The 57671-nt window shown below is 63.6% G+C and carries 52 protein-coding genes, 1 tRNA gene and 1 pseudogene (2 of these 54 cut by a window edge); 34 read left to right on the plus strand and 20 right to left on the minus strand.

Annotation, left to right across the window (positions count from 1 at the left end; all coding sequences use genetic code 11):
- From BH683_RS06850 to BH683_RS06860, 3 genes are all read left to right on the plus strand, one after another.
- Positions 1 to 3: the end of a type 1 glutamine amidotransferase domain-containing protein gene (locus BH683_RS06850; RefSeq protein ID WP_084835579.1), read on the plus strand. The gene continues 693 nt to the left of window position 1, outside the view; only the last 3 of its 696 coding nucleotides appear in the window; its start codon lies off the left edge, out of view; its stop codon occupies positions 1 to 3.
- Positions 4 to 158: 155 nt separating this feature from the next.
- Entirely contained in the window at positions 159 to 1178 is a 1020-nt protein-coding gene (locus tag BH683_RS06855) for an LLM class flavin-dependent oxidoreductase (RefSeq protein ID WP_084835519.1), read from the plus strand.
- 583 nt (positions 1179 to 1761) lie between these two features.
- On the plus strand, positions 1762 to 2124 hold the full coding sequence (locus BH683_RS06860; RefSeq protein WP_084835520.1) for an Lsr2 family protein: 363 nt from the start codon (positions 1762 to 1764) through the stop codon (positions 2122 to 2124).
- A 129-nt stretch (positions 2125 to 2253) separates the two neighbouring features.
- Here BH683_RS06860 and BH683_RS06865 read toward each other — a convergent pair whose 3' ends face one another.
- Positions 2254 to 6648 carry a non-ribosomal peptide synthetase gene (locus tag BH683_RS06865; protein WP_084835521.1) on the minus strand — a complete coding sequence of 1465 codons (4395 nt, stop codon included), beginning with the start codon at positions 6646 to 6648 and terminating at the stop codon, positions 2254 to 2256.
- Positions 6649 to 6820: 172 nt separating this feature from the next.
- Between BH683_RS06865 and BH683_RS06870 the strand changes: the two genes are divergently transcribed.
- Positions 6821 to 8245, plus strand: coding sequence for an ATP-binding protein (locus BH683_RS06870; protein WP_084835522.1), 1425 nt, complete (start codon positions 6821 to 6823; stop codon positions 8243 to 8245).
- Here BH683_RS06870 and BH683_RS06875 read toward each other — a convergent pair.
- Positions 8242 to 8919 (minus strand): response regulator transcription factor, encoded by a 678-nt coding sequence (locus BH683_RS06875; RefSeq protein ID WP_084835523.1) that lies wholly within the window; start codon positions 8917 to 8919, stop codon positions 8242 to 8244. The genes BH683_RS06870 and BH683_RS06875 overlap by 4 nt on opposite strands.
- A gap of 67 nt (positions 8920 to 8986) precedes the next feature.
- On the opposite strand from BH683_RS06875, the gene BH683_RS06880 reads away from it, so the two are divergent.
- Positions 8987 to 9463 carry a DUF2231 domain-containing protein gene (locus BH683_RS06880; RefSeq protein ID WP_084835524.1) on the plus strand — a complete coding sequence of 159 codons (477 nt, stop codon included), beginning with the start codon at positions 8987 to 8989 and terminating at the stop codon, positions 9461 to 9463.
- 475 nt (positions 9464 to 9938) lie between these two features.
- On the opposite strand, the gene BH683_RS06890 is transcribed toward BH683_RS06880, so the two are convergent.
- The gene (locus BH683_RS06890) at positions 9939 to 10739 is read right to left on the minus strand and encodes a hypothetical protein (protein WP_246833225.1); all 801 of its coding nucleotides are present in this window, start codon (positions 10737 to 10739) and stop codon (positions 9939 to 9941) included.
- A 46-nt stretch (positions 10740 to 10785) separates the two neighbouring features.
- A complete protein-coding gene (locus BH683_RS06895) occupies positions 10786 to 11565 on the minus strand; it encodes a phosphatase PAP2 family protein (protein ID WP_168186986.1) in 780 nt (259 codons plus the stop codon).
- A gap of 66 nt (positions 11566 to 11631) precedes the next feature.
- Between BH683_RS06895 and BH683_RS06900 the strand changes: the two genes are divergently transcribed.
- The 5 genes from BH683_RS06900 to BH683_RS06920 all read left to right on the plus strand — a co-directional run bounded on the left by BH683_RS06900 (position 11632) and on the right by BH683_RS06920 (position 17451).
- Positions 11632 to 13029: an ATP-binding protein gene (locus BH683_RS06900; protein WP_084835528.1), complete on the plus strand. Its 1398-nt coding sequence runs from the start codon at positions 11632 to 11634 to the stop codon at positions 13027 to 13029.
- Positions 13030 to 13104: 75 nt separating this feature from the next.
- Entirely contained in the window at positions 13105 to 13782 is a 678-nt protein-coding gene (locus BH683_RS06905; protein WP_084835529.1) for a response regulator transcription factor, read from the plus strand.
- Between the two features lie 302 nt (positions 13783 to 14084).
- Positions 14085 to 14516, plus strand: a complete 432-nt coding sequence (locus tag BH683_RS06910) for a DUF6153 family protein (RefSeq protein WP_084835530.1) — start codon at positions 14085 to 14087, stop codon at positions 14514 to 14516.
- A 103-nt stretch (positions 14517 to 14619) separates the two neighbouring features.
- Positions 14620 to 15267: a DUF305 domain-containing protein gene (locus tag BH683_RS06915; RefSeq protein WP_084835531.1), complete on the plus strand. Its 648-nt coding sequence runs from the start codon at positions 14620 to 14622 to the stop codon at positions 15265 to 15267.
- 135 nt (positions 15268 to 15402) lie between these two features.
- Positions 15403 to 17451: a heavy metal translocating P-type ATPase gene (locus BH683_RS06920; RefSeq protein ID WP_246833233.1), complete on the plus strand. Its 2049-nt coding sequence runs from the start codon at positions 15403 to 15405 to the stop codon at positions 17449 to 17451.
- Between the two features lie 27 nt (positions 17452 to 17478).
- Here BH683_RS06920 and BH683_RS06925 read toward each other — a convergent pair whose 3' ends face one another.
- A complete protein-coding gene (locus tag BH683_RS06925) occupies positions 17479 to 18951 on the minus strand; it encodes an APC family permease (protein WP_084835580.1) in 1473 nt (490 codons plus the stop codon).
- Positions 18952 to 19172: 221 nt separating this feature from the next.
- On the opposite strand from BH683_RS06925, the gene BH683_RS06930 reads away from it, so the two are divergent.
- The 4 genes from BH683_RS06930 to BH683_RS06945 all read left to right on the plus strand — a co-directional run bounded on the left by BH683_RS06930 (position 19173) and on the right by BH683_RS06945 (position 23835).
- Positions 19173 to 20732, plus strand: a complete 1560-nt coding sequence (locus BH683_RS06930) for a hypothetical protein (RefSeq protein ID WP_143695987.1) — start codon at positions 19173 to 19175, stop codon at positions 20730 to 20732.
- Entirely contained in the window at positions 20732 to 22465 is a 1734-nt protein-coding gene (locus tag BH683_RS06935; RefSeq protein ID WP_084835534.1) for a DUF3556 domain-containing protein, read from the plus strand. The genes BH683_RS06930 and BH683_RS06935 overlap by 1 nt, the downstream gene beginning before the upstream one ends.
- A gap of 126 nt (positions 22466 to 22591) precedes the next feature.
- Positions 22592 to 22783, plus strand: coding sequence for a ferredoxin (locus BH683_RS06940; RefSeq protein ID WP_084835535.1), 192 nt, complete (start codon positions 22592 to 22594; stop codon positions 22781 to 22783).
- 119 nt (positions 22784 to 22902) lie between these two features.
- On the plus strand, positions 22903 to 23835 hold the full coding sequence (locus tag BH683_RS06945) for a pyridoxamine 5'-phosphate oxidase family protein (protein ID WP_084835536.1): 933 nt from the start codon (positions 22903 to 22905) through the stop codon (positions 23833 to 23835).
- A 15-nt stretch (positions 23836 to 23850) separates the two neighbouring features.
- Here BH683_RS06945 and BH683_RS06950 read toward each other — a convergent pair whose 3' ends face one another.
- Entirely contained in the window at positions 23851 to 25275 is a 1425-nt protein-coding gene (locus tag BH683_RS06950) for a DUF1254 domain-containing protein (protein WP_246833226.1), read from the minus strand.
- A gap of 232 nt (positions 25276 to 25507) precedes the next feature.
- On the opposite strand from BH683_RS06950, the gene BH683_RS06955 reads away from it, so the two are divergent.
- A complete protein-coding gene (locus tag BH683_RS06955) occupies positions 25508 to 26620 on the plus strand; it encodes a polyprenyl synthetase family protein (protein WP_084835537.1) in 1113 nt (370 codons plus the stop codon).
- Positions 26621 to 26675: 55 nt separating this feature from the next.
- On the opposite strand, the gene crtI is transcribed toward BH683_RS06955, so the two are convergent.
- Complete coding sequence (gene crtI, locus BH683_RS06960) at positions 26676 to 28259, minus strand: phytoene desaturase family protein (protein WP_084835538.1); 1584 nt, start codon at positions 28257 to 28259, stop codon at positions 26676 to 26678.
- Positions 28256 to 29206, minus strand: coding sequence for a squalene/phytoene synthase family protein (locus tag BH683_RS06965; protein ID WP_084835539.1), 951 nt, complete (start codon positions 29204 to 29206; stop codon positions 28256 to 28258). Before BH683_RS06965 ends, crtI begins: the two co-directional genes overlap by 4 nt.
- Before the next feature lie 103 nt (positions 29207 to 29309).
- Between BH683_RS06965 and BH683_RS06970 the strand changes: the two genes are divergently transcribed.
- From BH683_RS06970 to BH683_RS28610, 5 genes are all read left to right on the plus strand, one after another.
- Complete coding sequence (locus BH683_RS06970; protein WP_084835540.1) at positions 29310 to 30269, plus strand: pseudouridine synthase; 960 nt, start codon at positions 29310 to 29312, stop codon at positions 30267 to 30269.
- Between the two features lie 193 nt (positions 30270 to 30462).
- Positions 30463 to 31878, plus strand: a complete 1416-nt coding sequence (locus tag BH683_RS06975; RefSeq protein ID WP_246833234.1) for an amino acid permease — start codon at positions 30463 to 30465, stop codon at positions 31876 to 31878.
- Positions 31875 to 33239 carry an FAD-binding oxidoreductase gene (locus BH683_RS06980; RefSeq protein ID WP_084835542.1) on the plus strand — a complete coding sequence of 455 codons (1365 nt, stop codon included), beginning with the start codon at positions 31875 to 31877 and terminating at the stop codon, positions 33237 to 33239. Before BH683_RS06975 ends, BH683_RS06980 begins: the two co-directional genes overlap by 4 nt.
- A 59-nt stretch (positions 33240 to 33298) precedes the next feature.
- Positions 33299 to 33598 carry a pentapeptide repeat-containing protein gene (locus BH683_RS06985; protein WP_084835582.1) on the plus strand — a complete coding sequence of 100 codons (300 nt, stop codon included), beginning with the start codon at positions 33299 to 33301 and terminating at the stop codon, positions 33596 to 33598.
- A 1942-nt stretch (positions 33599 to 35540) separates the two neighbouring features.
- The gene (locus tag BH683_RS28610; protein WP_168186987.1) at positions 35541 to 35681 is read left to right on the plus strand and encodes a hypothetical protein; all 141 of its coding nucleotides are present in this window, start codon (positions 35541 to 35543) and stop codon (positions 35679 to 35681) included.
- Between the two features lie 34 nt (positions 35682 to 35715).
- Here the strand turns inward: BH683_RS28610 and nhaA are convergent, their stop codons facing one another.
- Together nhaA and BH683_RS07010 are read right to left on the minus strand one after the other, a co-directional pair.
- The gene (gene nhaA / locus BH683_RS07005) at positions 35716 to 37038 is read right to left on the minus strand and encodes a Na+/H+ antiporter NhaA (protein ID WP_084835546.1); all 1323 of its coding nucleotides are present in this window, start codon (positions 37036 to 37038) and stop codon (positions 35716 to 35718) included.
- A complete protein-coding gene (locus BH683_RS07010) occupies positions 37031 to 38320 on the minus strand; it encodes a glycosyltransferase family 87 protein (RefSeq protein ID WP_084835547.1) in 1290 nt (429 codons plus the stop codon). Before BH683_RS07010 ends, nhaA begins: the two co-directional genes overlap by 8 nt.
- A 315-nt stretch (positions 38321 to 38635) precedes the next feature.
- Here BH683_RS07010 and BH683_RS07015 point away from each other — a divergent pair, with 315 nt between their 5' ends.
- The 3 genes from BH683_RS07015 to BH683_RS07025 are packed head-to-tail and all read left to right on the plus strand — an operon-like array spanning position 38636 to position 40514.
- The gene (locus tag BH683_RS07015) at positions 38636 to 39016 is read left to right on the plus strand and encodes a metalloregulator ArsR/SmtB family transcription factor (RefSeq protein WP_084835548.1); all 381 of its coding nucleotides are present in this window, start codon (positions 38636 to 38638) and stop codon (positions 39014 to 39016) included.
- Positions 39013 to 40098 carry an ACR3 family arsenite efflux transporter gene (arsB, locus tag BH683_RS07020; RefSeq protein WP_084835549.1) on the plus strand — a complete coding sequence of 362 codons (1086 nt, stop codon included), beginning with the start codon at positions 39013 to 39015 and terminating at the stop codon, positions 40096 to 40098. Before BH683_RS07015 ends, arsB begins: the two co-directional genes overlap by 4 nt.
- The gene (locus BH683_RS07025; protein ID WP_084835550.1) at positions 40095 to 40514 is read left to right on the plus strand and encodes a low molecular weight phosphatase family protein; all 420 of its coding nucleotides are present in this window, start codon (positions 40095 to 40097) and stop codon (positions 40512 to 40514) included. Before arsB ends, BH683_RS07025 begins: the two co-directional genes overlap by 4 nt.
- A 50-nt stretch (positions 40515 to 40564) precedes the next feature.
- Here BH683_RS07025 and BH683_RS07030 read toward each other — a convergent pair whose 3' ends face one another.
- The gene (locus BH683_RS07030; RefSeq protein ID WP_084835583.1) at positions 40565 to 41056 is read right to left on the minus strand and encodes an ArsI/CadI family heavy metal resistance metalloenzyme; all 492 of its coding nucleotides are present in this window, start codon (positions 41054 to 41056) and stop codon (positions 40565 to 40567) included.
- A 96-nt stretch (positions 41057 to 41152) separates the two neighbouring features.
- Between BH683_RS07030 and BH683_RS07035 the strand changes: the two genes are divergently transcribed.
- Positions 41153 to 41512 carry an Rv2640c family ArsR-like transcriptional regulator gene (locus BH683_RS07035; RefSeq protein WP_084835551.1) on the plus strand — a complete coding sequence of 120 codons (360 nt, stop codon included), beginning with the start codon at positions 41153 to 41155 and terminating at the stop codon, positions 41510 to 41512.
- A 49-nt stretch (positions 41513 to 41561) separates the two neighbouring features.
- Here BH683_RS07035 and BH683_RS07040 read toward each other — a convergent pair whose 3' ends face one another.
- Positions 41562 to 42767, minus strand: coding sequence for a cation:proton antiporter (locus tag BH683_RS07040; RefSeq protein WP_084835552.1), 1206 nt, complete (start codon positions 42765 to 42767; stop codon positions 41562 to 41564).
- A gap of 333 nt (positions 42768 to 43100) precedes the next feature.
- On the opposite strand from BH683_RS07040, the gene BH683_RS07045 reads away from it, so the two are divergent.
- Positions 43101 to 44408, plus strand: a complete 1308-nt coding sequence (locus tag BH683_RS07045) for a DUF2254 domain-containing protein (RefSeq protein WP_084835553.1) — start codon at positions 43101 to 43103, stop codon at positions 44406 to 44408.
- Positions 44409 to 44490: 82 nt separating this feature from the next.
- On the opposite strand, the pseudogene BH683_RS07050 reads toward BH683_RS07045, so the two are convergent.
- The 4 genes and pseudogenes from BH683_RS07050 to glpR all read right to left on the minus strand — a co-directional run.
- Positions 44491 to 44589, minus strand: a pseudogene (locus BH683_RS07050) (formylglycine-generating enzyme family protein); the annotation flags it as partial.
- Between the two features lie 537 nt (positions 44590 to 45126).
- Positions 45127 to 45432 carry a nucleotidyltransferase domain-containing protein gene (locus BH683_RS07060; protein WP_084835556.1) on the minus strand — a complete coding sequence of 102 codons (306 nt, stop codon included), beginning with the start codon at positions 45430 to 45432 and terminating at the stop codon, positions 45127 to 45129.
- A gap of 51 nt (positions 45433 to 45483) precedes the next feature.
- Positions 45484 to 45556 (minus strand) — tRNA-Ala (locus BH683_RS07065).
- Positions 45557 to 45602: 46 nt separating this feature from the next.
- Positions 45603 to 46757 carry a gephyrin-like molybdotransferase receptor GlpR gene (gene glpR / locus BH683_RS07070; RefSeq protein WP_084835557.1) on the minus strand — a complete coding sequence of 385 codons (1155 nt, stop codon included), beginning with the start codon at positions 46755 to 46757 and terminating at the stop codon, positions 45603 to 45605.
- A 208-nt stretch (positions 46758 to 46965) separates the two neighbouring features.
- Between glpR and BH683_RS07075 the strand changes: the two genes are divergently transcribed.
- The 3 genes from BH683_RS07075 to BH683_RS07085 are packed head-to-tail and all read left to right on the plus strand — an operon-like array spanning position 46966 to position 49260.
- On the plus strand, positions 46966 to 47523 hold the full coding sequence (locus BH683_RS07075) for a winged helix-turn-helix domain-containing protein (protein ID WP_084835558.1): 558 nt from the start codon (positions 46966 to 46968) through the stop codon (positions 47521 to 47523).
- Between the two features lie 48 nt (positions 47524 to 47571).
- The gene (locus tag BH683_RS07080) at positions 47572 to 48642 is read left to right on the plus strand and encodes a serine hydrolase domain-containing protein (RefSeq protein ID WP_084835559.1); all 1071 of its coding nucleotides are present in this window, start codon (positions 47572 to 47574) and stop codon (positions 48640 to 48642) included.
- A 45-nt stretch (positions 48643 to 48687) separates the two neighbouring features.
- Complete coding sequence (locus BH683_RS07085) at positions 48688 to 49260, plus strand: dihydrofolate reductase family protein (protein WP_084835560.1); 573 nt, start codon at positions 48688 to 48690, stop codon at positions 49258 to 49260.
- A gap of 139 nt (positions 49261 to 49399) precedes the next feature.
- Here the strand turns inward: BH683_RS07085 and BH683_RS07090 are convergent, their stop codons facing one another.
- The 3 genes from BH683_RS07090 to BH683_RS07100 form a co-directional block, all read right to left on the minus strand.
- The gene (locus tag BH683_RS07090) at positions 49400 to 50053 is read right to left on the minus strand and encodes a GNAT family protein (protein WP_084835561.1); all 654 of its coding nucleotides are present in this window, start codon (positions 50051 to 50053) and stop codon (positions 49400 to 49402) included.
- A 9-nt stretch (positions 50054 to 50062) separates the two neighbouring features.
- On the minus strand, positions 50063 to 51328 hold the full coding sequence (gene glp, locus BH683_RS07095) for a gephyrin-like molybdotransferase Glp (RefSeq protein WP_084835562.1): 1266 nt from the start codon (positions 51326 to 51328) through the stop codon (positions 50063 to 50065).
- A gap of 182 nt (positions 51329 to 51510) precedes the next feature.
- Entirely contained in the window at positions 51511 to 52458 is a 948-nt protein-coding gene (locus tag BH683_RS07100) for a UTP--glucose-1-phosphate uridylyltransferase (RefSeq protein WP_084835563.1), read from the minus strand.
- 77 nt (positions 52459 to 52535) lie between these two features.
- Between BH683_RS07100 and BH683_RS07105 the strand changes: the two genes are divergently transcribed.
- From BH683_RS07105 to BH683_RS07125, 5 genes are all read left to right on the plus strand, one after another.
- Positions 52536 to 53135 carry a 5-formyltetrahydrofolate cyclo-ligase gene (locus tag BH683_RS07105; RefSeq protein ID WP_084835584.1) on the plus strand — a complete coding sequence of 200 codons (600 nt, stop codon included), beginning with the start codon at positions 52536 to 52538 and terminating at the stop codon, positions 53133 to 53135.
- An 80-nt stretch (positions 53136 to 53215) separates the two neighbouring features.
- Positions 53216 to 53578, plus strand: coding sequence for an FmdB family zinc ribbon protein (locus BH683_RS07110; protein WP_084835564.1), 363 nt, complete (start codon positions 53216 to 53218; stop codon positions 53576 to 53578).
- Positions 53579 to 53672: 94 nt separating this feature from the next.
- Positions 53673 to 54344 carry an SAF domain-containing protein gene (locus BH683_RS07115; RefSeq protein WP_084835565.1) on the plus strand — a complete coding sequence of 224 codons (672 nt, stop codon included), beginning with the start codon at positions 53673 to 53675 and terminating at the stop codon, positions 54342 to 54344.
- Between the two features lie 99 nt (positions 54345 to 54443).
- Positions 54444 to 55373, plus strand: a complete 930-nt coding sequence (gene mscL / locus BH683_RS07120; RefSeq protein ID WP_084835566.1) for a large-conductance mechanosensitive channel protein MscL — start codon at positions 54444 to 54446, stop codon at positions 55371 to 55373.
- A 51-nt stretch (positions 55374 to 55424) separates the two neighbouring features.
- Positions 55425 to 56291 carry an alpha/beta hydrolase gene (locus BH683_RS07125; protein WP_084835567.1) on the plus strand — a complete coding sequence of 289 codons (867 nt, stop codon included), beginning with the start codon at positions 55425 to 55427 and terminating at the stop codon, positions 56289 to 56291.
- On the opposite strand, the gene BH683_RS07130 is transcribed toward BH683_RS07125, so the two are convergent.
- Positions 56288 to 56533, minus strand: a complete 246-nt coding sequence (locus tag BH683_RS07130) for a hypothetical protein (RefSeq protein ID WP_084835568.1) — start codon at positions 56531 to 56533, stop codon at positions 56288 to 56290. The two genes, BH683_RS07125 and BH683_RS07130, sit on opposite strands and share 4 nt — an antisense overlap.
- A gap of 266 nt (positions 56534 to 56799) precedes the next feature.
- On the opposite strand from BH683_RS07130, the gene BH683_RS07135 reads away from it, so the two are divergent.
- On the plus strand, positions 56800 to 57671 hold the 5' portion of the coding sequence (locus BH683_RS07135; RefSeq protein ID WP_084835585.1) for a zinc-dependent alcohol dehydrogenase family protein. It continues 175 nt past the right edge of the window; 872 of the gene's 1047 nt are visible here — the first part of the coding sequence; its start codon is at positions 56800 to 56802; the stop codon falls past the right edge of the window.

Genomic DNA, 57671 nt, shown 5'->3' on the forward strand with positions numbered 1-57671 from the left:
TGAGAGCGGTCGTACGCACCGATGGCCCCGACAACAGTCGGGGCCACCGGTGCGTCTACGTTGCCGACTTGCGCCCGGGTCAAGGTCCGACCGGGCGGTACGCATGGCCTGGTGACCCCTCGCGGAATTAAACGGACCGTGGTTTCATTTACATTGTTATGAAGAACATCGGATTCCTGTCCTTTGGACATTGGTCGGACTCGCCCGGCTCACAGACGCGGTCGGCGGGCGACACCCTGCTGCAGTCGATCGACCTCGCAGTCGCAGCCGAGGAACTCGGCGCCGACGGTGCGTACTTCCGTGTCCACCACTTCGCACGGCAGCTCGCCTCACCCTTCCCACTCCTCGCGGCAGTCGGCGCCAAGACGAACCGGATCGAGATCGGCACCGGTGTAATCGACATGCGCTACGAGAACCCGATGTACATGGCGGAAGACGCCGGGTCCGCCGACCTCATCTCCGAAGGCCGGTTGCAGCTGGGCATCAGCAGGGGATCACCCGAACAGGTGATCAATGGATACCAGTATTTCGGCTACGTACCGGGCGACGAGACCACGGACGCCGACATGGCCCGCGAACACACGGCCGTCTTCTTGAAGGTCATCGAGAACGCCAAGTTCGCGCAGCCCAACCCGTCACCGATGTTCCCGAATCCGCCGGGAGCACTGGGCATCGAGCCGCAGGCCCCGGGCTTACGCGATCGGATCTGGTGGGGCGCGGGAAGTCGCGCGACCGCGGAATGGACCGCGCAGCAGGGTATGAACCTGATGAGCTCAACGCTGTTGACAGAAGACACCGGGGTCCCGTTCCATCAGCTGCAGGCCGAGCAGATATCGCTGTTCCGCGACGCCTGGAAAGAAGCCGGACACGGGCGCGAGCCACGAGTGTCGGTGAGCCGCAGCATCTTCGCACTGACCGACGACCGTGACCGCGCCTACTTCGGGCGCGGTGGCGACGATGCCGATCAGGTCGGCGTCATCGACGGCGGTATCGCCAGATTCGGCCGGAGCTACGCCGACGAGCCCGACCGGCTCATCGAGCAACTCCGCGAAGACGAGGCCATCGCCGCCGCGGACACACTGCTACTGACCGTCCCCAATCAGCTCGGTGTCGAATACAACGCCCACGTGATCGAATCGATCCTCAAGCATGTCGCACCCGCTCTCGGCTGGCGCTGACCCCATCGGATCAATTGTCTTCACCTCGGGTGGACTCGCCCGCAACCAACACGATCAGATAATTCTCAGCGTGAAGGTTTGAAGTCAGCGAGGTCTTGCTGCAGGGTCCCTGTACGCACTGATCGTTGAATGGAACAAGGTGAGTAACCGACGTGTTCGGAGTCCCATTATCCTCGCGCATCCCCGTGCGCTCGGCCTCCGCACCGACAATGAGCGCAACGATCAGGTACGAGGTGGTCGCGACACGGGGGTGAGCAACGACTCATAACGTTCTTCGGGGTCGATTCCGAGTCTGCAGATGTCGCAATTTGACGATCGGGAACATTCTTGATCTCGGTATCAACAAACGCCGAGTACTCTATGGCATCTCGTAATGTGCGTCGGCACAGCATTTCTGAGAATCAAGAAAGTTACAGAAGATGTGACGGTGCTGCGGATTGCCATCGTGAACAGTTGACAAGTCCGGCGTCCTACTCCGCCGATAGGCGATGAGTCGACCAAACGTAGTACAGATCAACGCCCCGACCCGCTATTGTTGACAAAGAACCAGACACCCGCTAATCCAAAAGGACGTGCAGCCGAAGTGGCAACAGTTACTCGATTCGAATTCGTCGACGACATCGACGGCAAACCCCTCGACGTAGACGATGTCAATGTAGTGCAGTGGGCCTGGCTGGGCGTCGAGTACGAATTCGAGACCAGCACGGCCAATCTCGATCGTATCGAGAACGGCCGTCTACCCGTCTCTACCTTGCTCGCGAAGTCGCGTCGTACCGGTGGGCGCAAGAAGTCCCCATCACACAGTTCCGCGTCCAAGCCGGCCGCCGCAGCCGGATCCACCGACACCAAGGCGATCCGTGAGTGGGCCCAGCAGAACGGGTACGAGGTCTCCGACCGCGGCAGGATCCCCGCCGGTATCGTCGAAGCCTTCACCAGCGCGCACTGACTCACCCGCCTGAACAAGGCGCAGCTCGGCCCAGCCGGTCGGCTCGATTCTCTGAGCAGAGAATGGAGCCGGCCGGCTTTTGTATGCACAGAATGCGCTCGCAGCGACCACCAGGCGGCGGCAGCGAGTTCAGCTGAGCGCGCCCGGGTAATGACGCAGATCGGCGAACCAGCTGTGCACCATTGCGATCAGCGTGGGCTCCTCCCACATCGACACCGGGTAGAGGACTTCGACGTAACCATCTTCACCGTCGGTCACCGCGACATGCATATCGCATTTCGCAATGGCCGGCGGCCGTGGGGTGACAACCAATCCGCTGCGGATCGCCCTGTCGACCAATGTGGTTGTCGGTGTGCCGTTCTCGACGGTCAGCATCACTTGGAAGATCGGATGCGCCGCATTCTTCTTCGGCCACATCGCACGAACCACGTCGACGAACGGGATATCGGCGTTCGACATCGCGCGCACCTCGGCCGATGCCACCGTCGCAAGGTGCGCGCTCACATCGCCGTGGTCTGCCGGGCATACAACGGGAACGGTATTGACGAACATCCCGACAACGTCATCGAGTCGATCGTCGATGCGCCCGGAGGTCAGGGCTCCTACGGCCACGACGTCGGCGCCCGCGCGCCGACAGAGCAGTCGGGCAAGCGACGCCCTGAGCACCGTCGTGGTCGACACCGCGTGAACGGCCGCAATCGAACGAATGGACGGCCACAGGTCGTCGAACCAGACTCGGACGCGGGCGCCGTCAGGGTTCCAGGTGGTAGGCCTCGGCCGGTCACTGGGCGTCGCGAAGGGGCCCGATATCGACACCAACTCTGATTTCCAGAACTCCAGTTGTCTGCGGTGCAGCGACTCCGGGTCACCGACATCACCGAGGCGGCGGTTGGCCCAGCTGATGTAGTCGACATAGCTGACGGCGCCGGCGTCACGATGCGGCGGTTCGGAATCAGCGACCGACTCTGAGTAGGCAGCAGCCAGATCTCTGGCGATGATGCCGAGGGACCAGCCGTCGACGAAGAGATGGTGGGCGCACACCGCGATCGTGGTCGTTCCCGCCGACACACACATGCCGAGTCGGATCGGATGGTCGGTCGCAGGATCGATTGCGGTATCCAGAAACTCGGCCACCGAGGCGTCCGAGTCGGTCAACGGAACGACGATGTCCGCGCTGTCGGCCGTATCGATGACCACCCCACCGGCGGCATGGCGGCTCCGCAACATTGCGTGCCGGCGAACGACTGTGCAGGCTGCCCGATTCATCGCTCGCAGGTCGAGTTCTGCCGCGATCTGGACCACGAACGGGATCAGGGCGCCTGCGACCGGGCCGTCCAGGTCGACGTTGCGCTGCGGCGGTGCGAACACGTGCGGGCCGGGGCTATCGTCGCTACGCAGAGTCGACAACTCTGCGGAACGCGTACCGAGCCGACGTGCCAACGCCGCCGGGGTCCGGTACTCGAACACGTCCCGAACGGTCAGTGATGCCGCAGCACCGGAGTTGAGTTGAGCGACGAGTCCCGTCGCCGACAGCGAATCTCCACCGAGTTCGAAGAAGTCGTCGTCGGCGCCGACGAGCACGGCACCGGTGGCGGACTCGAAAGCGGCGACAACATGTCGTTCTCTGTCATCACCGGGAGCGCGGAACGGACTCGATGCCAGATACGAAGGGGCCGGAAGCGCCGTCCGATCGACCTTGCCCGCCGGAGTCAATGGGATCTCGTCGACAAACGTGATCGAGCTGGGAACCATGTACGGGGGCAGTGCGGCGTCCACACTCTCCCGCAGGGTGTTGCTTGTCGGACTCGGTGACGTAGCCGCGACATAGGACGCGAGTTGAGTCGACCGACGATGCTGCACGGCAACCGTGATCGCAGCCTTCACCCCTGCCTGGGCACGCAGGACGGCATCGATCTCGGCCGGTTCGACACGATTGCCCCTGATCTTGACCTGATGGTCGGTCCGGCCGAGAAAGTCCAACGACCCGTCCGCCCGCCATGCGGCCCGATCGCCTGTTCGGTACATGCGATCGCCACCCGTGCCGGTGGGATCGGCAACGAAGTTCGCGGCGGTGAGCCCGGTCCGGTCGAGGTAGCCACGAGCCACGGCCGGCCCGCTCACGTAGAGGTCACCCCCCACGGCCGGTGGCACCGGACGCAGATCTCGATCCAGGATCTGGACCCGGACGCCGGACATCGGGCGACCTATCGGCAATGGCAGAGACGAGATCGATTCAGGCACCACCGGATCGGTCATCGTCACGCTGCACGTTGTCTCAGTGGGTCCGTAAGCGCAGCGCACCGTGGCACGTTCCGCAAACTGGGCGATCACCTCTGGAGGGCAGACGTCTCCCCCGACGATGATGTGCGTCACCGTGGGTATATCGGCCGGATCGAGGGTCGCAAGGACACCGGGGGTGAGGAAAACATGAGAGACCCCATGGTCGGTCAGATGCTTCGCCAGATCTGCGCCGCCGACGATGGTGTCCGGAACGATGAGCAATGCGGCCCCGGAGATCGCTGCGGAGAGCATTTCGACCACAGCGGTGTCGAAGGCCGGTGAGGCCATGTGTGCGACAACCGACTTCGGCGAGAGGCCGTAGCTACGACAGATCTCGGTCGCCAACGCGCTGAGTCCGGTGCCGGTGACGACAACACCTTTGGGTGTCCCGGTGGATCCGGAGGTGAAGATCAGATACGCCGCGAGGTGCGGAGATGGGGCGCATACACGGGCCGGGCCACCGACACGCTCATCGTGTTCTCCGCGGGGTCCGAGCCGGAGTGTCTCGATGTCGGGGAGGTTGTCCGGAGGGGTCGCGCTGCTGCAGAGCAGGATTGTCGCGGCGCTCTCCGTCAGCACGAGTTCCTGGCGGACTCGCGGATAGCGGCTGTCGATGGGCACGTAGCAGGCACCGACCGCGGCCACGGCGTGAAAGGCGATGACTTCGGAGACACTCCGAGAGAGCATGACGGCTACTCGATCCTCGGGTCCGATAGTGCGCGCCCGTAGGGTCGTCGCCAGCAGATCGACGGCCCGTGCGAGGTCGGAGTGACTCAAGATCGTGCCCGATTCGACGACTGCGGGACGCGCCGACCGATGATGTGTCGCAAGGAGTTCGGACAGTGCCCGACACGGCGGTGGTGCGGATCCGTCACGATGTCTGTCCACCGCGACCCTGATTCTGCCGATCGGCGTATCTGCCGGTGAGGCGCAGATCTGCTCCAGAAGCGCGATCAAGTTGTCACGGTGTTGTAGCACCGACGACGAATCGTGGCAGTGTGGGTTGGCCTCTAAATCGATCGTCTCCGGATGCCCGGCACCGCTGGGATAGATGTTGACGTTCAAGTCGGAGACCGGGCCGGTGGTCAAGACGTGGTAGGCGGCAGTGAGTTCGTCACCGAGATGTATGAGGTCCTTATCAGGAAAGATGTTCAGAACCGGTCCCGCATATGTCATCACGCTGCTGACAGGGCCTCGGTCGCGGAGCATCTGTTCATACCGATACATCTGATGCCGGAGCGCACCTGCCACGGCGCCGGACACGGACACCACCAGATCCGACAGGGTCATCGACTCTCGCACCTCGAGCACAAGCGGAACCAGATTCGACACCGTTCCCGCATTGCGCCGCGCCGTGCCGGTCATCCGCGCTGCGACCGGCACCATCATCGCCACCACCGACCGGCCCGATGCCCGGGCCAGGTAGAGGCTCAAGGCCGCCACGATGATGGCGGTCCTGTTGTGGCGCGGCCGCTCGGCGGCACTGGCCAGTGCCTTCGCCAGCTCCGGAGACAGGGTCCCGGTTGCGCGAATGGGGTCGGCTGAGGGCGGCGCCGACCGGCGGGCCAACGTCACCGGCGCCGGCAACGAGCCCAGCACCCCGGCCCAGTATTCGCGATCGCGTTCACAACGCGGTGACGCACGATAGGCCGACTCGTACTCGGCAACAGCCAGATGGTAATCGGTTGGCGTGCAACCGTTGTGCGAAGCGGCATCCGAAAGTGTCTCCCGCGCAACACGTGCCCGGTAGTCGGCGGCGATACGGGTGAGTAGGACGTACGCGCCGTATCCGTCGAGCACGATATGGTGAGCACGCGAGAACAGAAACCAGCGGTGATCAGATACCCGCAGCAGCGCCGACCGGATCAGGTGGCCTGAATCGAGTGGCAGCGGAGCGCGGCACCACTCACCCATGGTCGCGTGCGCTGTCGCAACCGGATCGTCGGCGGTCCGCAGGTCGATGTCCTCGAAAGGGGCCTGCGCCTCGGCGGCATCCAGCACCAGAGTCGGCTGCGCCTGGCGCACGGCAATCCGGCTGATCGTGGTGCCCAACGCGCGACCTGCCGATTCCGTCGCGGCACGCAGTGCTTCGATGTCGAGAGTGCCTGCTATATCTATGTATTGGGCGATGGCGATCGGGGTGTCACCAAGGGCTTGCTGGGCGTACCACAGAGCGACCTGGGCAGCGCTGAGCGGCAACGATCGATTGCTGTCCCCGATTCCCGGGTCACCCGCCGCTACCATGTCCCCCTCACCAACGCCCCTGTCGCCAACGTACGCCGTCCGGGCCCGGAACAGACGGGCTTCCGCCGGTGCCCATGTTGTCAACGCATCGCTGAGTAGACGCTGAGTTCATCGCTCGGCGCCTTGCCCGACCCTGCTGCGTCCGAGCAGACGCCGGCACTAGTGTGGTGCGATGAACGCTCAGCCCGGGCACCCCGGAAAGCTGGCGGTCGGGTGGGCCTGGCTGCGAAAACAGACTGCCGGAGTGCGCCGGCGCCTTGTTCTCGTGGCTACGGCGCTCGTGGCGCTGGCACTCGCGATCGGCGCAGCGGCGATGCTGTTGATCCTGCGTCAGGCGCTGCTGGGGGCCGCCGACCGGGCCACCGCGGCCAAAGCGCAAGAGGTCGTCGCGGCGGTGCAGAACAACTCGATCGACAACGTGGACCGATCACTGATGGCGACATCCGACGTGGTCGACATCATCCAGGTCGTCGACTCGAACGGGCGGGTGATCCTGACCAGCAGGGCGTCCGGTGGAGGGTCCGCGCTGCAGGCATCCATTCCCGAACCGGGTGCGCAGCGGACCTTCGGAGACATCAGGCTCGACGGCGGCAACACCGAATACCGCGGAGTAGCCATCGGCGTCTCGACCGCTGACGGTGACGCCGCTGTCGAGGTGGCGACCTCGGAGGGCCGGGCCCGGGAAGTGGTGCTGTTCGTCTTCATTCTATTGTGTGCATTCTTCCCGTTCATATTGGCACTCGTGATCTGGCTCGTGCATGTACTCGTCGGACGAACGCTCAAGCCGGTCGAGGAGATCAGGAGTGAGGTGTCGCAGATCTCGACAACAGACCTCAGTGCCCGAGTCACGGTCAATGAGTCCGGTGACGAGATCGCCGCATTGGCGGAGACGATGAACTCCATGCTGGATCGCCTCGAGGACAGCTACTCCCGGCAACTGCAATTCGTCGGTGATGCCTCGCACGAACTCCGAAGTCCCTTGGTGACACTCGTCGGCATCGTCGACCTCGCGGTCACGACCGGCCAACCCATCGACGTCGCCACCGCCGACCAGATCCTCAAACCCGAAGTCACCCGCCTGCGCGACCTGATCACCGACCTGTTGTTACTCGCGAGTGCCGACGAGAGTGGCCTGCGGCTCACCAACGTGGACGTGGACCTCGATGACCTCATCGACGAGCAGGTCCGCATAAGCGAACTCAGCCATGACATCTCGATCGATGCGACCATCGTTCCGACCCGCATGATCGGCGACCCACAACGGCTGTCATCGATGATCCGCAACATTCTCGACAACGCGATCCGGTACTCATCGGAGCGCGTCTCGGTTCAGATGTCTGTTGACGACGCCCGCCGAACCGTGCGGGTGGAGGTCTCCGACGACGGCCCCGGCATCGCCGACGATGCCAAAGAACAGGTCTTCGACCGGTTCGTCCGTCTCGATCCCGAGCGCGACAGACGTGGCGGCGGAACCGGCTTGGGCCTCGCGATCGTCTCGGAAATCGTCCGTGCCCATCATGGGAACGTGCGCGCACTCGATTCCGAGTTCGGCGGTACCACCATCAGGATCGAGCTCCCCCTGGACACGGGCGACTAGCCGCCGTCGTCGCGAAGCCGGTAACCCACGCCTCGCAGCGTCTCGATTGTCTTGCGGCCGAACGGGACGTCGATGCGCTTGCGTAGATAGCCGATGTACACCTCCACCACATTGTCGTCCCCGTGGTAGTTCACATCCCACACCGAACCCATGATCTCCGCCTTCGATACCGCGGTTCCTTTGTGGCGCAACAAATACTCCAGAACCGCGAACTCTTTGGGCGTGACCTCGATCGTCTCGGGACCGCGCATCACCACATGTGCGGCCGGATCCAGTGACAGATCACCGGAGGTGAGCACGGCCGGTCGTTCCGGCGATCCACGTCGCAGCAAGGCTCGCAATCGCGCGTTGAGCACCGCAAACGAAAAGGGTTTGATCAGATAGTCGTCGGCCCCCAGATCGAAGGCATCGACCTGATCGAAATCGCCGTCCTTCGCCGTCAACATCAAGATCGGTGTCCACACACCGGAGGCGCGAAGATCGCGAATGACTTCATAGCCGTTCATCTTTGGCAACATGATGTCGAGGACGACGATGTCGTACCCGCCCGTCTGCGCACGGTGCAGGCCATCTTCGCCGTTGTCCACGGTATCGACCGCCCACCCGTCGGCCTGCAATCGCCGCCGGATCGTCTCGGCACCGTTGATGTCGTCCTCCACGACCAGCACCCTCATGCGCCCACCGTACCCATTGCACATCGACTCAGCGTCGCTTCAGCGCCAAACATCTAGCGTCACGGGCATGGACACGATCAACGGCCTGCCACTGCATCCCCTGCTCGTGCATGTTGTGGTTGTGATCCTGCCGCTGGCGGCGAGCTGCGCGGTCCTCGGGGTGCTGTGGCCCGCGGCAAGGCGAAAACTCGGGGTGATCACGCCGATCCTGGCGCTGCTCGCACTCGTCTTCGTTCCCCTGACCACCAGCGCAGGTGAGTCACTCGAGAAGATGACCCCACCCGACGCACTGGTCGAACGGCACGCCGAACTCGGCGACCAAGCACTGATCTGGGCTGCACCGCTGTTCGTGTTCGCGTTCCTGTGGTGGGCCCTGCACACCGGATGGGTCGAGGCAAAACTTGCGGACCTCGACACCCGCGCCCGCACCGGCGCCACCGTGGTCACGGCGGTCGTGCTCGTAATCTTCGCAGTCGGATCGGTTGTGACCGTCTACCGAATCGGCGAGAGCGGCGCACAGGCGGTGTGGCATTCGTCAAGCTGATCGACATTTCCGCCGCGGCCGCCGCCAATGCGACGGTGGGTGTCAGGAGCTGCGGTCTCCGAGTCGACGAGCGAGATCGACGGCAGTTTGATGTGTCCGGGGCAGCGGAGCAACCGTCGGCGCGAAACACGCAGCCCACACCAGAACGGCCGGCAGATGCAGTCGCCCCGAACAGCCATTGAAAATAGCCAAGCCGGGCCAGGAGTTCTCCGACCACCGGTCCCGCGGTGTACTCGGTGCTCTTGAACGAGCCATAGCTTCCGAATGACCCGCCCCGCTTCCCGTGAAGATTCAGATGGGCGACCATCGAACTCGCCGTCGGCAAGAAGGCTGCTGCGGCAGCGCCCTGTCCCAGTCTGACGAGCCACAGCCAGCTGCCGTCGGAAACGGTGGCGAAGGCCACAGACGTTGCGACGAAACGGCGAGACCTCCCGGCAACACCCCTCGGTTAGCATGGCCCCCTCGTGCGGGGTAGTCATGCCGGCAACGGCCCGGGCGGCTGGTCCCGGCCGCCGGTCTGTTCCATCCGATCGACGTGGCTGAACGACAGGTAGCCGACAAGCAGGACGATGACGACGAAGAATGTGGCGTTCATCGTTGTGGTGCCCAGGCCCAGACCCCCCTCGCTGGTGGGTTGGGTCAGCAGGTCGCCGAGGGAGGCGCCCAGGGGTCGGGTGACGATGTAGGCGGCCCAGAACGCGACGACGGGATTGAGGCCAAGTCCGAAGTGTGCCAACATGATCAGAAAGATGACTGCAGTGAAGATCATCAAAGATGCGATGTATCCGACGGCGAGCTTTTCGGCAATCAGGTCGCCGGCCGCAGTTCCGAGGGCAAAGGTCACCAAGATCGCCATCCAATAGAACAGTTCGCGGCGAGGGGTGCGGATCGAGTGGATCGACAGGGTGTGTTCCACGGCGTACCAGGCGGCGAACACCGCGATCAGAGCAGCCGTGAACACTGCGGTTGTGACCGCAAGAGGTACTCCCACGTTGTCGGTCAGGTTGTCGGTGATGAGAGTGCCGGTGACACTGATGAGGACAACGGCCCACCAGTACACCAACGGGATGTAGCGACCCACCGCGAACTGTGCGGCAAGGCTGGCGATCAGCAGCACAACGGTGACGATGGTGGTGCTCGTCAGTCCCCAACCCAGCGTCATGTTGAGGTAGTCGGCAGCTGTCTCCCCGACCGTGGTCGCCAATATCTTGATGATCCAGAAGAAGATTGTGACTTCGGGGACCTTGCTCCATTCTGACCGAATCGTCGGTGGCAACCCCGACGGTAACCCGGCACTCGGAGACGATGCGACTCGCTTGGTCCTACGGGGCGACTGATGCATGATGCTCGCTTTCGGGCTGAAGTCGACGTAGGTGATTCGCGTCGATAGACGGGTCGATATACGGCTTGAAACGCGGCGAAGCATGCGGGGAGAGCGCGACGCAGAGTTCTCGCACCACCGCGGGCATGACAAGAGCGACAGCGCCGGCCAGCACGATTGCGGCAACAACGTCAGAGAACCAGTGCACACCCAGATACAGGCGAGTAGCAGCAGCGAAGATCGAGATAGCCAGTGCGAGTACAGCTGCCACAGTGCGCCATATCGCCGGCGAGGCGACGGTGAGCGCCAGCGCGAGAGCACAGACCAGGGCCGCTGTTCCGGTGACGTGGCCCGACGGGAAAGACTTGCCGACCTCATAATCGCTCGCCTGATCGACCAGGGGCGGACGAATCCGATGACATGCCGCTTTGAACACCGTCCCCAGCGCCCCCGCCACTGCCACCGTGGATAGGACCGTCAGCCCTCTCATCACGGTGTCGTCGCGCAGGATCAGCGCGACTGTCGCCAACAGCGTCCAGGTGAGCACCCATGCCGGACCGAAGAGGTTTGTCACACCGGACATCACCGTTGTGGCGGCTGGTGAACGATGACCCACTGTCCAGTGCAGGACAGAGTTGTCGACAGTTGCCATCGGGTTGTGGCCTACGGCAATGGCCACGCCGAGGCCCACCACCAGCGCAATGAGCAGCATCGCCAAGACCGGGACCGCATATCTGTGCCGCATGTACAACAGCCTGGTGGTGTGATCCTGTGTGGACACTGTAAGAGTCTGAAGAGATGCTGAACAAAGCATCTCCTCTATGGTCGGTGAGCCTAGGCTCGGTGAATGCGAGCGTTACTGCCCCAGCTCCCCGCCTCGCTGCGCACTGCCCTGGGTAGCGTCCGAGGCAGGCTCACGATCCTGGCCACGACGTTGCTGGCGGTAGCACTGGCGCTCGCCGGGATCATCATGCTCTTCGTTCTCAATCAATCCCTGCTCGGTTCAGCGGACTCCGCGACGTCCTCTCGCGCCCAGGAAGTCTCCACCACGATCTCGACTGACGGCCTGCCCGGCCTGAATCATGCTGCCCTGGCGCTGCCAGACGATCTCGATGTCATCCAGATCGTGGATGCACGCGGGCGAGTTCTCGTGAGCAATCCCGCAGGACGAAGGGCGCCCCTGGTCCCGCCGATCGCGGCAGGAGACCGTCGTACGGTCGACGGGGCCACGTTCCCCGGTAGCGATGTCGAGTACCGGCTCACCGCGGTCGGCGTCTCGGTGGACACCGGGGACCTGACGATCATCGTGGCGGCGGCCGAAGGTCCGATCCACACCGTGTTGCTTACGGTCTTCATCTTGCTATGCGTGGTCTTCCCCCTGATATTGCTCCTGCTCATTTTCGTGACCTACTACTTCGTGGGCAGAGCACTGCGGCCTGTGGAGCACATCCGCGCGCAGGTGGCAGCCATCTCCAGCAGCGATCTCAGCCGACGGTTACCGGTGCCCCCTACCAACGATGAAATATCCACCTTGGCAACCACAATGAACGACATGCTCGGAGGTCTCGAAGATGCACGGCGCCACCAATTGCGGTTCGTGGGCGACGCCTCGCATGAGTTGCGTAGTCCATTGATGACGTTGGTCGGGCTCCTCGATCTGTCCCGCACGACCAGAGAGCCGATCGACCCCGAAACCGTCGAAGACATCCTTTTGCCCGAAGCACGACGACTCGAGACGATGATCGACGACCTCTTGCTCCTCGCGAAAGCGGACGAACGCGGTGTGCCATTGCAGATTCGCGATGTGGATCTGGATGAGATCGTCAGCGAAGAAGCATCCAGGCTCACTGCGCTGACCCCTCTTGACATCCAGGTCACGCTGGCCCCCGTGCGTGTTCGTGGCGATGCCGAAAAGCTCTCCCGCGCGGTGCGGAACATCGCCGACAACGCTGCGCGTCACGCCAGATCCTCTGTGCACCTCACCATGGCATCGGATAACCGCACCGGCACTGCAGCGATCGCGATCATCGACGACGGGCACGGAATCGCAGACCAGGACAAGGACCGTGTCTTTGACCGGTTCGTTCGGCTCGATGCCGGCCGAGAACGCTCCCATGGCGGGTCCGGCCTGGGTATGTCCATTGTTACGGAGATCATCCGGGCCCACGGCGGCACTGTCGTCATCAGCGATACCCCCGATGGTGGTACGACGGTGACGATCGCTGTCCCGATGAAGATTCCTTGACACTGGATCTCGTCTCGTGGAGCGCCGACGTCGGCGGACGACGGACCACCAACTACTCCTGAGGAGCTCGGAATTGTGCATGTCCTGGTGATCGAAGACGACCGCAACGGTGCAGAAACGCTGCGACGCACCCTGATCGCTGCGGGATGGATCGTCGCTCTTGCCGACAACGGAGAGGACGGACTCTTCCTGGCGACCAACAACTCCTACGACGCGATCGTGTGCGACATCATGATGCCGAAACTCAGCGGCTACGAAGTGGTGCGGCAGTTGCGCCACCGAGGAAATTGGACACCAGTGCTGATGCTGACAGCCAAAGACGGTGACTACGACCAAATCGACGCCTTCGACCTCGGTGCCGATGACTACCTCATCAAGCCCTTCTCCACCGCAGTGCTGACTGCACGCCTGCGCGCTCTCGTCCGCCGCGGCGCGCCAGAGAGGCCGGCCATACTGACCGCCGGAACACTGACGCTCGATCCCGCAGCCCACATCGTCAGACGTGGAGAAACCGAAATCGACGTCACGCCGAAGGAATTCGCAATCCTCGAGTTCCTGATCCGCAACAAGGGCGCGGTGGTCAGCAAGGCCGAGATCATGCAGTCAGCGTGGGACGCCCACTATCAAGGTGACCAGAACATCGTCGAAGTCTACGTCGGATATCTACGCAGGCACATAGATACACCCTTTGACTGTAAAGCGATACGGACCGTGCGCGGGGTGGGCTACCGCCTCACCGAGGACGGGCGCTGAGGCGGAGCGAGGACCTCTGTCGACGCGACGACCAACTTCGCAGGCGCGCCCGGACCGCTGTGACGGGCGGGGGCATCTGCACCGAGCTCCGCCCGCGGAACTCGGTCGTAACGAATGGGGTTACCCCTTCCGGCTGACGGCTCCCCCGAACCCGCGATCGGCCACCGGTCGAGTGCACACGCCCGCGATGCCGTTCGACTGTGTCCAGGCTCGCAGTGTCGCTGCGCTCAGGTGGACGCTGACACAGCAGCCCCTCAATACCCCTTGGGGGTATTATCGGGGGTCGAGGAGGCACCGCTGGCATGAGCAACGCATCGGCACGAGTCGCAGCAACGAGCGCGGCGATCGTCGTCGTACTCGGCGTCCTGTTGCTGCACTCACTGCCGATGACCCATCCACCCGGCGGCCACGGCGCCGGCCCGGGGCTTGACTCCGCGACCATCGCCGACCAACGACACGACGCGGCAGCGACCACGATGAGCCACCACGTCGCCCCCGCGAAGGCCGTGGTGATGCTGTCGTCGGCGACTGTTCACACCTCTGATATGGCGATGAGCATGTGCATGGCCCTGGTGACGATCGTGGCGGCATTGCTGCTGATCCGTCATCTCGCACCGCACAGCGATCAGGACGACGCGGCCTGGTCGCATCTCACAGCGATGGGGCGGCACCGGTCCCGCGCACCCCCATGGGCCGGGCCTTCCCTCGAGAAGTTGTCGATTCTGCGGATCTGACAGGCGATCACCCGACCGGGTGATTCGCCTCAGAGTCATACCCCGCGGACCGCATGTCCGCGGAACACTCGCAACTCCACAACACTTTTCGAGGAGATAGATCATGCGTGCTTCACATTCGACCCGGATCACACTGGCGGCGTCCACCCTCGCCGTCGCGGCCGTCCTTGCCATCGCAGGGTGCACCAGCGACGACGGACACGACATGGATTCGATGTCCATGTCCGGTCACTCGATGACGAGTTCGGCCGCACCCTCCACGTCCACACAGGCTTCGACGGAGTTCAACGCCGCCGACGTCACATTCGCAAACGGCATGTACCCCCATCATGCACGAGCCCTCGACATGGCGGAGCTGGTCCCTGATCGCAGTACGAACCCGGAGATCATCAAACTGGCCCGCGCGATCGAATCCGCCCAGGGTCCGGAGATGGAACAGTTGGCCCGGTGGCTGCGGGCGTGGGGTCAACCCGCTCCCGCGTCGTCGACAACCGGCCACATGGGCGGTATGGACCACAGCGGAATGACCGGCATGATGTCCGACCAGGACATGGCCGATCTGACGTCGAAATCCGGCTCCGAATTCGACCAGGCGTGGCTGACCATGATGATCGAACATCACGAGGGTGCCGTCGAGATGGCCGGGATCGAAGTGACCGAAGGGTCCAACGCGGAGGCAAAAGCGATGGCACAGAACATCATCACCAGTCAGCAGAACGAAATCGCGACCATGAGGACACTGCAGCAGTAACACCGGCACCACGCGGCGGCCAGGAACCGCAGACCCGCGGTTCCTGGCCGCTTCGTATGCGCGCAGACCTACTCGACAGATACCCCTGGGGGGTATACATTCACAATCATGAGTACGCAGAGCCAGCACCACACGATGAAGGACGAGACCGTGACCGGCACGTCCCTGCACGACCACGGGGGACGCGGCGAGCACGAGGGGCATGGCGGGCACGCAGGGCACGCCGATCATGTGGGGCAGTTCCGCAGACTGTTCTGGATCATGCTGGTGCTGGCCATACCGGTGACGTTCTTCTCGGACATGTTCGCGATGATCGTCGGGTACGACCTTCCTGACGTCCCCGGCCTGGCCTGGGTCTCCCCCGTGCTCGGCACCATCATGTACGTCTGGGGAGGGCGACCCTTTCTGGTCGGCGCGATCGGCGAGATACGTTCTCGCGCACCAGGCATGATGCTGCTCATCGCTCTGGCCATCACAGTGGCGTTTGTCGCGTCCTGGGGCGCGAGTCTGGATCTGCTCGATCACGGACTCGACTTCTGGTGGGAACTGGCCCTGCTGATAGTCATCATGTTGCTGGGGCACTGGATCGAGATGCGCTCGCTCGCCCAGACCACGTCGGCACTGGACTCGCTGGCAGCACTCCTCCCCGACGAAGCCGAACGCGTCGACGGTGAGCGGATCACCGTCGTCGCGCCGGCAGAACTGCTGGTCGGCGATATCGTGATCGTCCGCCCCGGCGCAAGCGTGCCAGCAGACGGAACCATCGTCGACGGTGCCGCCGAGGTCGATGAGTCAATGGTCACCGGGGAATCGCGGCCTGTACGTCGCGGCGCCGGCGACACGGTGGTCGCCGGAACCGTGACCACCGACTCCGGCCTCCGAGTTCAGGTCACCGCCATCGGTGACGACACGACCTTGGCAGGCATTCGACGCCTGGTCACCGATGCCCAGAACTCGTCGTCACGGGCACAGCGACTCGCCGACACCGCCGCTGCCTGGCTGTTCTGGTTCGCCTTGACGGCTGCGGTGATCACCGCGATCGTCTGGACCACGCTCGGATCGCCCGACGACGCGGTGGTCCGCACGATCACGGTGCTCGTCATCGCCTGTCCTCACGCCCTGGGTCTGGCCATTCCGCTCGTCGTCGCGATCGCCACCGAGCGCGCCGCCCGGGGCGGTGTCCTGATCAAAGAGCGGCTGGCGCTGGAGTCGATGCGCACCATCGACGCGGTGCTCTTCGACAAGACAGGCACCCTGACCAAGGGGGAACCGGCCGTCACCGCCATCGAAGCTGCCGCGGGTTACAGCAGCGATGCCATGCTCGCGATGGCAGCGGCCGCCGAGAGCGACAGCGAACACCCCCTGGCCAGGGCCATCGTGAACGCCGCCACCCAGCGCGGGCTCGAGGTGCCGGCAGCAACGGACTTCGCGTCGTCACCCGCGGTCGGGGTCACCGCGACCGTCGAGCGTCATCAGGTGAGAGTCGGGGGTCCCCGGCTCCTCGACGAGACCGGCCAGGCCGAGCTCGGCGTCGCCGACACCTGGCGTCAGGACGGCGCGATCATCCTGCACGTCCTGCGTGATGGCGAGGTGATAGGTGCCCTCGGATTGGCCGATGAGGTTCGGGCGGAGTCGCGCGAGGCCATCGATGCACTGCACGCGTTGAACATTCATGTCGTGATGATCACCGGTGACGCCGAGGCCGTCGCTCGCACCGTCGCCACCGACCTCGGAATCGACCGGGTGTTCGCAGGGGTGCGACCCGAGGACAAAGCAGCGAAAGTTCAGGAGCTGCAACAGGAAGGACGAAAAGTCGCCATGGTCGGTGACGGTGTCAACGACGCGCCGGCCCTCGCCCAGGCCGACGTCGGGATAGCGATCCGCGCCGGAACCGATGTCGCCGTTGCCGCTGCCGGTGTCATCTTGGCCGGCGACGATCCCCGGTCCGTGCTCTCGGTCATCGAACTATCCAAGGCGAGCTACCGCAAGATGAAGCAAAACCTCTGGTGGGCAGCGGGTTACAACCTGATCTCGGTACCACTGGCCGCAGGGGTGCTGGCGCCCGTCGGGTTTGTGCTGCCCATGTCCGTCGGCGCGATCCTGATGTCGGCATCCACCGTTGTCGTCGCGCTCAATGCGCAGTTACTGCGACGTCTCGACCTGCGACCAGGAGCGCGCGCATAGGGCCCGCGACACAATCCATACCGGCTTTCAGTCGACCGGCTCCGGGTCGAGATGTATCGCGTCTCCGCCCGACGGTTCCATTTCGAGGACCTCTCGGTTGAAGATCATCATTTTCACGAAATAGAGCCCGCCTGCCGCGACCAGACCGAGCACTATCGCGACCGGGACACGAGCTTCCTCGGGTGTCACGAGAACGAAGATCGCTCCCACCACCCAGATCAACGCCACGACGGCAACGGGCACTTCGAAGCGGCCGAGGCTGAATCCGCCTTCCCTGACCTCCAGCCGTTTCCGCACCACCAGGTACAAGATCACGATCCCGCCGTAGATGATGGCCGGCAGAACGGTGCCGCCGACCAGCAGCTCGATCAATGCATCACCGGGAAGCGCGACCATGAGCACCACCCCGATCACGAGTACGAGGATTGTCGCGGTGACCGGTGTCTGCGTGCGAGGGTTCACCTTCCGCAGCCACTTGTGGGCGGGGAAACGCCCATCTCGAGCCATGGCAAACGCCTGCCTCGAGCATGCGGCCATCACCACCATCCCGCCTCCGAAGATCGCAAACACGATGACTGCCAGCAGGATCCGCTCCGCCACCGGTCCGAGCTGATCTCGGATGATCGCCGCGACCGGTGAGCCATCGGCGCTCACTTTGTCCACGTCTTCGATCGCGACGGTCAGTGCGATCAGGAACACCAGTCCGGCAATCGCTGCCGCGAGGACCGATCCGACGATCGCACGCGGCACACTACGGAACGGGTCTTTGGCCTCCTCGGCAAGGTTCGCTGCCGAGTCGAATCCGACGAGCGTGGTCATCCCCATCAGCATGCCGGCCATCAAACCGCCACCGACCGCAAAGTAGTTGGCCTCGCCCTCTGTGACCCCCCTCGAGGTCAGATTGCCGACGTCACCGCTACTGGTGAACACCACCACCGCCGCCAACGCGAGCACCAAGACCACGACGATCCCGATCTCCGCGGCCACCGCACCCGACGTGATCAAGCCGAGCAGCTTGGTCGAGGCGATCACCATCACCACCTGGATGATCATGACCACCACCGTGATGATCCGGGCTGTGTCCTCGTTCTCGTCCATCCCGACCAGGGGCATGAAAGCCTGACTGGCCAGCGCGCTGTCCATGGCGACGACTGCGGTGGCCAGGTACCAGAAGGTGAGCCACCCGAACAGCCACCCGACCTTGGGATTGGCCAGCCGAGAGGCCCACTGGTACGAGGATCCGCTCAACGCGATCCGCGCGGCGAACTGGGCAACCACCAAGGCAACCAACGTCTGTCCGATCGCGGCGATCACCCACAGCCAGATACCGACCGGACCGGCAGTGTTCAACACCTGCCCGTAGGTGGCGAACACGCCGACCGCCACCGAGATGAACGCGAACGAGATCGCGAAAACCTGGAAGCCTCCGAGGGTTCGTTTCAGTTCTGTGCCCGAGTCACCGACATGTGCCGCATTGTTCGAAGGCCGGTCGTCGGCCAGGGAATTTGCCACCTTGGGTACCTCACCTCGGGTTGTAGGAGGGCATCCCGCGCCAGGCGGTCGGAACGTTGACCAAAGGCTAACCCGAGTTATGCACGCAGATCCGATGAAGCGCGGTTTTGACGGGTGGTAGATCTGGTCAGCACGCCCAGCAATACGTCATCAGACGTCCCACCGATTCGGCCACGTGGCTCATCACAAATGGAATAGCATCCAGACACATGTCTGGAAATGCTCGTGGTGGGCCGTATTCCACACTCGCGCCGACGACACCGGTGATCGTCGGGGTCGGCCAGTGGACGCGACGCCCAGAAGGGACCAGCCCGGCGCCGGAGCCGGCCGCAATGATGGCCGAATCGCTCCGGCGCGCCGCAGACGACACCGGCGGCGACCAGACGCGGGTCATTCGGGAGGCCACCGGTCTGTGGACTGTGGAAACTGCGAGTTGGCACTATCGGAACGCACCGATGACAGTTGCGGAGTTCCTGCGGATCGCTCCGCCCCGCCATCTCGTCACCTCCTCAACCGGAGGTGAGCAACCGCAGGCGCTCGTCAGTCGAGCAGCTCGTGCCATCGCGGCCGGAGACCACGACATCGTCCTCATCACCGGTGGGGAGACCTTCCGCTCCATGCGATCTGCAGGTTCGACAGGCGTCGGACTCCCGTGGACCGAGCAATCCGACTCGGTTCCGGCCGCCGAGACCGAGCCGGACCCTCATGCCGACGCATCCCATGCCTGCGAACTCGCCGTCGGCGCCGTGCTCCCGACCGACTACTATCCCTTGTTCGAGAACGCTTTACGAGGCGCGAGCGGACGGACGATCGCCGAGCACCAGTCGGTGCTCGGCACGCTGTGGCACAACTTCTCGTCAGTGGCACAGTCAAATCCACACGCCTGGAACCCGATCGACGCGAGTGCCCACCAGATCGCGACCGTGGGTGTCGACAACCGCATGATCAGCTTCCCGTACACGAAGCTGCTCAATTCGAACATCTGGGTCGATATGGCAGCAGCGGTCATTCTCTGTTCGGTGGAGAAGGCTCGAAGTCTGGGAATACCGGTCGACAGGTGGGTCTTTCCCATTGCTTCGGCGCAGAGCCACGACCACTGGTTCGTCACCGAGCGCGACGAACTCCACCGGTCGGACGCGATCGAACTGAACGGCCGATCTGTTCTGGAGACGGCAGCGATCGACATCGACGACGTCGACCACATCGATCTGTACTCCTGCTTTCCGTCCGCCGTGCAGGTCGCGGCCAATGCACTCGGGCTCCCGCTCCTCGACCCCGACCGACCGCTCACCGTAACCGGCGGCCTCACTTTCGGCGGCGGACCCGGAAACAACTACGGCACGCACGCACTCGCGGCGATGACCGAGACACTGCGCAAAGAACCCGGTTCCGTGGGTTTGGTGACCTCGAACGGTATGTTCCTCACGAAGCACGCCGTCGCCCTGTACTCGACGACGCCACCCCGTACGGAGTTCAGGGTGACCTCCCCGCAACCCGGGATCGATGCCGGCCCGCGCCGCGTTCCGGCCGAATACTACAGCGGAACAGCTCAATTGGAGACCTTCACCGTTCGACATGACAAACGGGGTGCTGCGGAGCGGGCGATCATCGTCGGGCGCACCGCGGACGGGGCACGGACCTGGAGTCGCTCAACGGATCAAGACCTGATGGCCGCACTCGAAACAGAGGACTTGCTCGGCCATTCCATGCGAGTGGCCGATGGCCACGTGGAGGAGATCAGCGCGGTGTCACGAGAGGGGTTGTTCTGATGGGTTTCCTCAAACCCGATCTGCCGGTCGTCGACCTGGCCGAATGGAGTAAAGGAACTCGGGCGGAAAAGATCCGTCCGATGGCAAAACACTGGGCCGAGATAGGTTTTGGTACACCGGTGGTGCTCCACCTGTTCTACGTGGTCAAAATCGTTCTGTACGTCCTGGTGGGCTGGCTCCTCGTACTCACCACCGACGGGATCGATGGTTTCACCAACGTCGGCGCCTGGTGGACCGAGCCGATCGTCTTCCAGAAGATAGTGCTGTACACGTTGATGTTCGAGGTCGTCGGCCTCGGATGCGGCTTCGGGCCTCTCAACAATCGCTTCTTTCCACCACTCGGATCCATCTTGTACTGGCTGCGTCCCAACACCATCCGGCAACCGCCGTGGCCCACGCGGGTACCGTTGACGGCCGGCGACAGGCGCACTGCCCTTGACGTACTGCTCTACGCGGCGCTCCTGGTGATGATCACGATCGCGCTGTTCTCGAACGGCACGGGCCCGATACCAGCGCTCGACAGCGCAGTCGGCACGCTGCCCATCTGGCTGATCGCAGTCATCGTCGCCATCTTGGTACTGCTCGGCCTACGAGACAAGACCATCTTCTTGGCCGCCCGCGGCGAAGTGTACGCGACACTGACAGTGACATTCCTGTTCAGTGGCGTCGACATGATCGTTGCGGCCAAGCTCGTCTTCCTGGTGATCTGGATCGGGGCGGCGACCTCAAAACTCAACAAGCACTTCCCTTTTGTGATGGCGACGATGATGTCGAACAGTCCGGTCGTCAGGACGCGCTACCTCAAACGGAAGTTCTTCGAGCACTTTCCCGACGACCTGAGGCCCGGCAGACTTGCGCGCATTTTCGCTCACGCATCCACCGCGATCGAGATGCTCGTTCCTCTGGTGCTCTTCTTCTCCGGTGGCGGATGGCTGACGACGGTGGCCGCGACCATCATGATCTGCTTTCACCTGGGGATCCTCACGGCCATACCTATGGGGGTCCCGTTGGAATGGAACGTCTTCATGATTTTCGGTGTGATCACCCTGTTCATCGGCCATGCTGAAATCGGCCTGTCCGACGTCGACAACCCTGTGCCGGTGGCAATCCTGTTCGTGGTCGTCGCCGGTATCGTCGTCCTGGGAAACCTGTTCCCGAACAAGATCTCGTTTCTCTTCGGCATGCGGTACTACGCGGGCAACTGGGACACCACCCTCTGGTGCGTCACACCTTCTGCCTCCAAGAAGATCGAAGACGGGATCATCTCCATCGCCGCGATGCCCGCCGCACAGTTGGAGCGCGTATACGGCAAGGAAGGAGCACAGATACCGCTGTATCTGGGGTACGCCTTCCGCGCGATGAACACTCATGGCCGGGCCCTGTTCACTCTCGCTCATCGCGCCATGGCCGGCCATCCCGAGGAGAGTTACGTACTCACCGATGGTGAACGCATCTGCAGCATGGCCATGGGCTGGAACTTCGGCGACGGTCACCTGAGCAACGAACAACTCATCGACGCGCTGCAATCGCGCTGCCACTTCGAACCCGGGGAAGTCCGGATCGTGTTGCTGGACGCCCAGCCCATCCACAAATCGACTCAGGCCTACCGGTTGATCGATGCGGCGACCGGCGAGTTCGAACGCGGCTCGGTGCGAGTGGCGGATATGGTGACCCGCCAACCGTGGGACGACACGGTGCCGATACGTGTCGACAACGGGCACTCTGTGCGCTGACCCAGGATTTCTCCGGCAGTTCTACCCGATCTCTCGACGCCCGCGCACCGCGCACCGCTATGCTGTGCGAGTGCACAGCAATTCTGGCGAACTCCAGAACCCAGCAACGGAGGGACGAACACATCCATGAAGATCAAGGCCGACTTTGACCTCTGCGAGTCCAACGGCGTCTGCGTGGGCATGGCCCCAGACGTGTTCGATCTCGACGATGACGACTACCTCGTCGTCCTACAGTCCGACGTTCCGTCCGATCGGCGCGAGGAAATGCGGGTCGTGGTCAGCAGCTGCCCGAAATCGGCGTTGACGATCGAGGACTGAGCGCTACCCAGGTCCGCCAGAGCGTCATACACGCCGTCACGGTCGGCCCAGATGGTGTTCGGGTGTACTAATGCTCAGGGAAGCATCTTCCACTTGGAATTCGGAACCGAGAGGCCACCATGAGCACCCTCGCCCATCGACCCGAAGCCGGCGGATTTCACGAGGGCGAACTGGCGGTGCAACGTCGCGCCGGGGTCAGCGCCCAGGCGGCCCGACTCGAGGGCATGCTCGATCCCGGGGAACTCAGTGGCGGTCTCGCCCAGTTCCTCAGCGTACGAACATTCGCCGCCATCACCGCTCGCGACGCCGCAGGCATCCTCTGGACTTCACCGTTGGCCGGCGCGCCCGGTTTCCTCGCGGCCCTGACGCCGACGACTCTGACCATCGCCGGCTCCCCCGCCCCCGGCGACCCGTTGCATCAGCTCGCACCCGACCAACCCGTCGGCCTCCTGGTCATCGACTTCGCGACCCGGCGGCGGGTCCGCATCAACGGAACCCTGACCCGCGCAACGGAAAGTGGTCTTTCCATCACCGTCGAGCAGGCCTACGGCAACTGCCCCAAGTACATTGCGCATCGGGATCTGAGAATCACGAGCGGTCCCCTCAGCAACGCGGACGCTCGCCACGGTCGGAGCCTGGGCTCCGCCGACCGTGACCTGATCCGCGCCGCGGAAACGTTGCTTCTGGGCAGCACCCACCCGACGCACGGCATTGACACCTCGCACCGCGGCGGACCGTCAGGCTTCGTGCGTCTCGACAACCTCGACCAGCTGTGGTGGCCCGACTACCCCGGCAATAACATGTTCAACACGCTGGGAAACTTCGAGGTCGATCCTGCGGCCGCACTGCTGTTCGTCGACTTCGCCACCGGCCGGGCCTTGCACATCAGCGGCAACGCCTGCACCGAATGGTCGGCGCAGGCGGGTACACCCGGCGACGATGGGCATACCGGCCGACGAACCGTGGTCAGCATCGACCACGTGGTGAGCCGGGCCACCGAGCTGCGCGCCGGGCCGGCCGAATCCTACCCACGCAACCCACCGATCAGCTGAGTCCGGCGATCGCCGCTACTGCACTTCTTCGACTTCACCAGGTTGCCACGACTTGTCGAACCATGACTCGAGGGGTCCGTAGATCCGCAGTATGGGAAACCAGCTTTTCCCGGGAACGGTCTGCACCCAGTTGTTCTCGCGCCCTTCCGGCGCCGCTGGGCCGAACCAGAGCACGATCGACCCGTCGGTTTCGGGTGTGACGGTGCCGCTCAGACTCATCACGCTCGGGTGCGGGTTGTCGGTACACAGCAGCGACCGCGTCTGGGTGTCGTATATGTCCAGCGACCAGAAGTTCTTTGCAGGCGGGTTGGGCGGCAGCACGAGTCGATAGGTGTTCGCGCCGTTCAATATCTGTCCACGGGCGTCCTGAGCTGTGTACGTGTACGCCGACCCCGCCCCGACCTGCGCATGCGCCATCGCAGGAGTGATGACGGTTGCTGCGTAGTGGAACAGGGTTCGCGCATCGAGGAGCCTGGCATCGTCCTTGATGAATTCGTAACTGCCACCGACGAATCCGTCCTTCCACGAGCCTTCCGCGAAGGTGAAGTTTTCACGACTGCGAGGGAAGTAGACAAGCGCACGACTCATGCCGGCGGCAGTGCGGGCGGCGGAACCGAGAATCGCACGCAGTCGTTCATCCGGTGCGAAGGTCTGCCCGTGGACGATGCCGATCGCTGCGAGTTGGCCTGCACGCTCTGGATCCAACGAGCCGGGCGGCTCCTCCTGGACGAGCTCGTCGATCTCCTCGAAGAAGCTGAAGTCGTTGGAATGCACGGTGTTGAAGACTTGTTCGGCGATGTTCACATAGACGAGATCCGGTGGGCTCAGCGCGTCAGAGAGACGATAGACGCGTGCTTGTTTGATCGCGTCGACACCAGCGAGGGCTCTGAGGACGACCCAGATGGTGAATGTGTCACTGCGATAGGTGTAGTAGCCATCAGGTTCGTCGCCGTCGTATCCCGGCGGTAGGAACAGGTACTTTCCACCCTCCCCTTTGTCCTGACCGGCCAACCCCATGTCCGCGATGTAGCGGAACCAGAAGTCGTCGACGACGCACAGCGAATTGGTGGGTGGTTCGATGACAACCGGGCCGTCGCGAAGGTCGATGAACATGACGCCGTACGCCGTCGAGGTGTTCGGGGTCAGAAAAAACGATCCCGAGTTCGCTCTCGGGTCGGTGATCCCGAGGACATTGAGGCCATCGATTCCGACGCTGCGAAAACCGCGACGCATCGCGACGAGTGATGCGCCGGGAACGGTGTTGAGGAACACGTCGACGCCGCGGAGATAGTCCAAGCCGTCGTACAGGGTGCGGGTGGTCTCGGGCGTGGGCACCCCGTCGAAGAATTCGTAGGTTCCCAGCGGTGTCTCGACACGATCGGGCACACCGATCGTCTCCAGCGCCGACCGCAGGTCGGGCGTGTCCACAGAGTCATCCATCGTTGTCCTGCCTCCTTGGCGGCACGGGAACCGCAAGGTCAGCATGTGCCACTCATGAGCCGGGCCGCGTCATCTCGAACGAATGAGATCGGTCCGCACGGGAGGGGCCGAGGGAACGTCGTCGACGATGTCGAGAATGTCGCGTCAGACACCCATCCGATCCCGTGGGCGGCTCCGAATGGTTTGAGCACCCTTTGGTAACTGGACTTACGCCGGACACGGAGAACGTCAGATGATGTCGATAGACCAGCACGCGGCGCCGATCACAAACGACCTGGTAGAGGAGCGAAACCGTACGATCTTGGCCTCGGTGGGCGACGTGTTGACCACGCACGTCACCGGCCACTCGGTGGCGATGGGCGAGATGAGCGCCGAGGTCACGTCGCTGACAGCGGCGATCGTGGACATGCTGGGTCGCGGGAAGCGGATCCGCGCACAGTTCTGTTTGTGGGGGTCGTACGGCGCGACCGGAGGCGAGCTGGTCGAGGGTGTCCCCGAGATTGCCGCGGCCATCGAGCTCTTCCATCTCGCCGCCTTGGTCCATGACGACCTGATGGACAGCAGCGACACCCGTCGCGGGCTCCCCACGGTGCACCGTCAATTCGCCGACGGGCACACCCGCGAGCAGCGACTCGGGGACGCCGACAACCACGGATCCGCGGCCGCCATCCTGGTGGGTGACATGCTTCTGTCGTGGTCCGACGACCTGGCCGCGATGTCCACCGACTCGCTGGACTCCCGGACACGTCGCACTGTCCGTGCCATGTGGTCGCGGATGCGCGACGAGGCCTACGCCGGTCAGTACTTGGACATGCTGAGCCAAACCGAGGTAAGCACCTCGCGCCGGCGCACCGACCTCATCCTCGAACTCAAGAGCGCGAAGTACACGATCAGCCATCCTCTTCGTCTCGGCGCTGCCATCGCCGGTGGCGACGACGAACTACTGCACCTCTATGACCAGATCGGACTGACCGCCGGCGCAGCCTTCCAGCTTCGCGATGACCTTCTCGGTGTCTTCGGCGATCCGCAGGTCACCGGCAAGCCCGCCGTCGATGACATCCGGGAGGGCAAACGCACCCTCCTGATGGCCGTGGCCGAATCCCGGGCCGGCGACTCGCAGAAGCAAGTACTCCGGCACGCTCTCGGTAACCCGGCAGTCGGGGACGCCGATCTCGAAGCAGTGCGGTCGGTGCTCACAGACACGGGGGCCGACGAAGCTGTCGAGGACAGAATCCGCGAGCTGACGGACAACGCCATGGAGATCCTGGAATACCTGCCTGTCGACGAGCTCACCCGGACCGCACTGACCGGTTTGATCGAACGGTGTGTGTGGCGCCGCTCCTGACCGGTCGACGTCGGCACCGGGTCGAACCGCGGACGCCGTTCGGCCGGTGCAGGACTCAGCTCGACGGGCCCACCGAGCGATCACCCTTCAGCCGCTTGCGAATCAGTTCTGCACTGATCAAACACATCGGCAAACCGATACCGGGACGGGTGCTCGATCCGGCGTAGAACAAACCCTCGACCTTGCGTGACCGGTTGGTCGCCCGCAGGAACGCACTCTGGCGCAACGTGTGTGCCGGGCCGAGCGCACCACCTGACCACGAGTTGACGTTGTCGACGAAGTCGGCCGGACCCACCGAGCGCCGCACCACGACCCGTTCGGCAAGATCTGGGATGTGCGCCCATTCCGCCACGGTCGCGATCGCTTGGTCGACCACCTTCTCGACGTCGGGAGCGCCCATGCCGTCCACTCCCCCGCGCCCGAGACCAGGATCCGGGGGTGAGGGCACCAAGATGAAGAGGTTCTCGTGATCGGCGGGGGCAACTGAATCGTCCGTGGCGGACGGCCTGCACACGTACAGCGATGCCGGATCGGGCATGTGGGTGGGTGACTCGAAGATCGCGTCGAAGTTCGTTGTCCAATCGTCGGTGAAGAACAGCGAATGATGAGCCAGTTCGGGAACACCGCCCTGCACACCGAGATAGGCCAGCACCGCGCCCGGTCCCGATGTTGCCTTGTCCCACCACTTCTCCGGGAAGGTCTGCAGATTCGCGGGCAGCAGCCGGGTCTCCACGTGGTGCAGATCGGCTGCTCCGATGACGATGTCGGCAGACACGTCCCGTTCTCCGCCACTGTGATCGCGCACTCTGACGCCGGTCACCTCACTGCGCCTTCGCCCCTTTCCAGAGCGACCCTGCCGGGCACGCGTGAGAATCGCGGTCGCGGATGTTCCGGTGTGCACCCTCACCCCCTTCTCAGTGGCAAGACGGGCCAACGCGTCGACGAACGTCGTGAAACCGCCTTGCGGATAACGGACTCCGTCGGCCAGGTCGAGCCAGCTCATCAGGTGATAGATAGAAGGCGTGCGCTCGGGAGACGAGCCGAGGAACACAGCTGGATACCCGAGAACCTGCTGCAATCTCCGGTCGGAGAACCGTTGCGAGACAAAAGCCTCGAGCGACTTCGTGAGCAATACCGCCAGCTTCGGGGCGTTGCGCAGGACGTCGAGACCGAGAAATGCACGCGGAGAATCGAAACTGGTGTAGAGGAATCGCTTGACGGCGATGTCGTACGCCTCTCGCGCTGAGTCGAGGTACGAGGTCAGGCCGGCGCCGGCGCCGGGTTCGATGCTCTCGAATAGGGCCCGGTTCCGTTCTTCGTCACCCTCGATGTCGATCTTCTCGGCCACGCCCTCGAAGAACACGCGATACCCAGGGTCCAGGCGCACCAGACTCACCTGTTCAGCTGTGGTCGTGCCGAGCAGCTCGAAGAAATGGTCGAAGACATCGGGCATCAGCCACCAGGAAGGTCCGGTGTCGAATCGAAAGCCCTCGTGCTCCCATGAGCCGGCCCGGCCGCCCAGGTCGTCGTTCTTCTCCACCAGGTCGACGTCGTGCCCATCGCGGGCGAGCAGTGCGGCCGTCGCCAAACCTGCGACACCACCACCGATGACGACGACCTTTTTCGATGTTGCCGTCACGACCGTCCGTACTCCTTCGTCAGATCACTCGAATGGGTGAGCGCATGCGCACTTGCGAGTTGTGGTCGGCCGCGGCGAAGTGCGGCCGCGGCAGCGATGCGCGCCTTCTCCGGAGTGGGCACTCGCACCCTGTCTCGCCGGGCGTCGGCCGCCGAGGTCGCCCGCAGCCGCGCTGTCAGTTCAGCGAACAGGTCGTGCGCCGTGCACACCGCCACGCGGCAACCGCGCGGCAGCTGGGCTATGGCCTCGGCGCTTGCGGTCAGGTCCATGTCGATGTCGTCGAGCCAGCTGCTCCAGATCTCTTCGTCGAGGTCATCTGGCCGAAGACCGACGAGGTACTGACGTCCCAGTCCGTCGCTGTCGTCACCGAAGTCTCGTAGGAAGTTGATCTTCTGGAAGGCCGCACCGAGCCGTCGGGCCCCGGGCGCCAGTTCTTCGTAGCGCGCCGACGGATTCCGCTCACCGGCGACGAAAGCACGCAGACACATCAGGCCGACCACCTCTGCAGAGCCGTAGATGTACGTGGCGAGACTGGTGAAGTCGTGCTTCGTGCGCTGAAGGTCGGTCCGCATCGAGTCGAAGAACGGCGCGATCAATGATTCGTCGATGCCGACGCGACGCGCGCTGCGGGCGAATGCATGGACCACCAGGTTGGCGCTCGAACCCGTCTCGATCGCCGAGTAGGTCTCCTGCTCGAGCTTGTCGAGTTCGACCAACCGATCCGCACCGTCCTGGCCGGGCCGAGGCGCGTCGACCACCTCGTCGGCAACCCGAACCAGCGCGTAGATGTTGCACACGTCTTGGCGGACCTGTCCGCGCAACATGCGCGTCGCCAGGCCAAACGATGTCGAGTAGTGCCGGATCACCAACGCGGCGCTCGCATCGGCGGCCGCATCGTAACGCCGATACGGCTGTAGCGCGTCTACGCGCCCTCGTGTTCGCATCATCCCGACCAGTCCTCGCCTTCTGTCAGCAGCTGAGTACCCCTTGACCTGCATTCGGAACCGAGGACGGTTCGGATGGCTTCGCAGCCGGTGACAGAATGACCAGATGCCGATGCCCTCGCCGCTACCCGTCAGGAACGGGGTCGGCGCAACGAGGCTGCGCATCCCGACCGCCGGACCGTGGACGACTGTCGCCGAGTTCATGGTCGCAACTTTCAGCCACCTGGACGCCGGCGACCTGCACCGCCGGTTCGACCGCGGCGAGATAGTCGGCTCCGACGGCCGTCCGATCGACCGCAGCACACCACTGGGCGCGGATCCATTCGTCTGGTACTACCGCGATCTTCCGGCCGAGACCCCGGTCTCCTCGCAAGAGGAGATCCTGCACATCGACGACGATCTGGTCGTGATCGACAAGCCACACTTCCTCTCGACCACTCCCGGCGGGCGATACCTGAAGGAGACGGCGCTGGTCCGGCTCCGGACCCGTCTCGACAATCCGGACCTGGTGCCCATGCATCGCCTCGATCGCGCGACAGCGGGGGTGTTGATGTTCTCGGCCCGGCCCGCCACCCGCGGCGCATACCAGTCTCTGTTCGAACAGCGTCAGGTCACCAAGGTGTATGAAGCGGTCTCGGCACTTCCGCCGGAGTGGGACGCAGACGCACCGTCGCTCGCCGGGCACCCGGTGCCTGTCACCTACCGCAACCACATCGCCTCGCGCAGTGGCGTGCTGCGGGTGGTGATCGACGACGCACTCGCACCCAATTCCGAGACGGTGATCGAGGTCCGAGGGTCAGGCTTCAGCGCCTCCGGTCGCGCTGTTCTGCACACACTTCTTCGCCCGCATACGGGCCGTCGGCACCAATTGAGAGTGCATCTGGCCGCACTCGGTATCGGAATTCTCGGTGACACCTGGTATCCCGACTTGCTGGCCGAGGCACCGGACGACCACTCACTCCCGATGCAATTGCTCGCTCGCGAACTGCAATTCACCGATCCGCTGTCGGGACTGCCGCGGACGTTCATCACCCGTCGGACTCTGCTCGAGGCACCCGTTGCCTGACGCCGGCACGCGACGTATCTGATTGGTGAAATTTGCAGCAGACCGACGTAAGTCGGGTTAGCATTCTTTCGACGTTCCGCTCAGCAGCCCGGAATGCCTTCACCCGATGATTGAGGTATTCCGCGTGTCGACACCCCTCACTGACGACTCCCAAGCCGAACCGCCGTCTTCCGCACAGGACTCGGGCCCGGAGTTGCAGCGCACCCTCGGTGGTTTCCAGGTCTTCGCCATCTCTTTCGCATTCATCTCCGTAGCCGTGGGCATCTTCGGGACATATGGCGAATTGCTGGTGACCGCTGGTCCTGTCGGGATGTGGCTGTGGTTGATCGCTGTGGTCGGCCAAACCCTGGTGGCTCTCGTCGTCGCCCAGTTCGCTGCCCGCATAGCCCTGAGCGGGTCGTCCTATCAATGGGCCTCACGACTGGCCAACCCCAAGGTCGGCTGGCTCTTCGGGTGGCTCACCTTCTGGTTCCTTGCCACCGCGGTCGTCGCCTTGGACAGCGCGCTGGCCAGTCAGGCATTCATGCCGCTGGTCGGAATGGACGAAAACGAGGACGTCGCCCGGATCATCACCGTGGTCATCCTGATCATCCAGGCAGTCCTGGTCATCGCGTCCACCCGGCTGCTGGGCCTCATCACCTCGGGCGCTGTCGGTGTCGAGCTGGCCATCGTCGCAATCTTGGTGGTAGCGCTGATCGCGGTCGTCGCGTTCACCAGCAGCGGTGAGATCAGCAACCTCACCTCACGGGGCGTCACAGCAGGAGACAGCAACTACTTCGCCATCGGCGGCGGTCTCACGGCCGGAATGCTCATGGGTCTGACCACCCTGGTGGGCTTCGACTCCGCGGCCAACCTCGCCGAGGAGGCCAAGGACCCGTTTCGGAGCGTGCCGCGTGCCATCGTCGCATCCGTGGTCGCCGCGGGTGTCGCAGGATTCTTCTTCCTGATCGCACTGACCCTTGCCATCGATGACGTCGACGCCATCAGCAAGAGCGGATCACCCGTTGCGGCCATCATCCGCGACCAACTCGGGCCGGTGATGGAACGGATACTGCTGGCCGCCATTGTCTTCGCGATCTTCGGTGCCGGGATGGTCGTCATGGCTGCGTGTTCGCGTCAGGCGTTTGCGATGGCTCGAGACCGACGATTCCCGGCGCACCGCCTGATGAGCAAGGTCAATCCGCGCACCCAGACACCGATATTCGCAACCCTGCTCATCCTGGTCGTCGGCGTGGTCTTGCTGGTCGCACTGCCGGGAGACGCGTTGATCCAACTGATCACCGCCTCGACACTGCTGCCCGCACTCATCTACGGCGCAACCGTCGTCCTCTACCTGGTGGTCCGAAAACGCCTGGAGTACAAGGAAGGAGGGTTCAGTCTCGGACGCTTCGAACTACCGATCGCCGTGGCGGCCCTCATCTGGGTTGTCTTCGCGCTGTTCGTACTCGTCACCCCCGGTGACTCCACGGCCTCCAACGTCATCGTCGCCGGTCTGATCCTGATGGGCGGCATCTACTTCGCCAAGATGATGATCTTCAATCGCGAAGTTCTCGAGACCGAACCGTCCGGTGGCGACGCCGTCGACGCTGTTGTCGAGTCGACCGAATGAGGCCGCCGAGTTCGTCCTCTGACGCGCTGACCGGCCGAGTCGTCAGGTTCGGCGACGCGGACTACGCAGCGGCCAGCGCCGGTTGGAACCTGCTGTTCAGCAACGCCCCCCAGGTCATCGTGTATGCCCAGGAGACCACCGACGTCGTCAACGCGCTCGCCTGGTCGCGGCGTCATGGGGTTCCCGTCCGGGTGCGCAGCGGTGGACACTGCCTCGAAGGCTGGTCCAGTGTCGACGACGGCATCGTGATCGACGTCAGCGAGATGAAGTCCGTTTCGCTCGACACGCAGACGCAGACGGCGACGGTGGGCGCCGGGCTCAATCAACTCGAAGCCGTAACCGCCTTGGGGCGAGAGGGATTCGCAGCACCGACCGGTACCGAGGGAAGTGTCGGTCTGGTCGGCGCCACCCTGGGCGGCGGTTTCGGCCTACTGACCCGCATCTTCGGGATGGCTTGTGACAACTTGTTGGCAGCAGAAATCGTGGTTCCTTCCGATGACGGCGCCGCCGAGGTGATCGTCGCCGACGAAACGCACCACACAGACCTGCTCTGGGCGCTGCGAGGCGCGGGCAACGGCAACTTCGGGGTCGTCACGTCGCTGACCTACCGGGTGCATCCGTTGACGCAGACCATCTACATCACAGCGACGTGGCCAGGAATCGACCATCTGCCCGCTGTCTTCGACGTCTGGCAGCGATCTGCGCCGACGACGGACAGCCGACTGACGAGCCAGATCGAGATCAGTAGCGACGCAGTGCAGGTGCTGGGCGTGCTGGTATCGGGCTCGGAGGCGGAGGCATTGGACCTACTCGCCCCGATCTTGGCTGTCGGAGCGCCCGAGGTCACCATGACGGACGCGAGCTGGGTGGACAACTACACGGCGTTCCAGATCCCGATCGCAGACGAACCGGCCAACTGGAAGTTCCTGTCCCAGTTCGCGTCGACGCCATTCCCCCGAGAGGCAATCGATCTGATCTGCACCTTCATCTCGACGGCTCCTACGCCGCTGTGCAACTACTTCGCGAACGCATTCGGCGGCGAGGTCGTGCATTCTGAACCGGCGGGCGGGTCGGCATTCGCGCACCGCAACGCTCTGTTCTACGCCGAGCCGGGCGCGGGCTGGGGCGTCCGGGGCGGGTCGTCTTCATCCGACGACCCGCTGGCGCCTGCGTGCTTGCAGTGGGTCGCGGACTTCCATGAGGCATTGGCGCCCTATGTGTCTGGGGCCTACAGCAACGTCCCCAATGCGGATGCGGTGGATTGGCGAACCGACTACTGGGGCACCGGCGTCGACCGCCTGAACGCGATCAAGGCCGAGTACGACCCACACCACGTCTTCACTTTCGAGCAAGGATTGTGAACACTCCTCCCCAACTCCCCGCCACTGAATCGTGCACGCATCTCCGGCGCGTACGTTCGGTGCTCGTCGCCGGCGCCAATCTTGCCGGCGCGGACTTCTCGTCCAGGAATATATTTCGAACGGATTTCACTGACGCCGATCTCACCGGCGCCTCTTTCGCGGGCAGTTTCCTGGCCGACCCGATAGCGGTCGACGCCAGCTTCGTAGAGGTCGACTTGACCAGCACCAGGCGGATCCATGGCGACTTTTCGAATACAGATTTCACCGGCGGTGAGTTATCCGGGACAAGATTCGAGAACAGCACGATGACCGGCGCGAACTTCACCAAAAGGCTCGTCGCACTGGCAAGTCCCCAATAGTAGGGTCACGTGGATCTAGAGCCACGGGTAGTTGATCAGTTGATCCCGCACTCCACCGGGTGCTGGGTGTGCGCGCATTGTGCAGCGTACTCGGCCGGCGTCCCATAGCCCAGCGATGAGTGCCGGTGTCGATGTTTGTGGTCGTCTTCAAGGTCCTCGATGACCACACGGCCTCGATCAGGCTGGTTCACTGATTGTGGTTTTCGTAGGCGAAAATTGAACGATTCGATGTGCCCGTTGTTCCACGGCGTGCCCGGCGGGAGATAAGAGATACCTACCCTCTTGTCGCAAACTGTTCAGTGCATGGGGAATGAACTCCGGCCTGTTGCCCATCCGCAGCACTTGCGGAGGCCCGCCCCACAGTACGAACGCTTTGCCCACCCGACGACCAGCCGGTCCCTCGTGATCGAGCGCTCCACGATGTTGAGCACCGAGAGCCGGGTGTTCATCTACTATCGACGCGATCTTTTATGGCCTTCTCAACCGATTGTGGAGTCAAACGGAAAATCCACTGCCCACACCACTTTCGGGGCATCAGCGTCCACAAACGGCACCGACGCCTGGCCGCACGCTTGCGCGGATGATTGATGCGGACCCACAGGGCCCTCTTCCTTCCACAGGCGGTGAACCTTCTTCTTGTTCACATCCCGATGCTTGTCGAACCGCAGCGCCGCCCAGGCCCGTCGGAACCCATCGACCGGGTGTTGTTGGCGTAGGTCCGTAACCAGGCCCCTAGCTCAGCGTCTGGGTCTGCTGCCGTTCTGGGCGATCGGGGTGCGACTATAGTGGAGCGGGCAGCCCAACAGCTATGCATGCCAATTGTTTCGACATGCCGATCGTTGTGACGAGCATGTCGCTGGCGCGCTTGGCGGCTGGGCTCAGACTTTTTCCTTCGCCACCTCACGCAGGGCGTCCTTCTCCAGTTCGGCGTCGGCGAGCAGTCGTATGAGTCTTCCCTGCCCAACCCGGCCACCTGCGGTCGCTGTCATCGCTGACCGACCTGCCGCGCGGGGGTGCCAATGCGGGGTTCAGTTAAGGAGTGCACCCAGATCGAACGAACCGATACTCGATCCTCCGCCACTGGACCCGGAGCTTGACCCACCTCCTGGCGTCTCACCACATCCGGTGACGACGAGCTGCTGCGGAGTCGGCGCTCTATCAGCGGTCTGAGGACCCGTGCGAATACGGAACCAGATCGTCTTCGTCCCGTCGGCTGATGCCGGTGGAGCACCTACCGCAGTCTTCAGGTCGATGGTCCTTTCAGTGACGAATCCATCAGGCTGTGCACTGCCGTTGTACGGATTCCCAGATCCCCATGGCAGAACCCCCGGAGCGAGACCCGACGTGAGGTACGGAGACTCGGTTCCGACCCACCTGGCGATTGGCCATGGAATGCCGTTGACCGCACGCCACGGTGCCTGCATGCTCGCCGGAAGCTGTGTGGCGTTGACCAACGCCAGATCATTCTCCTGCTCAAACCACCAATCAGGCTGGTAATTGGTCGAATTCGTGTGATTGACCTCCGTGATCGTGGCAGTGCAGTTGCCATTATTGACGCCACTGATCTCCGTGCCCTTGGTCGCAGCAGATGCAGCGCCGGCCCCGGCAAACGACGCGATAACTGTGACAGCAGCAGCCGCACAGAGTCCTGTAATTGCTGACCGCTTCATGTCCGCCCTCTCAGCGTGATCAGGACGCTGTTGCCGCGTCCGCTGCGTACTCACGGTAGGGCGACCCACCTCGTCGCGACCCGCTTTCCGGAAATCTGATTAAACAAATCCATTTGACCGCGTTACATCGCGAGCCAGCACCCGCCGATCAGCAGCTGACGAGCACTGGTCAAGGCACCATCGCCGAATGAACCCTGCCGGCCGGTCTGGCCGAGTGCACCCCAGCGTCGGGCAACGCATTCCCGGCAGGCGCCACCACCACCGTGAGGTGCATGGTCGCCGGCGCCGGCGTTACCGATGACGCCAACGACGGAGAAGGCTTCGGCACCTTCACCGGGACCGTCAGTGCGTACGAACCACCCGAACCGCCTGCAGGGTCGTCGGGATCATCAGTGGGTGGACTGTTCGGCTGACACCATCGACCGCAAGTCGGCTTGCCAGGTGCGATCAATCCCTTCGCTGGTAGACGTCGGGGATCCCGTCGTGATCGTCGTCGCGTTCTTCATCCTCACAAATGTTGCGGTAATGCCGATTTCGAGCGCGCAGCAGAATCGAGGCAAGCACAGCGGCCACCAGCGATCCGGTCAGCACACCGATCTTGACGTGGTCATCGCGCTCTGAACCCATCCCGTAAGCGAGATCACCGATCAACAGGGACACAGTGAACCCGATACCCGCCAGCAGCGATATACCGACGACATCGATCCACCGAACACTGGAATCGAGCGACGCCCGCGTCACAGCCGACAACAGTCGGGTGGTACCGAAAATGCCCACGGCCTTTCCGACGACCAATCCGCAGACGATACCCACCGCAATGGGGTCGGTCAGAGCGTCGGTCAAACCGTCGAACCCACCCACGGTGACCCCGGCAGCGAAAAACGCAAAAACAGGAACCGCGAACCCCGCGGAAATCGGCCGGATGCGGTGTTCGAAATGCTCGGCCAAACCCGGCCCGGCATCGGGGCCGCCGGCGGCTGTACTGCGCAACACCGGAACGGTGAAACCCAACAGAACTCCGGCGACCGTCGCATGCACCCCGGACTCGTGCACGAACACCCACGTCAACGTAGCCAGAGGAATCAACAGCCACCACGAGCGGATGCGGCGTTGCACGCAGAACGCGAACAACGCCAACGGCACGGCGGCCACCGCGAGCGCGGTCAGGTTGATGTCCTCGGTGTAGAACACCGCGATCACGGTGATCGCCAGCAGATCATCGACCACCGCCAGAGTCAGCAGAAACGTGCGCAAGGCAGCAGGCAGGTGGGTCGAGATGACAGCGAGAACAGCAACAGCGAAAGCGATATCGGTGGCCGTAGGGATCGCCCAGCCCTTCATGGCGCCGTCGCCGACATGGGCGGTGAACGCCACGAAGATCACCGCCGGCACGATCATGCCGCCGACCGCAGCAGCAATCGGCAAGGCCGCACGGGCAGGATCACGCAGATCACCGGCGACGAACTCACGTTTGAGTTCGAGACCGACGACAAAGAAGAAGATCGCCAACAGGCCATCTGCGGCCCACGTCGCCAGCGACAGATCCAGGTGCACACCCAAGGCGTCGGTACCGACCGTCAACTCCCCCAGACTCGTGTACGCCTCCGACCACGGAGAGTTGGCCCACACCAGGGCGATCACAGTCGCCACCAGCAGCAACGCGCCGCCAACGGTCTCCTTGCGCAGGATGCTCGATATACGGGACGTCTCGGCCCAAGAACCACGCGCGAAGAGCGCGCTACGGCGTGAGCGAGTGTTGTTGTCAGACATGGGGAATTACCTCACGTGGGTTTTCTGGGTTCTGGGGCGAGCGCGGTGTTGTGGTGCGCTCGTGGCGTCGTACATCCAGATGGCGGAAGAGCAGGACGAAGAACACGGTGGCCATCAGCAGCGACCAGCCCCAGGTGACCTTGGAGTATTCGAGGATGCGACCGAAGGCCTCCCAGCGCTGGGAGGCGAAGGTGTCAAACGACAGGCAGCCGTAGACGCCGAGCCACGCCGGCCACGCCCTCATCACCGACCCCGGGAGCAGCACGGTCATCAACAGGGGAAACAGCAGCATCGAGTAGTAGCCCTGTCCCAGCGATAACACCAGAAACGAGGTACCCAGCAGCACGCCGGAGGTGGTGGTCAGCCAGAGCAGTTCATTGCTGGTCCGGTAGTGCCGATAGAGGAACCACACTCCGAATGCGGCCATGCCAACGAAAGTGATCCGGAGCAGCAGGACAAGCCAGTGATCGACACCGAAGTAGACGCCATACCCCGACAACGAGCTGTTGTAGTAATCGCGGACCTCGAGTAGGTACGGCACGGTCCTGCGCACGAAGGCGTCGGGATCGACAGCCACGGGCCACGCGGCCGCGGTAAGTACTGCCGGGACTGCGAACGCGCCCGCGAGAACCTTCCACTGCCGGTTCAACAACGGCAGCAACAATAGCACCCCGAGCACGGGTTTGACCGCGAGCGTCAGCCCGAGCGGTACGCCGGCCCACCAGTCTTTTCGTCGCAGCATCAACGTCATGAACACCAATTGACCCAGCAAGACAAAGGAATTGAAGTTCACGAAAATCAGTGTGTTGGCAACGCTTTCAGTCATGAACATCGCCAGCAGAGTGCCGGGCATGACAGGTGATGACAATGAGTAGCCGAACATGCGGACCAGCAACACCGCGCATCCGACCAATGCGAGCGCCGACGCGGCGATGAACAGCCAGCGGGCCCGTTCAGGATCCAGATATCCCAGAGGGGCCATCACCAGCGAACCCGAGGGTGGGTAGAGATAGTGCGGATCAACGTTGGCGTAGTTTTCGATGTACACCGGCTCACGTCGGAGAAAGGCCAGCGCCGCCCGGTACACCGGCGCGAAGTCATCGGTCCGGCTGCCGTTGACACCCAGGATCACCGATCTCTGCAGTACCAGAACCACCGCGATCGGCCACAACACCAGCGCGACCACCCGGGCCCGGTCGAGCCGAGGAAAAAGCACTCGATTGACACTGTTTGCGGGATTCGCCGCCGCGGCACACCCGTCTTTCTCGGACGCGTCAGGCATGGTCGGGCCACTTCCATGTCAAACAGTCAGCGGCACAACAACGGTGGCTTGCAGAGGGCGTCACGCGGGTCCCTTATCGTCGGTCGGCAACACATGACACGCGTTCGATACCGCCGAGACGGATGTGAGCGCGTGGCCGACCAGACTTCCCGGCACACCGGACATGACCTTACCGATTTCATCAGAGTGTTCCCAATCCACGGGCGTTTCGTACGGCCCCGGAAGCCGAACGCTGGCGTTATGCGGGCGCGGAGCGTCCTGGAGTTCGAGCACTGTTCATTTGACCGCTGATTAGGCAAACGTCAATATAGACATATGTCGAATCAACACGCGGAGCCTGACGCTCCGTGCTGCACGCCCCTGGTGCGCGAGCCACTGACCGAGGACTGGGCCGGGGATCTGGCCCGCATGTTCAAAGCCCTCGGCGACCCGGTGCGTCTGCGGTTGCTGAGTTTGGTCGCCAGCCACGAAGGCGGCGAGGCCTGCGTCTGCGACATCTCCGAGTCCTTCGATCTGTCTCAGCCCACCATCTCCCACCACCTCAAAGTGCTGCGGTCAGCGGGCCTGCTGGACTGCGAGCGCCGCGGGACCTGGGTCTACTACTGGGTGATTCCCGCTGCCCTGCAACAACTCTCCGCAGTCCTCGGCGAACCTGCCATCGCCTTGCAGGCCCCTTCGGACGAGGTGTCGGCATGAGCACCACCACTGACCAGCCGGCCGTTGTCGGCAAACTGTCCACCCTCGACCGATACCTGCCGGTGTGGATCGGTGTGGCCATGGTCGCCGGACTGCTGCTGGGCCGGATGATTCCGGGCCTGGACGACGTGGTGAGCGCGGTTGAGATCGACGGCATCTCGTTGCCGATCGCGATCGGTTTGCTGATCATGATGTACCCGGTCCTTGCGAAGGTTCGCTATGACCGCCTCGACACTGTCACCGGAGACCGCAAACTACTGCTCGGGTCGCTGGCACTGAACTGGGTTCTCGGGCCGGCCCTGATGTTCGCCCTGGCCTGGCTCATGCTCCCCGACCTTCCGGAGTATCGCACCGGACTGATCATTGTCGGCCTGGCCCGGTGCATCGCGATGGTCATCATCTGGAACGACCTGGCCTGCGGTGACCGTGAAGCCGCAGCAGTGCTGGTGGCGATCAACTCGGTCTTCCAAGTCGTCATGTTCGCCGTCCTGGGCTGGTTCTACCTCTCGGTCCTGCCGGGCTGGCTCGGCCTGGAAGAGACCACCATCGACGCCTCCCCGTGGCAGATCGCCAAGTCCGTGCTGATCTTCCTGGGTATCCCGCTGCTGGCCGGGTTCTTGACCCGCCGCTACGGCGAAAAAGCCAAGGGCCGCACCTGGTATGAGGAGAAGTTCCTGCCCCATATCGGCCCGTGGGCGCTGTACGGGTTGCTGTTCACCATCGTCATCCTGTTCGCGCTCCAGGGAGATCAGATCACCTCCAAACCCTGGGACGTGGTGCGCATTGCCCTGCCGCTGCTGGTGTACTTCGCCGTCATGTGGGGCGGCGGCTACGCCCTCGGCGCGGTGATGGGTCTCGGGTACGAGCGCACCACCACCCTCGCATTCACCGCGGCTGGCAACAACTTCGAACTCGCGATCGCCGTCGCGATCGCCACCTACGGCGTCACCTCCGGGCAAGCCCTCGCCGGTGTCGTGGGGCCTTTGATCGAAGTCCCGGTTCTGGTCGCGTTGGTGTACGTCTCTCTAGCCCTGCGTAAACGCTTCACACCCCATTCCCTGACTGGATCCGAGGCACGATGACCAAGACACCACACGTACTGTTCGTCTGCGTGAGCAACCGCGGCAAATCGGTGATGGCTCAGGGATTGTCAGACAAGGTCGCCGGATCGGCGATCACCGCATCATCAGCCGGCACCGACGCCGCCATCGGCAAACATGTCAACGACATCTCGGCAGAGGTGCTCGCCGAAATCGGCGTGGACATCAGCGACCATGAACCCCGTCAGCTCACCGACGACCTGATGCGCGCCGCCGACATCACCGTCGTACTCGGCACCTCTGCGAAAGTAGTTGCACCTGACGGCGTCATCGTCGAGGTTTGGGAGACCGATGAACCGTCGCAACGGGGTATAGACGGCATCGAGCGCATGCGCCTGATACGCGACGACATCGCCGCCCGAATCAACGACTTGACCACGCGGCTGACCACACCCTGAGTAGTCGGCGGGCCCCAGGACGCCAGGACCCACCGACACCGGCAGGTACTTCAGCAGCAGGCCGACGAGGTCGTGCCCGGTGCAGTCTGAACTGCTTCCGTGCCGCCCGCGGACCCACAACACACCGAGGACTCGGTACCGTTGTCTCCCAACAATCGAGGGCTCGTGCCAAACGTGTCGGAATCAGCGAGCACGGTATAGACCTCCCACTTCTCCCCTGCCGGTCCGGTCACCCACACTTTGTCCTGGGTGGCAAAGCAACACGTCGCGTTGATCTCCTCCTCGGCGAACAGACCCTCGTCGCTGAGCCGGGCGATCTCCGAATGCACCTTCTCGCTGGACTGCACTTCCACCCCGAGGTGGTTGATGGTGCCACCGCGGCCTGGGTTCTCCAGCAGCACCAGTTTTAGTGGGGGCTCGGCGACGGCAAAGTTCGCGTAGCCCGGCTTGCGTTTGGCCGGAGCCACATTGAACAACTTCGAATAGAACTCGATCGCCTGATCAAGATCGTCGACGTTGAGCGCCAGTTGCATACGGGACATGACTACCTCCACCTGTGAGACATACATCGAACTACCGTCGCCACTCAGGGTGCCGACCTCTTCGACATATGTCAATACCGTCGGTAGTATCCATGTATGCCCAAGACGTTGCCGGTGATCGATATGACCGCACCCATCTGCTGCGCACCGGTGTCGGCCTCCCCGATGGATGACGATGCGGCCCTGCAGGTGGCACTGCGGCTCAAGGCACTGGCCGATCCGGTTCGGATCAAGCTGATGTCGATCTTGCTTACCGACGACGCGGGCGAGGTCTGCACCTGCGATCTCGCCACTGCTGTCGGACTGTCCGAGCCCACCGTCAGTCATCACCTCGGGCAGCTCAAGAAGGCGGGCATGGTTCGACCGGAACGTCGCGGAATGAACGTCTTCTATAGCGCCCACACCGACGCGCTGCAGGCGTTGCGACAAGTTCTGGACCCAGCCTGCTGCCGTTAGCCACGTCGCAATCTCGCCGCGCACATCCGTGCCGGTCGGCCTGACGCCGTCAACGCTCGGCGGGCAGCGGTTCCTCGACCTCACCGCGGCCGAGAAGGGTTGCGGTGAGCGGCAGGATGAGCACGGTGATTGCTCCGGCGGCGACCAGGATCGATGCGTTCGACGGTGTCATCGGTCCGGCGTCGACCGCGACGGTGGTTACCGCGACTATCAACGGCAGACCCGTGGTGGAGTAGAGCGCGATCTGCGTGCGCTGCCGCACAGTGAATGCCCTGGCACCGTCGACCTTTTCGAAACGCGTGGAAATGAACACAGGCAGTCCGCGGACCAGCAACAGCATCACGATTGCCAGCACGAGCAGGAGTGGTCTGTTCAGCACGCTTTCGACATCGATGTTCATACCGGAGGTGACGAAGAAGACCGGAATGAGCAGACCGAACGCCAGCCCGGCCAACTTCGTCTCCAAACCCTCATGACCACGAGGAAGTGTCCGGCGCAGGATGAATCCCGCGGCGAACGCACCGATGATGATGTCGATCTGAAATGTTGCTGCCAGAGTCACCAAGCCGACGAGCAGTAGCACCGTCAGCCGCACCTGGGTCTGGGACGTCGTGTCTGCGCCACGTCGAATGGTTCCGGCCAGACGAGAGTCGGGTTTGCCGATGCGTCCCGGCAGCATCGCGACGACGACCGCAGCGAGCCCAAACACAACTAGTACGAGCAGCGAACCCGCCGGGTCTCTCACTCCCAGCAATATCGCCATCGCCAGCACCGGGCACAGTTCACCCACCGCGCCATGATTGAGAATGGTCTTGCCCAGACGAGTCTCGATCAAGCCCCGCTCGGCGAGAATCGGCAACAGCGTCCCGATCGCCGTGGACGTCAAAGCGATGGCCGTCGCCACCTCGGCTCTGATCGTCATCACTTGGGCCAGCCCGAAAGTGGCACCGAAAGCAATTGCCAGGCAACATATCCAGGTGATGAACGCTCGACGACCACCGCTGCCGACGAGTTCACGCTGATCCAGCTCGTAACCGGCGAGCAAGAACAGCAGACCAAGTCCGAGTTCTTGCAACATGTCGATACCCGGCGAGAACTCTGCGATTCCGAATCCGAACGGGCCGATGACTATGCCCGCGACGAGAAGAACGACAACTTCCGGAACCAGCCGTTTCGGCACCGTGGATGCCAGGATGGGCGCGAAGGCCGCCGCCAGCACGATCCAGAACAGCGACTGCGCGACATCAACACTCATCGGTGTACCCACACGGTGCGCGTAAGTGTGACCGGACAATTGGTGACCCCACGCAACGACCGCGCGGAATGACAGCGAGTTCGCAAGAGCATCGTCATCGGCATTTCTTTCTGCGGAGGCTCATTCGGGTGTTGTCACACACCGATGGTGCGCGAAGTCTAGCTGTGAAGCAGGCCGGGGGTATCGGTTCACAGCTGAGCCGGCAACAAGTCATCCAGGATGGATGAGGCCCGAGCGCATTCAGGTTTCTAGTCTTTAACAGGACGCAACCGACGACGGCGAGGGGCCGATGGCAGCACTGTTCGGAGCGCATCCGCACCCAGGTGTTCCCTGGTGAAAGTCACCGGACGGCGCGGTGAGGCGTGGCGCGAGTCGGTGGGCGGCGTGATGTGGGTGCTGCCCGTCACCGCCATGGCACTCGCTTTGCTGGCGGGGGCAGGGCTCTCACAGGTCGATGTTCCGGAATCGTCACGTTATGACTGGATCGTATTTCAGGGAACGAGCGATGACGCCCGAGCACTGCTGATCGGCATCTCGGCCACCATCATCACGGTCATCGCGCTCATCCTCGGTTTGACCGTGGTGGCCCTTCAGCTCTCATCGACTCAGTACTCTCCGCGCATTGTCCGGAACTTTCTGCGAGACAGACCCAATCAGATCGTGCTCAGTGTTTTCGTCGCCACCTTCACCTATTCCGCTGCCGGGCTGTACACCGTCGGGGTCTCGGAGGGAGGTCGAACTGACGCGTTTCCAAGAGCTGCGGTGTCCGGTGCGATCGGCCTTCTCTTTCTGAGCCTCATCGCTCTGGTCTACGAGGTCCATCACATTTCGCACTCGATGCAGATCGACGAGATCATGCGACGGATCAGCCGTAACACCGCCACCATCATCAACTCCGAGCTCCCCGTCGGGCAGATCGACAACGTGGCGCCGGCCGTGCCCCCATGGGCTGCCACGATCACCGCTCGGCATTCGGGATACATACAGACCATCCACCCGGATGCGGCCGGAAGTCTCGGCCACACCGCCACACATATCCAATTCCTGACCGCTGTGGGAACACATGTGGTCCACGGTTCACCGCTGGCCCGAGTGTGGAACGACGCCGACCGGGAAAACTCGATCGGCAGCAGCGCGGGTGTCGTCAGCGGATGCGTCCGGGTCGGGCACGAACGAACACTGCAGCAAGACGTTGCCTTTGGCATCCGGCAACTGGTCGACATCGCCGCCAAGGCGCTGTCGCCTGCGATCAATGACCCCTACACCGCCGTACAGGTGATAGACCAACTCGCCACGGTCCTGGCGAATCTCGCCACCCGTAGTTTGGGCCCTGTGGTCGTCCGTCTCGGCGCCGATGGATTCGTCACGGTGCCGGCACGAGACTTCGGAGAGTATCTCGATTTGGCATGCGGACAGATACGGCGTTACGGCGCCGGCGAGCCGGCAGTCGCTGTTGCTTTGGTACGGGCGCTCACCGCGGTCGCGCACTGTCTTGACGGTACGGCGACAGGCCGACGTACAGCAGTCGACCGCCAGTTGACTCTGATCGTCGAGGACGCCCGACGCAGGACAGCCCAACCCGATGATCTGACGCTCGTCGAGCGGGAGGCCGCTCACCTCAGGTCGCTGCTGTTCGACTGAGTTTCTGCTGCATCACATTCGCGCGAACTCGTGTCCACTGGCTGCGGCGCTGACCCCGCGCTTTGTGCGGCAGGACGACGGGCATCCAGAATCCTTCCACCCCCACCTCGGGGACGGGCCGCTCCTCGGGATAGAAGTCATCGGATCCCATCCAGAACGTTCTGCCGGGAATCCACACCATGTTCTTTGCCGGAGGGCGTTCGGTAGAGACTGAGGAATGGACATGGTCACAGTTCGTACGTCGGTCAGTGGTCGCTCTCGTCAACAGCATCTCCGTCGTCGGTGATGTGGGTATCTCCAACGTTCTCAGACTGCGTTGCGGAATCCTACCCTTCGGCCGAGCGCAGAATGCTGAGAGTAAGCGCTCGTCAAACTCCCGGTTCGCACTCCGCGAGCAGAAGCTCGAGCACGGGTATCAGCGTCGATACGTCCGTCGTCGCCGCTGTCCAGACGGTCGTACTGTCCACCTGGGCATAACCATGAACAAGAATATTGCGCATTCCAATGATTTTGTGCACGTGCGGTATTCGCTCCGCGGTAACTTTTGTCGACGCGCCGCAGGTTGCGTAAGGCCTCCCCGACGATTTCCAGCTGACGTTCGGTGGCAGACTCGAGAAGCAGGTCACCGACGTACCGCTCGACCGCGATGTCGGCGACGAACAACCCCACATTCCGTGCTGCGGTCAGCGCATCCCAGATGTACGCAGCCTGACTGTTGTCAGGCCGCGTAGACATCTTCAGCACTGTCGAAAATCGACTTGGCGATGTAGGGATTCTTCACCGCGTTGGCCATGACGAGATCGACATCGCGACCGACGATCTGTTCGAGCGCAGACTGGAGGTCGAAGTAGTCATGAAAAACGTTCTCGCGGTCAGCTTCGAACTCCACGACGAAATCGACGTCGCTGCGGCGCGGGTCAAAACTCTCGGTCAAGACTGAACCGAAAACCCGCAACCGCTTGACACCGTACTGCGCGCACGCGGCGCCGATCGCATCGGCGTCGAGCGGAATCGCGGTGGCCATGTTTATCAGTCTTCCAGACATCGAGTGACTCTCGACAAAAAGACACGGGTGTGGAGCTAAGGGGAATCGAACCCCTGACCTTCTCGATGCGAACGAGACGCGCTACCAACTGCGCTATAGCCCCTTCGTTGCTTCGTGAGAAGCAACTCGAACAGATTAACAGCCCGGGACTACTGCCCCACCACCCGACGGTACGAGGGCTCCCGCTCGACGCGTTCAACCCGCTCGTACCTGGGCAAATGGTCGAAGACGGGGTCTTCGTCGTCGATCTCCAACACGATCGCGCCGGGGCGACGCAGCCTGCGAGGGATCTCCGCACGCGGATCCTCTTCGGGATGCTCGCGGCGCTCCTCTTCTTGCCGCTTCGCGCGGGCCAGACGCCGCATGCGGTGCTGGCGGATCCGCTGCTCGTTCCGAACCGCCCGCCGTAGGAAGGTGAGGTAACCGAACATGGCAACCGCGACCACACCTGCGAGGACCCAGCCGGCCGTTCCCAGGAGCACACCGGCGCCGAGAGCTGCCACCAACAGCAGGGCGAACACCGCCATCACACGCTGACGGAAGCGGTACCGCTTGTCACTGCGCTCGCGGTCGGCCTCGGGATCGAATCCACCGCGCCGCGCGCGACGCTCGGACTCGGTTTCCGCTACCGGCTCGTCAACCGAGTCGCCGTCGAGGTCGTCGTCGTATTCCGCGTCCTCGTCGTAGTCATCGTCATACTCGGCGTCTTCGTCGTATTCGGCATCTGCGTCGTCGTCCGCTTCGTCGTCGTCCGCTTCGTCGACGACGTCGTGGTCGTCATCGACCTCGTCGACCGCGTCTTCACCGTCCGACTCGGCCTCGGAAACATCAGACTCGATGTCCTGGGACTCGGCCTCGGTCTCGGCCTCGTCAACATCATCAGAAGCCACGGACTCGACGGCGTCGGATTTCTCGTCGTCCTGCGTCGGCGACTCCACCGCAACCTTTTTCAGTACCGGCGCCGCCTCGGATCCGGAAGCCTTCGCGACAGGAGTCTTCTCGACGGTGTCCTTGGTGTCTTCCTCATACACATCGTCGGTCTCGTCAGCGTCTTTGACCGCGGTCGCTGTCGCAGCTTTGCGGTACTCGCGGACGGGCGGTTCCCAGTCGGCGTCATGCGGATGACGACCGGACGCGATGCGGCGTTTGGTCCTCGCCATGGTCCGTCCGCCGCGGTGCAGCACGCGGGTCGACAAGGCGGTATCAGACGTCTTGCGCACGGTCGGACGCGATTTCACGACCATCGGCACCAAGACAAAGAGCCAGATCGCCACCAGACACACCCACAGCAACGAGTTCGGCATGGGCAGCTCCTTTCTGTCGGCAATCTCAGCTCGACCGGTCAGCCGAGTAGCCGTTCGTCACACGCGTAACAGACGGTGAACCCAGGCTATGGCCAGCGCAGGTCCAACCAGCGGAGACGCGCCGACGCGGAGGCAAATATCAGCAAGCTTTCAGGGTGGATCGCGGAAAACCCTTGCGATATTTTCGATATTACGTAATTATCGAACTATGCCCGGCAAGCAACCAGTCGACCCGCCTCCTGCGGAGCTGGCAGAGCGCCTGCGCGAAGTGGAAGCCCGGCTGACCGCCCTGGAGCAGAAGACGCCCTCGACAGATGCCGGTGAGTCGGGGTCGAACGACCGAAAAGAACCTCCGCACAACCGCTTCTGGGTTCTCGAGGGACTGAGAGAGCAACTCGGTGGCGCCTCTGGCGGGCTCATCTACTCCGGCATCGCACCGACCGCCTCAGGACCGGTGGAGTGGCAGTACGGCCATACCGCCGAGGAAATCCTCGAACTGGATGACGATCACGCCGCGATCGTCGCCGACCGGCTCGCCGCGCTCGGCTCACCCATCCGGCTCCAGCTGCTGTTGGCGGTCCTGGGTGGCACCACCAGCGTTGCGGATCTGTCCGCTCTGAAAGCCATGGGCACCACCGGGCAGGTGTATCACCACGTCCGCATCCTCAGCGCCGCAGGCTGGCTACGACCTGCCGGTCGAGGGGCCGTCCAGATTCCGCCTGACCGCGTCGTCCCGGCGATGCTGGCGCTCGCTTCTGCCCTGTAGCCCACGACCTGGTCAGACCCGACCGACCCAACCGAAGGGATCAGAACCATGCATCCATCGATTCGACTGATCACCCTCGCGCTCGTGACCACCTGCGCGCTGGCCATCGGGGACAGTCCCGCGATTGCGGCCCCCAGCTCACCGCACGCGAGCGGCGACAGCGCACTCGCCAAGGAGATAGCCGAACTCACCGGTCCAGATCATCCGGTGGTCGCCGCTGCCGTCATCGACGGCGACAACGTGCGTGTGACGGCGGTAGGCGCCGAACTGGACGACCGGTTCGAGATCGGATCGATCAGCAAGACCGTCACCGGGATGCTGTTCGCAGAAGCCATTTCGCGGGGTGAGGTGCAGCCCGACACCACCGCGGGAAGTTTGCTTCCGGTACTGCGTGGCTCCCCCGCCGAGCGCATGACGCTGTCGAACCTTGCGACGCATCGCTCGGGACTTCCCGTACAACCTCCGACCGCCGACCAATTCGTGCGTAATCAGTTGGCACAACTGACCGGTTCGTTCCCGTACCGCGAGAGCACCGCGAACCGGTTGGCCCAGGTGCGCGACTACCCGCTCGACTCCCCTCCAGGGACGTACTCCAATGTCGGATACGAGGTACTGGGAACGGCTCTGGCCAGGGCCGCGCACACCGAGTTCGACGACCTGGCCCGCGAACGCATCCTGGCCCCGCTTGGAATGTCCAGCTCCGACGTGTTGATCGACCCCGACCAGCTGGGACCGCGGGATCTGCGCGGGAAAGACACCGCGGGGCGCACGGTCGAACCGTGGGTCGGCGAATCCATGGCGCCGGCTTCCGGTGTGCGCGCCGACATCACAGACATGGCCACCTACGCGCGCGCACTGCTGGCCGGCACCGCTCCGGGCATGGATGCGCTGGTTCCACGAGCAGATTTCGGGGCATCCCGCATCGGCTGGGCCTGGATCACCACGACCACCGACGATGGCCGAGAGATCACCTGGCACGACGGTCAGACCAGCGGATTCGCGTCGTACATCGGTATCGACCGTCACAATGGCGTTGCCACAGTACTTTTGACAGCAACCGGCGATTCGGTGGTGCCGCTGGGCGAAAAACTCCTTGCACAAACGGCATCCGATCGCTGACCATCGAAGGGGTTGCGGCAACCGGCTGCGTAGAAGGGTGATCACATGCGAAAGCTCGTCTACTACATCGGAATCTCGATCGACGGGTTCATCGCAGGCCCTGACGACGAAGTCGACTTCTTCCCCATGTCCGATGACTACCTGCAATGGATGGGATCGGAATACGGCGACGCGTTGCCTGCACACGTGCGAGCTCAATTCGGTATCGCGGATGCGCCTCTCACCAAGTTCGACACGATCCTGATGGGCCGTCGCACCTACGATCCCGCGCTCGCCGCCGACATCACCAGCCCGTATCCGCACCTCACCCAATACGTGGTGTCTCGCTCACACAGGTCGGACGATCCGGCGATCACCGTCATCCGCGACGAACCCGACGTTGCAGTGGAACAGCTGAAGGCCGAGAACTCGGGCCTCGACATCTATCTCGCGGGCGGCGGCGCACTGGCCGGACAACTGCTACCGCTGATCGACGAGCTGGTGATCAAGACCTATCCGGTGGTGGCAGGCGCGGGTCGGCCGGCGTTTGTCAGCGGTTTCAGCCCGACCCAGTTCGACCTCGCCGACGTCAAGACGTTCAGCGGCGGCAACGTCGTGTCGACGTACAGCAGGAAGTGACCGCACTTCCTCCGACTCCGTCCAAGTCCTCCGACTGCAACCGGAGGACCTCGCCACAACCGGAGGATCTGCCACATCCTCCGACTTCAGCGGGCGATTCAGCGGCAGCAGCCCCAAGCGAAACCTCTAGACGCAGAAACTAATACGACGCGCGCCCGGCCCGCACCAGGGTGTCGACCGCGGTACCGGTCATTTCTTCGACGGTCAGCGCCAGCAGGATGTGATCCCGCCAGGCGCCGTTGACGTCCATGTAGCGCTTGAGTAGCCCCTCGTCGCGGAACCCGACTTTGTGGAGCACAGACAGCGATGCCCCGTTGTCGGGTTGCACGGTCGCTTCGAGCCGGTGCAGGCCCACAGTGCCGAAACAGTGGTCGACACCGAGCGCCAACGCACCTGTTGCGACGCCGCGACCGGTGACCGCGACGTCTACCCAGTACCCGATCCACGCGTTGCGCAACGCGCCCCGCTGGATGTTCCCGACGGTGAGCTGCCCGCAGTAGTCGCCGTTGAGCTCGATGACCATCGGCAGCATGTTGCCTGCTTTGGCCTCGGCCCGCAGTACCGAATGCAGACCCGGCCAGGCTGCCGGATTGTGCCGCGCCGACCACATCCCAGCACCGGTGGGTTCCCATGGAAGCAGGTTGTTCTGATTCTCTATCCGCAGCCGACTCCAGGCGCGCGCATCGCGCAGCCGTACCGGCCGGACGGTGAGCGTTCCGCCGGCGACCGTGATCGGTCCCAGTTTCGCGGGCCAGCCACGCCGACCGGCATCACCCCTGTTCCAGGCACGCACAGTGCAGTATCACCCCCGCTGCGCCAGGAATGCCACGTCGACCTCATCGCCGGCCCGCAACTCGACATCTTCGGGTTCGATGATCACCAGACAGTTCGCCTCGGCCAGGCCGGCCAGCAGGTGGGAGCCGCCGTCGGCAGCGCCGATCACCTGGGCCAGATACTCGCCGGTCTGCTCGTCGCGCATCAGCTGACCACGCAGGTATCCGCGCCGGCCCTCGACAGACGTGATCGGCCCCACCGTGCGGGCGCGCACGATGCGGCGCATCGGCTGCCGCTTGCCCATCGCGATACGGATCAGAGGTCGCACCATCACCTCGAATGCCACCAGGGCGCTGACCGGGTTGGCAGGCAGTAGGAACGTCGGGACCTCGTCGCGCCCCAACTGTCCAAAGCCCTGCACCGACGCCGGATACATCGCGATGCGAGTGATCTCGAGATCCCCCAGTTCCGCGAGCGCCTCTCGGATCGTCTCCGACGCCGCGCCACCGACCGGACCGGTGATGACCACGATCTCCGACCGGATCAGTTGCCCTTCAACGAGTTCGCGCAATTGAGTCGGTTCACTGTCGGCGATCCCGACCCGGTTGACGTCGGCGCCTGCATCGCGCGCGGCCGCAGCCAGGGCGTAGCTGTTGACGTCGTAGACCTGCCCGCCACCGGCGGTCCGGTCGATGTCGACGAGCTCCCCGCCGATGGAGATGACCGACAAGCGTGGTCGCGGATGCACCAGCACCCGCTCCCTGCCGACTGCGGCGAGCAAGCCCACCTGGGCAGGCCCGATGATGGTTCCGGTGCGTACTGCCACATCACCGGGCTGGACGTCGTCGCCGACGTGGCGGACGTACTGCCCGCTGTGCACCGCATGCCCCACCCGAACCTTCGGCAGGCCGCCGTCGGTCCACCGCTTGGGCACCACCGCGTCGGCCAACGTCGGCAGAGGCGCACCGGTTTCCACTCGTACGGCCTGGCGCGGCTGGAGCCGGGTCGGGGTACGCGACCCCGCCTTCAACTCCCCGACCACCGGCAGCACCACGATCACCTGGTCACCCGGTGACTCCGACTCCTCGTCGGCGATCGTGCCCGCCTCTGCGACGTCCACGCTGCGAACCGCGTACCCGTCTATCGCCGATTGATCGAATCCGGGCAGCGGCCGCTCGGCCGTCACGTCTTCAGCACACAGCAAACCTTGCGATTCGGAGATCGCCACCCGTACCGGCCGCGGCGCCACCGCTGCGGCGGTCACGCGGCTCAGCTGATCTTCCACCGAACGCACTGATCGCCTCCTTCAATCACCATTGCTCAGGTCGCGGGAGCACACCTGTGGCGACCCGCGCTTCCTCGATGACTGACGTTAGCGGTTTTGTCGAGCGCATCGGTGGCACCTCGTCGGCAGTTCGCGGCATTGGGGTCCTCACACGTTGCACCGAAGTGCCCCGGCCCACCACCGAGCTCGCGCTACAGACCCAGACGCCCGACGAGCCACTCGCGCAATTCAGGGCCGTAGTCCTCGCGGTCCAACGCGATGTCGACCGAGGCCTTGAGGTATCCACCGGGGTTACCGAGGTCGTGACGGGTGCCGTGGTGGACGACCACGTGCACCGGATGTCCCTCTTCGATCAGCAGGGCGATCGCATCGGTCAGCTGTAGTTCGCCACCGGCGCCGGGTTTGATCCGGCGCAGCGCGTCGAAGATGGCACGGTCGAGAATGTAGCGACCGGCGGCGGCATAGTTCGACGGCGCATCTTCGGCTTTGGGCTTCTCGACCATGCCTTTGAGCTTCATGACATTCGGGTTGTTGGCGTCGGGCAGTTCCTCGACGTCGAACACACCGTAGGCACTGATCTTGTCCTTCGGGACCTCGATGGCGCACAGCACGGTGCCGCCGCGCTTCGCCCTGGTCCGGGCCATCACCTCGAGCACCCCGGACGGCATCACCAGGTCGTCGGGAAGCAGTACGGCGACGGCGTCTTCGTCGTCATCGAGCTTTGCTTCCACGCACCCCACCGCATGGCCCAGTCCCAAGGGCTTCTCCTGGATGACAGAAGCGACCTCGAGCAACGATGGCGCGTTGCGAACCTTGGCGAGCATGGTGTCCTTGCCACGCGACTCCAGCGTGTGCTCGAGAACCAAGTCCTCGACGAAGTGGGCAACCACACCGTCTTTGCCCGGCGAGGTGATGATCAGCAGCCGCTCGGCGCCTGCCGATTTGGCCTCCTCGGCGACGAGTTCGATACCGGGGGTGTCGACGACAGGTAGTAATTCCTTCGGAACCGTCTTGGTGGCCGGCAGAAATCGCGTACCCAGGCCGGCAGCGGGAACGATCGCCGTGCGCGGAATGGGAGGCGTGCCCGGTACCGATTCGTACTCGACCTCAACAGCCGGGCTGATCTGCGCTTCAGTCATCTATCCCACCCTCAGTTGCGTTTTGACGTGTGTGGATAACCTATCGGCACAACGCCACTTACGAGGAAGATGTACCCATCGATACCGCCAAGAACACGTTGCGCCAACGTTTTCGTGCCAGAAGAGACGTTCTGTCTCCCCAGGTGAAGGCCGATGCCGACGAACATCTTGTGATCTCGCTCGCCAATACTGATCTTCACGATCACTTTAGCGCGTCGCCGGGGTCTCTCATCGCCGCATATGTGCCGGTAGGCACGGAACCGGGTTCGACCGCCGTCCTTGACACATTGATCGCCGGCGGATGGGACGTGTTGCTGCCGGTCGTCGTCCCCGGTCCGCCTGCACCGCTGGAGTGGGCCCGGTATTCCGGGCCCGCGTCGCTTCGCACCGGCCGGTTCGGCCTTCTCGAACCCACCGGGCCGACGCAGGCGCCGTCGGCCGTCGAGCGCAGTGACGTCGTCCTGCTGCCGGCGCTCGCCGTCGACCGACAGGGAGTCCGTCTCGGGCGCGGCGCCGGGTACTACGACCGCAGTGTCGCCGGTGTCCCGCGGGAACGGCTGGTTGCGGTCGTCTACGACGAAGAGCTGGTAGACCAGCTGCCGGCAGGGCCCTTCGATGTCCCGATGGGGTGGGCGCTGACCCCAAAAAGGGGCTTCACCCGGCTGGGAACAACATGACCCTGGCACTCGTTTACGTAGAGTGCCAGTTCGACGGTAGAATCCACAACGTTCTCGGCTAACACCCCCGGAGGTCCTCGGTGCCAACTTATTCGTATGCCTGCACACAGTGCGACAACCGCTTCGACATCGTGCAGTCGTTCACTGATGATTCGCTGACGGAATGCCCGCAGTGTGCCGGTAAGCTGCGCAAACTCTTCAACAGCGTCGGCATTGTCTTCAAGGGCAGCGGCTTCTACCGCAACGACAGCCGCTCGGCGTCATCGAGCAGCGAGGCCGGAAGCAGCTCCAGCGATTCGTCGTCGAAGTCGGAGTCGGGCAGCAAGGATTCCGGCAGCAAGGACTCGGGTAGCAAGGACAAGGCCGCGAGCACTTCGAAGTCGAGCGACTCGAGCAGCAGCTCGTCGTCGAGCAGCCCGTCGACTGCCAAAGCAGCTTCCTGACAGTTCTCCACAGTTCCGGGCGCCGTCCACAGGCGCCCGGTTTCTTGTGCTCTGAGCCGATGGGCGGACGCTCACCGGCCCTAGCGTTCTCCGCATGCCTGCCCGCAACCCGCTGACCCCGACTTTCTTCGACCGCATCCGCCGAGCCCTCCGTCCGGGGTGGACACGGTCACTGTTGATACGGAGACTGTCCGCGGGCCTACTGCTGGTGCTCGCAGTGGCGGCGGCGGCCTCAGGCGGACGGCAGAACGACCTCTCGACGGTGGTCGTGGCCGGCCACGATGTCACGCCCGGCAGCCGATTGACCTCGGCGGACGTCACCACCCGCGAGGTCGATCCCGACATGGTCCCCGCCGGCGCGATCACCGACCCGTCGGCCCTCACCGATTCGACAGTCACCGGGCCTGTCCGAACAGGCGAGATCTTCACGGACAGCCGGGTGCTCTCGAGTCGCCTGCCCATGGACCTCCTGGGCCGGCCGGATGCACGCCTGGTGCCGGTCAAATTGTCCGATACCGCCATCGTGGAGTTGCTGCGAGAAGGCGATGTGGTGGACGTACTGAGTATCGACGACACCGGCGGCGATCAGAGCTCGCGAGCAGCAACCGTTTTGGTGAAGAACGCGGTGGTCGCGCTGGTGTCGGCAACAACCCAGGTTCGCAGCGCCGACGGATCCCGGCTGGCACTACTGGCGATGCCCGAGCGCGATGCGCATGCGGTCGCGAGTGCCACGCTGGCCTCACCCATCACAGTTGTTTTTCATTGATTTGCATGTTGGATCCACCAATGTGATCCCCGCCTGGTTAGGATCGACGAATCCGTGGTCGAGCAAAGGCACGTATTCCCAGGTCGAAAGGGACGCTTCATGTTAAAGGGTTTCAAGGACTTCCTCATGCGAGGAAACGTCATCGATCTAGCGACCGCGGTTGTGGTCGGTGCGGCATTCACTGCGATCGTCACCGCATTCACCACGAACATCATTGAGCCGCTGATCAATTCGATCGGTGGCACCGATCAGGCCGAGGGGCTCGGCTTCACGATCCGCTCCGGCAACCCCGAGACCTTCGTCAACATCGGGGCGTTGATCACCGCCATCATCAACTTCCTGATCATCGCGGCCATCGTCTACTTCGTCATCGTCATGCCGTACGAGAAGTTGAAGGCGCTGGCGGCGAAAGACGGCGACGACGCGACCGCTTTGTCGGAATCGGAGCTGCTCACCGAGATTCGCGACATCTTGCAGGGCAAGGACCCGGTCGAGGAAAAAGCCAAGATCGCCGCGGCGAAGAGCGAGAAGGACCAGGCCGAGATCGACCGTCGACGCGACGAGGGCCCGCCGTCCGGACCGCTCTACTCAGGCCCGATCCCAGGTGGCACCGTCGGCGCATCCGCCGCGGGGACCCAGCAGTTCTCGTCGCAGCCCTCGGGACCGATCGGTGGCGCCAATCCGTATCCGCCACAGGGACCGCCCACGGGCGGCTCGGGGCCGATCGGCCAGCCGAACCAAGGTCCACCGCCCCAGGGTGGTGCACCGCAGAGCCAGTCCCCCCTCGGCGGTCCGCCCCCCGGTTACCAACAACCATCGGGTCCGCCTCCCGGCTACAACCCGGCTCCGCCGCAGCGGCCGAATCCGCCGCAGTACGGAGGGCCAGAACAGGGTCCCGGTTACCGCCCCGACCCACTGACCGGACCGCCCCCGAATTACGACCCACTCACCGGTCCCCCGCCCAACTACGGACCTCCGCCGGGACGGCCCGACGAGTCCAACGGCGGCGGCAGGCACAGCAGTCCGTAAATCGTTCGACCTACGCCGACGAGTTTTGCGCGCGGCGCGAGTCAGAACACCATGAAAACCCACACGATCTCAGTTCCCGGCGCCACCCTGACCTACGACATCCGGGACGGCTCCTCCCCGGGCGGCGTTCCGCTCGTCTTCGCAGCGTCACCGATGGATGCAACCGGGTTCGCGACGTTGTCGACATACTTCCCCGACCGCACGATCGTGACCTACGACCCGCGCAACAGCGGCCGCAGCGTCCGCGACGATCCCACATCGCCAGTCAGCCCGGAACAGCACGCAGATGATCTGCATGCCGTTATCGGCGCGGTCGGCGCCGAGGCGGTCGACGTGTTCGCCTCCAGTGGCGGCGCGATCAATTCGCTTGCGCTCGTCGCGCGCTACCCGGACGACATACGTCTCCTCGTCGCCCACGAACCACCCGCCGGCGGAGTGCTTCCCGATCGGGATGCGGTGCGCGCCGCGTGCGACGACATGGTGGCGACTTATCAGAGCTCTGGTCAGGGTCCGGCGACGGCGAAGTTCATCAATTTCGTGATGCAACGAGGAGAGATCCCGGCCGACTACCTGGCGCAGCCGGCACCTGACCCCGCTGCATTCGGTTTGCCGACCGAGGACGACGGTGATCGCACCGACTCGATGATGACGAACATGCAGGGCGGAGTCGCCGCTTTCACGCCGGACGTGGACGCACTGCGCGCCGCGTCAACGAAAGTGGTTGTCGCGGTGGGTGAAGAGTCGGGTGGTCCCACAGACGGAGAGATGGCCGGGCGCGCTGCGTATGCAGTCGCCGCAGCGCTGGGCGCCGAGGCAGTGGTGTTCCCGAGCCATCACGCAGGCTTTCTCGGCGGCGAGTTCGGGCAGACCGGCCGGCCTGCCGAGTTCGCCGCAAAGCTGCGGACGGTGATGGGCTAGTTGTCGTCGAGCGACGCAGGTGCGGCGGTCGGGATGCCGCCGAGTTCTTCCTGCGCTCGCCGCTCCACCAGTAGCGGTACGAAGTCACGGATCGGCTGACCGTCGAATCGCCGGTAGGCCTCGTCGACAGCCCGGTTGACCGTGTCGGCAGGAATGCTGTCGTGTTTCGTCCGCAGGACATCAGCGATCATCGCGATATGCTGCTGCTCTTCTTGCTGCTGCTTATCGATCTGTGTTGTCATGTAGACCAACGTAGCCAGAAACTAGTGGCAGGCTCCAGTTAGTTCATACGTTGTTTGCCGCCTGTTGGTCGATCGTTCACATAGCGAACGATCCGGCCTGCGCCGAGCCTTGGCCGTTCCCACTTCTGGGACACAAACCTCACGGTCTCGCCGGGCACCACCAGAGGTCCGTCCCGATTCCGGACATATGCACGAATGACACCGCGACCGACCTAGCGTCGTGGGTGCATCACCCGCCGCGTGTACCGATCGAGGAGTTGGCATTCATGAAAGCACTTGTCTACCACGGACCCGGAAAGAAGGAATGGGAAGAAGTTCCCGATCCTCAGCTCCAAGACCCCACTGATGTCATCGTCCGCGTCGACACCACCACCATCTGCGGAACCGACCTCCACATCCTGTCCGGCGACGTCCCGGCGGTGACCGAGGGACGAATCCTGGGTCATGAGGCCGTCGGTGTCGTCACCGAAATCGGTTCGGCGGTCACCGGTTTCAAACCCGGCGACCGAGTGTTGGTGCCGGCGGTGACCAAGTGTGGCAGGTGCGACTACTGCCAGGCCCAGATGCCGTCGCACTGTCAGACCGTCGGCGGGATCGGCTGGATCTTCGGTCATCTGATCGATGGCACGCAGGCCGAGTTCGTTCGAGTTCCTTTCGCCGACACCTCGCTCTATCTGGTGCCCGACGGTGTCACCAACGATCAGGCCATCTTCCTCGCCGATTCACTCCCCACCGGATACGAGGTCGGAGTCCTGGCCGGTGGAGTTCGCCCGGGAAGCACGGTGGCGGTGGTCGGATCGGGCGCGGTCGGCCTGTCGGCGATTTTGACCACAAGCCTGTGGGGCGCCTCGCGAACCATCGCGATCGACTCGAACAAGTTCCGGTTGGAGAAGGCCTACGAGTTCGGTGCCACGGACGTCGTCGAGGTGGGCCCCAACACCGTGGCCGATGTCTTGGCCCTGACCGATGGACTCGGCGTCGACGTCGCGATCGAGGCGGTCGGCTACCCCGAGACCTTGCTCACGGCAGCGTCGTTGGTTCGCCCGGGTGGCACGATCGCCAACGTCGGCGTACACGGCACCCCGGTGGAATTACCCATGCAGGACATGTGGATTCAGAACCTCACCCTGACCATGGG

Origin of the sequence: Williamsia sp. 1138 (genome assembly GCF_002095435.2) — a bacterium.
Lineage (GTDB): Bacteria > Actinomycetota > Actinomycetes > Mycobacteriales > Mycobacteriaceae > Williamsia.

Coding starts and splice junctions, on each gene's coding strand:
- BH683_RS07115 (WP_084835565.1), top strand. CDS start 53,673: ATGCCTGCCCGCAACCCGCTGACCCCGACTTTCTTCGACCGCATCCGC.
- mscL (WP_084835566.1), top strand. CDS start 54,444: ATGTTAAAGGGTTTCAAGGACTTCCTCATGCGAGGAAACGTCATCGAT.
- BH683_RS06855 (WP_084835519.1), top strand. CDS start 159: ATGAAGAACATCGGATTCCTGTCCTTTGGACATTGGTCGGACTCGCCC.
- nhaA (WP_084835546.1), bottom strand. CDS start 37,038: ATGTCTGACAACAACACTCGCTCACGCCGTAGCGCGCTCTTCGCGCGT.
- BH683_RS07025 (WP_084835550.1), top strand. CDS start 40,095: ATGACCAAGACACCACACGTACTGTTCGTCTGCGTGAGCAACCGCGGC.
- BH683_RS07035 (WP_084835551.1), top strand. CDS start 41,153: ATGCCCAAGACGTTGCCGGTGATCGATATGACCGCACCCATCTGCTGC.
- BH683_RS06910 (WP_084835530.1), top strand. CDS start 14,085: ATGAGCAACGCATCGGCACGAGTCGCAGCAACGAGCGCGGCGATCGTC.
- BH683_RS06970 (WP_084835540.1), top strand. CDS start 29,310: ATGCCGATGCCCTCGCCGCTACCCGTCAGGAACGGGGTCGGCGCAACG.
- BH683_RS07040 (WP_084835552.1), bottom strand. CDS start 42,767: ATGAGTGTTGATGTCGCGCAGTCGCTGTTCTGGATCGTGCTGGCGGCG.
- BH683_RS07130 (WP_084835568.1), bottom strand. CDS start 56,533: ATGACAACACAGATCGATAAGCAGCAGCAAGAAGAGCAGCAGCATATC.
- BH683_RS06955 (WP_084835537.1), top strand. CDS start 25,508: ATGATGTCGATAGACCAGCACGCGGCGCCGATCACAAACGACCTGGTA.
- BH683_RS06875 (WP_084835523.1), bottom strand. CDS start 8,919: ATGAGGGTGCTGGTCGTGGAGGACGACATCAACGGTGCCGAGACGATC.
- BH683_RS06940 (WP_084835535.1), top strand. CDS start 22,592: ATGAAGATCAAGGCCGACTTTGACCTCTGCGAGTCCAACGGCGTCTGC.
- BH683_RS06945 (WP_084835536.1), top strand. CDS start 22,903: ATGAGCACCCTCGCCCATCGACCCGAAGCCGGCGGATTTCACGAGGGC.
- BH683_RS07060 (WP_084835556.1), bottom strand. CDS start 45,432: ATGGCCACCGCGATTCCGCTCGACGCCGATGCGATCGGCGCCGCGTGC.
- BH683_RS07085 (WP_084835560.1), top strand. CDS start 48,688: ATGCGAAAGCTCGTCTACTACATCGGAATCTCGATCGACGGGTTCATC.
- BH683_RS07100 (WP_084835563.1), bottom strand. CDS start 52,458: ATGACTGAAGCGCAGATCAGCCCGGCTGTTGAGGTCGAGTACGAATCG.
- glpR (WP_084835557.1), bottom strand. CDS start 46,757: ATGCCGAACTCGTTGCTGTGGGTGTGTCTGGTGGCGATCTGGCTCTTT.
- BH683_RS06965 (WP_084835539.1), bottom strand. CDS start 29,206: ATGATGCGAACACGAGGGCGCGTAGACGCGCTACAGCCGTATCGGCGT.
- BH683_RS06880 (WP_084835524.1), top strand. CDS start 8,987: ATGGACACGATCAACGGCCTGCCACTGCATCCCCTGCTCGTGCATGTT.
- BH683_RS07075 (WP_084835558.1), top strand. CDS start 46,966: ATGCCCGGCAAGCAACCAGTCGACCCGCCTCCTGCGGAGCTGGCAGAG.
- BH683_RS28610 (WP_168186987.1), top strand. CDS start 35,541: ATGGTCGCCGGCGCCGGCGTTACCGATGACGCCAACGACGGAGAAGGC.
- BH683_RS07015 (WP_084835548.1), top strand. CDS start 38,636: ATGTCGAATCAACACGCGGAGCCTGACGCTCCGTGCTGCACGCCCCTG.
- BH683_RS07010 (WP_084835547.1), bottom strand. CDS start 38,320: ATGCCTGACGCGTCCGAGAAAGACGGGTGTGCCGCGGCGGCGAATCCC.
- BH683_RS06950 (WP_246833226.1), bottom strand. CDS start 25,275: ATGGATGACTCTGTGGACACGCCCGACCTGCGGTCGGCGCTGGAGACG.
- BH683_RS06870 (WP_084835522.1), top strand. CDS start 6,821: ATGAACGCTCAGCCCGGGCACCCCGGAAAGCTGGCGGTCGGGTGGGCC.
- BH683_RS07080 (WP_084835559.1), top strand. CDS start 47,572: ATGCATCCATCGATTCGACTGATCACCCTCGCGCTCGTGACCACCTGC.
- BH683_RS06915 (WP_084835531.1), top strand. CDS start 14,620: ATGCGTGCTTCACATTCGACCCGGATCACACTGGCGGCGTCCACCCTC.
- BH683_RS06920 (WP_246833233.1), top strand. CDS start 15,403: ATGAAGGACGAGACCGTGACCGGCACGTCCCTGCACGACCACGGGGGA.
- arsB (WP_084835549.1), top strand. CDS start 39,013: ATGAGCACCACCACTGACCAGCCGGCCGTTGTCGGCAAACTGTCCACC.
- BH683_RS06980 (WP_084835542.1), top strand. CDS start 31,875: ATGAGGCCGCCGAGTTCGTCCTCTGACGCGCTGACCGGCCGAGTCGTC.
- BH683_RS06935 (WP_084835534.1), top strand. CDS start 20,732: ATGGGTTTCCTCAAACCCGATCTGCCGGTCGTCGACCTGGCCGAATGG.
- BH683_RS07030 (WP_084835583.1), bottom strand. CDS start 41,056: ATGTCCCGTATGCAACTGGCGCTCAACGTCGACGATCTTGATCAGGCG.
- BH683_RS07125 (WP_084835567.1), top strand. CDS start 55,425: ATGAAAACCCACACGATCTCAGTTCCCGGCGCCACCCTGACCTACGAC.
- BH683_RS06865 (WP_084835521.1), bottom strand. CDS start 6,648: ATGGTAGCGGCGGGTGACCCGGGAATCGGGGACAGCAATCGATCGTTG.
- BH683_RS06900 (WP_084835528.1), top strand. CDS start 11,632: ATGCGAGCGTTACTGCCCCAGCTCCCCGCCTCGCTGCGCACTGCCCTG.
- BH683_RS06930 (WP_143695987.1), top strand. CDS start 19,173: ATGTCTGGAAATGCTCGTGGTGGGCCGTATTCCACACTCGCGCCGACG.